A 57,671-nucleotide genomic window follows, 5' to 3' on the forward strand; every position below is an offset into this window, starting at 1 on the left:
TGCTAGTGACATACAAATTGGCGATAAGCTGACCATAGGAATAAGAGCGGAACATCTGTCCCTCAGTGATGCTCGTGAAACAGAGCAAAATCAACTGAATGTTAACGTGAATTTTGTTGAGCATTTAGGCGACACGTATATCGTTTATGCGAATTTTCCTGGTGCCGAAAATCTGTTAGCTGCAAAATTCCCGGCAACGCATCAGTTTTTACTGGCGGGTCAAAAATTGTGCCTGAAAGTAGAAGCAGAGCATTGTTATGCCTTTACTAAAGCGGGTGCAGCGTTGTCGCGTTTGACTTCGACTCTGGTGAGTGAAGTTTGATGAATACGGCTACCGTCAATTGTATTAGCACAGGTAATCGAAGTCTGAGCATTGATGTCTTTCGCGGTATCACGATTTTGTTGATGATATTTGTGAACGACTTAGCGGGAGTTTCTGGCGTGCCGCTTTGGTTGAATCATATGCCTGCAGATGTTGACGGCATGTCTTTGGCTGATTTGGTTTTTCCTGCCTTCTTATTCATCGTCGGCTTATCTCTGCCGCTGGCGCTAAAGCAGCGGCAGCGGGCTGGCGCAAATCGATCTAACCTGCTGGCGCATCAGCTGCTGCGTTCACTTTCGCTGATCGTCATTGGTGTGATGATGGTGAATGCTGAAGAGGGGTTCCAGCAAAAAGCCATGCCTGTCTCTATCCATTTATGGTCCGCATTTTCATTAGTCGCGATGATAATGGTGTGGCATGTTGCGAGTAAATTGTCTCCGCGCAGCAGTTTGTTCTTACGTTGGCTAGGCATTGCCGTATTGGTGGCTTTAGCTCTGATTTATCGCGGCGGTGAGGATGGCCAATCAGGATTGCAAGTACAATGGTGGGGTATACTTGGCTTGATAGGTTGGGCGTCGCTATTTGCCAGTTTAGTGGCGATTTTCTTTGGTCTTTCGCTACCGGCCATCATAGTTAGTCAACTCCTGTGCTTGCTTGGATTTATACTTTTCCAGCCACAGTATTTGTCTCAAATTCCGGCGCTGCATTGTCTGCGAGACGAAGCGAATCAGTTCACGCATACCATGTTGGTGCTATGCGGTGCATGTGTTTCGCAGATGTTGTATGGTTTGCCCGCGACAACTGTAGCAGAACAGTATCAACGTTTGCGCTTATTGTTGATCTGGAGTGTTAGTGCATTCATGATTGCGACGATCTTGCATCGCTATTTTCCGATTTCAAAAATTCATGCAACACCCTCGTGGGCGTGGTTTTCAATCGCTTTTTGCAGCGCTATTAGTTCATTACTCTATCTGGTAATTGATGTTATGCGATGGGAAAACTGGTATCAGTTTTTGCTTTCCCCGGCAAAAAATTCGCTGCTGATCTATTTGTTGCCGTTTTTGATTTATAGTGCTTCACAGTACTTGCAACTCGAATTGTTACCCATATTGCGGACTGGCATCTTTGGAATGCTATCGAGCCTTATTTACGTCGGGCTGTTAATTTACCTCGTAAAGTTTTTGAATAGGTTAGGATTAAAATTAAAATTGTGACAATGTAATAATGGCAGGCTTGAGTATAATTTTTTTAAAGATTCTGCCTTTTTTGTCTTGTTCAATTTTTATATTGGACTCGTCGGGTGGGGTGTCCCAGCTTGTTATTTTTATTGCTATTGATGCGCTTGCTGGGTAACCGTTTTTATGTTTAACATGCTAACGTATCAAAAAAATACATTTTCTAGCTTTTCACTACACTGCGATCCAAGACTTATAGCCCGCGATTCGCCTGCATGCAATAATTGGACATTCTTTGCAGCAAGTTTATTGCTGAATATCTTATTGTTAAAGCATATTTTTGATGGAGCTTGTTAGATGTCCTGGACATTGATCCGTCTACGCTGGCTGGCTTTACTTTTTGTATTTGCTATGTCTATGGCCGATGCCGCTGAATTGCAGCGCAATATCAAGGTCGGCATTCTTCCATACCTTTCCCCTCAGGTTCTAATCACCTTGTTTGCTCCGGTTCGTGAGCAATTGCAACAACAAACTGGAATCCCGGTTGAACTTTATACAGCTACTGATGTACCTGGTATCTTAAAAAAATCGCTACACCAAGATTATGATGTGCTCATCATGTCTGCACATCTTTCCAGATTGCTACAAAAAAGAGCTGGTTATATTCCCGCTATTCAATTTACTAATGATTTGTATGGTTCCGTGTTTGTGGCGGATAATTCCAATATGCTTAAATTGGCCGATTTGCGGGGGAAGAAGCTGGCTGTCACTGACCGGGCAGTGTTGGTTAATTTAGCGGTATTCAAAGCGCTTCAAGAAGACCATATACGTGAAGGTGATTTGATAGTCAGGCCAAGTTTGAATCAGAACGCAGCTCTGTTGTCCATAGTTAAAGGCGAAAATGACGCTGCGATAGCCGCTCATTTTGCCTTGGATCAAATGCCTGAAGAACAAGCGCGTTGTTGTCGTGAAATTTTTCGTACTCAGGCCTTGCCAAATATGATGATCTCGTTTTCTTCGCGATTATCTGAGAAACAAAGGCTGGCCTTGACGTCGGCATTGCTCAATTTGCCAGAAACTGAGGCTGGCGCGCAATTTTTAAAAAATAGTCGGTTTGGTGGGGTAAAAAAAATTGAGTTGTCGAGTATGCCTGAATTGGATAAATTTCTTCCTAAAACCTTAAAGTATCTGGATTTGCAATGAGATTGTCGTTACGTTGGAAATTGGTTTTAGGCTGCGTACTGGTAGAAGTGGTCATGCTGAGCTTTTTGGTTGCTAATAGTTTACGGCTCAATCATGATCACATGGTGCAATTGGTCGATCTTCGGTTGAAAGAAGTCTCAGTCTTATTGAATGCATCCATCGCCCCAGCGCTCGCTCAAGAAGATTACGCTGCGATTAACGATGTGTTTCGCAGTAGTCGTCGCAAAGACGGTATTGTTTATTTTCTTTTGTTTGATCATGATCATCATTTGATCGTCTCGAATGGTTGGGATAGTGAATTGCCACAGGACCTTTCCCATTTTCAAGCCGCAAAAAGCCCAACGCGCATTGATGCACGCTTGCCTGTCACATTGGCTGGTTTGCCCTATGGTGATTTGATGTTTGGCGTGAATACCCAATTTGTACTGGATGCACGTAACAATTTGTTGAAAGAATCTATTCTGATTGCCGCGGTAGAGATTTTACTGTCTTTTATTTTTATCGCTTTACTAGGTTCTTGGCTGACACGTCATTTAAAACGTCTTGAAGTCGCTGCAAACGCAATCTCTCGTGGTGAATATGGACTGCGCATTGCGCATACAGGTAATGACGAAGTTGGGATAGTAGGACGCGCTTTAAATGTTATGGGAGAACAATTAGAGCGCGATATTCTCACCTTAAAGCATAGTGAACAGCAACAACGTGAAACCGCCGAACGATTGCAGTCGGTATTTGAAGCAGTTCCTGATTACCTGACACTGAGCAAATTAGACAATGGCATGATCGTCTATGCGAACGCGGGTTTTGAAGCAATAACTGGCTACACACGTAATGAGACCATGGGTAAAACCAGCCTGGAAATGGGAATTTGGCTCGATATAGAAAATCGCAAACGTTGGGTAAAAATTGTTAAAGTTAACGGCTATGTGAGTGATTATCAGACATCCATTCTGGCTAAGGATGGTACGGTAAAAGCGATACTGTTGTCAGCAAAGCTTCTGAACATTGATGGAGTTCCTCACATTGTCACTATCTGTAAAGATATTACGGAGCGTCTTGAATCCGAAGTGAAGGTGGAGATGAGCCGTCGCAAACTTCAGGCAGTGCTTGATGCAGCTTCAGAAGTCTCGATCATAGCGACGGATGTCTACGGCAAAATAACGATGTTCAATAGTGGCGCAGAAAAGATGTTGGGATATAGCGCAGATGAGTTTTTGGGCAGACTGACACCAGCACCTTTTCACGACAAAGAAGAATTGCGCGAACGGAGCCGGCAATTATCTAAACAATTTTCGCGCCATATTTCTGGTATCGAGATTTTTACCGCGATAGCGATTAGAGATGGTTCTGATTTCACTAACTGGACGTATATTCACAAAAGCGGCAAACGTATTAATGTTTCCCTTGTCGTCACAACGATGCGCGATGAGTTTGAAAACGTCGTCGGCTTTTTGGGGATCGCCCGAGACATTACGCCACAAGTTGAGGCTAGAGCTGCACTGAGTAAGCTTAATGATGAACTCGAATCAAGAGTTGTTGTGAGAACCGCGGAACTGAAAACAGCCAACGATGAGTTAGCTGCAGCCATGGAAAAATTACAGCTGGCGCAGGATGAGTTGATACGCTCAGAAAAGCTCAAAGCTTTAGGAAATATCGTTGCCGTAGTCGCGCATGAGCTCAATACGCCGATTGGTAATAGCCTGACAGTGGCGAGCACTTTGCGTGAAAAAACCAAACATGTGAATCAATTATTTGCTGAAGGTGGCTTACGCAAATCGAGTCTCAGTGAGTATCTGAGCGATGCTGATGAGGGAACCTCTATTTTAATCCGTGCGTTAAATCGCTCCAGTGATCTCGTTAACAATTTTAAACATGTTGCTGTCGACCAGACCACAGAACAACGCCGGCCATTTGATTTGCATGACGTTATCGTCGATGTGGTTGCAGTATTGAGTCCGATGTTACGCAAAACGCCTTACCGTTTTAATTTTGAGGTTCCTTCAGGGATATTGATGGATAGTTACCCTGGTCCGTTAGAGCAGGTCGTGACAAATTTAATCACCAATTCTCTGGCGCATGCATTTGAGGATAAAGATCAAGGCGAGATGTATTTGAGCGCATCTCTACTTGACGACAATACGGTTCAAATTATTTTTACGGATGATGGCGTCGGGATAGAAACAGATCACCTATCACGAATTTTTGATCCGTTTTACACTACCAAATTAGGGCGTGGTGGAACAGGTTTAGGTTTGAACATCGTACACAATATTGCCACCAAAACTTTAGGGGGGAATTTGAGTGTTGAGAGCATTTATGGCAAGGGTACCGTATTTACTCTCAACATCCCGTTAAAGGCGCCAATCTGAGGGCGCTATTGGTTGCCGATTAAGCTTTGCTATTTGCTTCCATGCTTTGATCTGTGACGACAGTATCATTGGTCGCTGGTGTGCCGTCCTTAATCTTGACAAAGCGTGTCAGTATCAAAACAGGAATAGCTGAGATTAATACCCATACAAAAAAGTTCTTGTATCCCAAAGCAACCTGAATATCGCCACTGATCATTTTAAAGAACACAAAACCCAGTTGCATGACACCAGTACCTAAGGCGTAATGCGCAGTCTGGTATTTGCCGACCGCCACAACTTGCATGATGAAAAGAATTAATCCGACAAAACCAAAACCATAGCCAAACATTTCAAAGCTCAATGCAGTCGCGATCACGCTCATATTGTCGGGCAGCGTGCTGCTCAGAAAAAAGAACACCAGGTTTGGTACATTCATCGCCAAAATCAACCAAGGCAGTGCCCGACGTAAGCCCAGCCACGACGCGAAATAACCACCGAGAATACTCCCCCCGAGAAACGCGACTGTACCTGCCGTTCCATAGACGACACCAACCTGATCTGTACTCAGACCTAATCCACCGAGTTCCCGTGAATCGCGCAAAAACAAGGGACCTATTGTTTGAATTTGACCTTCACCTGCGCGAAATAAAATGATGAAAGTAATTGCAAGCCAGATACCCGGTTTTTTAAAAAAATCGATAATCACATCGAGTAAGGTCGTGAATACACTGCGCATTGATGCTTCAGTATTAGTGTTTTTAGTCCCTGGCAATGCCCAGCTATGATATAAACCGAGCGCTGTCAGCATGATACCGAGTATGCCAAAAATGATCATCCAGGCATGATGCGCATCCATTTGCTTTTCTAAATGACCTGCCAGAATCACCAGCCCACCGAGCGATATAAATTTTGCTGCGTTAAAGAAAGCACCTTGCCAACCTGCGTAGGCGGCTTGTTGCTTATTACTGAGACTGGCAATATACAAACCGTCGGCAGCGATATCATGGGTTGCCGAAGCGATTGCTACTACCCCTAGTAGTGCAATACTCATCGCAAAATACATCGGCATTTGTAACGATAATGCGACTAGTCCAAGGCAGACACCGCCGATGAGCTGAAACGAGACAACGATCAGTTTTTTACTGCTCGCAGCTTCCAGAAATGGACTCCATAGACATTTAAATACCCAAGCCAAACCAATCAAGCCAGTCCAGCGGGCAATTTGATCATTGGGAACACCTAAACTTTTATACATCAGACCTGCGACCAAGGCGACGGCATAAAAGGGTAAACCTTCTGCCAGATATAAGGTGGGTACCCAACGCATAGGGTGGACGCTTACTGTCTTTTCAGTAGTCATAAGATAGTCTCAATGGCATAAATTATTATGGTGCTGATCGGCTTGAATTTTCATCTTTATAACGTCGACAGCAAAGCTTAGGATTCAGAACATACTAGTGCCTGTCACCTAGGTCAACTGGTTTTATATTTGCAATGCCACTTAAGTGCCAGTATTATTTGTTTGGTTTAAATATCGAGCATATTTTTTACTTTAATACACTGAGAATCTTCCATAAATCGCCGATTATCAGCGCGCTGTCTGGATGTTGCATTTGCTGGGTTAACATGTGTTGATTGATTAACTGGTATTGTCATCGCTAAGATTATTTTTTGCTGTTTTCAGGATGCCAGGAAGATGATTTTCTCGGTAATTGGTATTGGAATTAATTCAAATGCGAAACTGTAAGACCTTCTGAATTTTGTTGTTGCTGACTTTTGTGCTGCACAGAGCCAGGTAGCTTGCACGGGTTATTTGATAAAGACAAGAAGGTAGTTTTTTTAGTACTTTCTAGTACATCAATAAAATTACTTGTATAAAAATGGAGACAAAGTACGTGGAAAAACAAAAACAAGGTCGTTTTTTATCGGTAGATGTATTTCGTGGCCTCACCGTCGCCGCCATGTTATTGGTCAATAATGCTGGTGATTGGGAGCACGTATTCCCATGGCTTGAACATGCTGAGTGGCACGGATGTACACCGGCAGATTTTATTTTCCCTTTCTTTCTACTGATCGTCGGATTATCGGTTTCTCTTGCATTGAGCCCACAATTAGAACGCGGCGTCAACGTGAATGACTTGCGATCTTCCGTGCTATGGCGCGCTGTACGTTTGTTTTGTCTGGGCTTGGCATTACATTTGATTGCTACGTTAACGATTGATGGGCGTGCGTTCCGACTGCTTGGCGTGCTGCAAAGAATTGGTATTTGTTTTGCTTTTGCAGGTTTATGCGTATTGTACATACGCTCCTTCATGCAGCGTTGGATATTGACTGCTTTGATCCTGGTGACTTCTACTTTGGCACTGTTGACATACGGATCTTTATTGCCAGGACAAAACCTGGCAGACCATATTGATACGATGTTATTAGGTCATTTCGCTTATAGCTTTGATGCGGTGACAGGGCTGGCACATGACCCTGAAGGTATCTTTTCTACATTCCCGGCTTTCGCCAGTGTTTTGTTGGGTGTTCAGGCCGCCTGGTTTTTGCGTCAAAGCAAATTATCTGCTTTATGTCTGATCGGTGTCGGCATGTTGGTGGTGGGCTATTTGATGTCTTACTGGTTGCCAATGAATAAGCAATTGTGGACGGCTTCATTTGTGTTTTGGACCAGTGGCGCCGCTTATCTCGTCATCGCTGCGTTTCATTGGCTGATTGATCTCAAGAATTTCCCTGGCATTGGGCGTAGTTTTGGCATCAATTCCATCGCTGCTTATGCTGGTTCATGGGTGGCGACTTGTTTGCTTGCATTCAGCGGTTGGGGAGACGCCATTTACAAACATGTCTTCTTGCCATTGTTGGGCGCGCGATTCGGTGAGGACTTTTCGTCGTTTGCGTTTGCGTTGGTATTTACCGCAGTGTTCGCCGCGCTCATGTATGGGATGGCGCGCAAGGGTTGGCGTATAGTGATCTGACGAATAGAGGGCGGTTACATTAACACTGCCCTTCATTTTTTATCCACAAAAAAGTAAGGCGCTCGTCCTAGCCATTCAAGCTTTACTGCAGTTATACCAATAATGCAGCCGATAAAGATTCGATTTCGTCGTCGGCATTATCAAGAACTTCTTGCAGTGTCGTATCGTCGACTTCAAAATCGATATTGGCGGCGAATTTTTTGGTGTTCAAGCCTTCTTGTTCATGTAATGGGGAAATGACAGGCGCAATATCATTGGCCAATATCAGCGTATCACCTAATGATACTGGTGGCACACCAGATATACCTTGCCAGAGTAATTCAGCCGCTTTCATCACGTGTTCCGGAATACCTAATTGCTTCATCACGCCACGGCCAATTAATTTTTCACCGTATTCACGCCAGATTTCAGGTTCACCATCAAGTAAACCGGGAAACTCCTCAGCACGCGAAATTAAATAAAAACCGCCAACCTCATGCACGATGCCAGCGAACATCGCTGTATCCGGATCGACTCTGGTGATGTGTCTGGCGATAACTTGCGCTAATGCCGCTACGTGGGCTGAATGTTCCCATAGTTGTTTGGCTTTTTGTTTTAATACCGGATCGCGTAGCTGACTATTAAGCTGACGTACCAGGGTCGCGCTTACTAGTGTTCTGAGGGTGCGAAAGCCGAGACGGCTGATCGCCATGGGGACGTTGTTGATATCGTTGCCAGAGCGATTAAATGCCGATGAATTGGCCATGGCTACTGTTCTGGCTGAGAGTACAGGATCTGCAATGATGTATTTTGCGGCTGTTTCGAGATGACAATCCGGGTTGTCGAGGATGCGCTTTAACTTTAAGGTTTCTTCAACATGGGTAGGAAATACTAAATCACCCTGATTGGCTTGTTCGGCAATATTTTTATAGATGGCTAAGCGATCCATGAAAGGCCTCCCTCGAAACATTGAGATCTGATGATAGTGTTAAAAAATGTAAATTACTAGGTATTGATTGTATAGGATAGTACAAAATTTCCATGTGGCAACGTTTTTTTCTATCTTGATTCAAAGCGGGAATGTTCTTCAAATGGCTTACAAGATTTAGCATTTTTACATTAAAAATTATAAAAATACTACTAAATATTTTATAAGTGTTGTTCAATCGCTGTGAAAAATTCTGGAGACAGACAGACTCATCCTGAGGAATGAGTCTGTCTGTTATTTGAAACGTTGCAAGGAAATGTAGTGCGGCGACGCGACGCACAACGACGTGGTGTAACTCAATACCAGATGCTACCTGGACAATCCCCTGCGACTATCGGCTTGTGCGTCAGGATGTTTTTTTATTTTTCTGATCGTTGGCTGGTACGCCACAAGTTGGGCAATAGGGGTAAAACGCGTTGTGCCGCAAGCCACATGCATGGCATTTGGTGTAGGTTGTTAGGCCGCAGTGCATGCAAAAATTAACCTGCACGCCTTCAATTGCCGGGATTGCTCTGTCGCACCCGGGACATTGTCCGCGCGCCATAGATTCAAGCGCTTTTTCGTAGCGGATCTCGTGCTTACGTTCTTCCTGCGGAGCAGCCTGCTCCAGACTTTTTTTCTCCAGATAATTTTGCAGCGATTTGATTAATGCTTTTCCGCCGATGAATGTCAGCGCCGCACCAACACCATAGCGGATGTAACCACCAAAGCTCGGAAGATAAGGGACCAGTTCAAAGAAAAATGCGAACAGTGCAAAAACAATGTAGCCCCAAACGAAAGGCCATTGCTGACTTTTGCGATGCTGACGAAACAGCCATATGGCGATTGCTAACAGAGGTGCCACGAATAACAAACGAATGCCGAATGCCTTGAGCGAATCTTTGTAGAGTGCGGTTTCGTATGCGCGATTTGCAATGACTTCCAGGTCTGCGAGTTGCTGTTGCTGTGGGCGTATGTTTTCTTCGATCACTAGTTTTTGTTGATCGATCTGTTTAATTTTATCTTCGAGTTGCTGTTGCATTTGCAACTGCACATCAAGCTTGCGTGCTTTCGCGACAACTTCTGGATTTTGATCTGACTGTTCAGTGCTATTGCGTGCCGCACGCCAATTATCGAAACTCTGCTTGTCCTTTGCATAGTTTTCACGACTTGTGTTCAGTTGATTGGTCAGAAGGCGTTGTTGATTTTCGAACGCAAGTATCTGCTTACGCTGAGGAGCGATGAGTAATTCAATTTTTTGATTTGCAGCATGATCGACAAAATCCTCCGGTGTTGGTGATTTTGACAAAAGTGGTAAATCGGCAATCAGACTCGCACCGACGTTGATGAGGAAAAATGCAAATAATAAGGCAATAGCCCACTGTCCAAATCGAAAAAATCTTTCAGGCCCACGCAGCTGTGTGTACATACCTTTTCCTTCAATTTTGATGTTGAGTAGTCCCGTAAAAATCTTTTGGTATTCGATTGATACGGAGCTGGAATTGCCATTTTATACCGTTAATTTAATTTTCCATCCGATATATTTTTTGTATTTATATTGATGGTTTTGAGAAAGAGATTGGGTAAAAAAAACAGCACCCATGGGTAGGGCGCTGTTCATCAGATTAAAACGCAATAAAAAGGAAGAACATTATTTGTTAGCCGGGCTTCCTTCACCAAGGTGCTGAACAAAAAAGCTTTCATATTTTTTATGCCAGGTCTTGGCTTTGATCGCACCGCCCATGCCATGTTCACCGTCAGGATCGAGGAATAAATCGACCAATTGTTCTTTGCCATTTTCCAGCAAGGCACGATAAACATTGACCGTGTCCTGATACAGCACATTAGGATCTTGCATGCCGTGTACCAGCATCAAAGGTTTTTTCAAACCGGATGTTAAAGGTAATAAAGAGAAACGGCGTAAGCTGAGTTTGCTTCTTTCGGTTTTGCCGAGCGTGCGTCCGGTGTACCAGCTATTGTAGTTTTCCCATTCTGTCGGGCCACCTCCGGCAATCCCGGCGGCAAATGTGTCTGGACTAGTGTACATCGTATATTGCGTCTGGAAGCCGCCAAAACTCCAGCCAGTCAGACCAATACGCTTACTATCTACACCGAAATGTTGTTGCATGTACTTAGTCAGATCTTCCAGATCTTCGGTTTGTGGTTTGCCAGGTTGTTCCCAGTTAGCGTCGCTGAATTTTCTACCATAATTTGAATGGCCACGAGGATCTACAGCAACGGTGACATAACCATGTTTAGCGGCCATATACATGCCAAATAGGTAGGCGGTTTGTTGAAAGCTATCGGTTTCAATAATATGGCGATCGCCCAGAGGACCACCGTAGGTATAGACGATAGCAGGACGCTGGTCGCTTTCCTTCCATCCTTCAGGTTTGAATGCATACGCTTGAATCATGTCACCGTGGCGATTTGGATAGCTGAAACGGATCGGACGCATGATATCGACGGCGTTCCACAAAGGGTCGTTACTTTGTGTCAGTGTTTTAGCTTTGGCCGTTCTGGTATCAATTAATTTTAATTCTGGACGGCTAGACCATTGACCGGCGACGCTGGCGAGCTCAGTGCCAGTATCTGCAATTGCGCTGGCGCGGTGGTAGTCGCCCGCCTGACCCAGTGCAGTCATCGCACCGGTTGCCATATCGACCTTGAACGCATTCATTGCGGCAAAATCGTCTTTGTTGGCGAGGACAAACATGGATTTGCTATCGGGACTGAAGCCGACAATATGGTGCGCCTCGAAATCACCTTTTAAGATTGGTTTGGCAGCACCGGTGTCAGTATTGATCACGTAAGGTTGACGGTAACCCTGTTCATCCAGAATCGCGATCAATTGTTTGCTATCAGGGGTGAATTGCGGTGATATGAAGCCGACGACTTCATGACCGACATTGCCACGGCGCTCAAATACCAAGCTTGGTTTGCTAGCTTCATCAGCTTTACCAACGTAAATGCGCAACAAATTCTTTTCCCGTTCCCAAGTCGAGAATGTGTAACGGCTACCATCTTTTGTCCAGCTGACATCACTCATTTCAAACCACACATCGCCGCCTTCATTTGTGAACACTGGTTGCGGTTGACGGGCATTGCTATCGCTCACACGACGGATATATAAGGCAGTCGGTAACACTTTGCGCTTGTCATCGGCAACTTCACGATCGACTTTTTTAGCAGTAGCGAAACGGGTGTTGTAATCCATGATCTCGACTTTGCGCTCAGATGGTGGATTGACTTTGCCTGTTTCTGGATTGATGTCCGGTGCCTCGGCAGAGATCGCCATCCACTGTTTGTTCTCGCTCAGAACCGTGCTCACGATTTTGTACTTCTTATCGGCATCATCCGGATGAATCAATTCGCGGTTTAACTGGCGAATGGTACTGTGATCAAAGCTGGCGCTGTATAAGCTTTTTTCGTCCATATAAATGTAGCCTCTATCGTCCGCGTTGTAAGCGACGATACGTTCTTTTTTGTCAGTTTGCGTCAGGCGTTCGACCTTATAGGTGCTGGCGTCGAGGCGGAATAAATCACCGCGATATTCAAAAATTAATTCATTCTTTTTGTTGGCCCAGACCAGATTATCGATGCCTGGATAAAGATCGCTAGGTTTGAGTTTTTCTTTGTCGTTTTTCTTTTTCAGCTCGTCACGCAATTCCCAGATTTCTTTTTCTGTATCGGCTTTAGCGTCTTTCTGATCGTCTTTTTTATTTTCTTTTTTATCTTCTTTTTTTGCATCGACGCTGGCGGTGTTCGCACTCTTATCCGCAGCAGCTGCAGCGGCTTTTTCTTTCGCAGCTTCCGCATCGGCCTCGGCTTTTTTTATCACTTCTTTGGCTTTCTTTTCTGCCAGTTCTTTTTTGATCAGGGCTAAATCAGCATCTTCCCATTGTTTGAGATTGACGTTTTCACCACGTAAATAGGCGGCCTGGGTTTCAGCCTTTGCCTGACGCTCAGCTTCTTCTTTTTCTTTTTGTTTGGCCTTTTTATCGAATCTGTCCCACACCTCAGGGGCGTCGTAGGCTTTCATTACTGCTGGTGATGTAATACGTTTGCTGGCCCCAGTTTGCGTGTCGTAAATGTACAAATCAGAACCCAACTCATCAAACGGATTCCAGGCATAAGCAAGATAACGTCCGTCGTGGCTGAAGTTGAGCAATTTAGCCTGTTGCCCCGCGTAGGATTTAGCACGGTACAGTTGTTCTAGTGTCAGGTCAGCGGGATTGATTTTGGTAACAACGCTGTTTGTGCTGATATTGCCGTTCGAGACTGCCGCGGCAACGTTTTGCGGGGTCAGGCTGACCAGCGCGCCACTGCAGGCGAGCGCGATGCTTAGGGTAATAATTTTCGGGGACATGGGTGGAAGGCTCCTGGAGATGCTTTTTTATTGATAATTATTTGAAGGTAAGACAAAAAGCTGTCGCAGCACCGTTGTGGTGCCTTGTTTCGCATCCGGAACGTCATGTCAGCAGTACTTGGCCGACAAGAATCGTTCATCTCTGGATGAATTTCAGACCAATAGCCTGAAAGTGAGCTGTATTGACTGAAGTTGATGATTTTAAGTTCCTCGAAATGAAATGAAAAGTGGAAAAATATTTTCATTAATTTTTATGAGACTGTTGAAAGTCTGCTGAATTGGTTTCAAGACAAATTATTCTTTTAACGAAATAAGTTGAAATTGATTTTTTGCTCATGTATAGTGATTTGGTGTGTTGGTTATGTATAACACTAACTTTGATCTGTTCTGATGACTATTGTTTGCGGTGTAGGTCAAATTCTTATGGGGGATGTATGGCTGTCGATTGGCACGATCAATCGCCGATATACCGGCAATTGAAGCAAAAGGTCCTGTCGATGATACTCGATGGGATTTTAAAACCGGGCGATGCTGTGCCTTCGGTGCGACAAGTCGCGACCGAATACCAGATTAACCCGATCACTGTCTCAAAAGCGTATCAGGAATTATTGGAACAAGAACTGGTAGAAAAACGGCGCGGTGTAGGTATGTTCGTTACCGACAATGCGTTTGAGCGATTATTGATTTCTGAACGAAAACGTTTTTTAAAAGAAGAATGGCCTGCGACATGCCAACGTATTCGTCGCTTGGGTTTGTCCCTCGATGATTTAATGCCTGGCCTTAACGTATCCAAAGTAGTACCAGACCGACAAGGAGAACAAGAATGAATGCGGTAGTTTCAGCAAAACACTTGCGTAAAACCTATGGCAAGCAAGTCGCCGTAGATGGAATCAGTTTTGATATTCCGTCTGGACGCATCGTCGGTTTGATCGGCCCGAATGGCTCTGGCAAAACCACGACTTTAAAAGCGATTTTAGGGCTGACTTCGTATGAAGGTGAACTCAGCGTGCTTGGACTCAATCCGCACACACAACGCGATGCCTTGATGGAAGAAATTTGTTTTATTGCTGACGTGGCGATTTTGCCGTCATGGCTCAAAGTTAAAGATGCGGTCGATTTTGTCGAAGGTGTGCATCCCAAGTTTAACCGTGAAAAAGCACAACGCTTTTTAGCTAAAACTAAGCTCACGCCGGAGATGAAAGTCAAGTCCATGTCCAAAGGCATGGTGGTGCAATTGCATCTTGCTTTAGTGATGGCAATTGATGCCAAATTATTAGTGCTTGATGAACCGACTTTGGGGCTGGATATTTTGTACCGCAAACAGTTCTATCAGGATTTGTTAGAAGACTATTTTGATCAGAACAAAACCATCATCATCACGACGCATCAGGTGGAAGAGGTGGAGCATATTCTGACTGATTTATTGTTTATCCAAAACGGCAAAATCAGCTTGTCAGCAAGTATGGAAGAAGTTGAACAACGTTTCATCGAAGTGGCAGTCAGCCCTATGCATGTCGAACAAGCGCAGGCATTGCATCCCATTGATCAACGTTCGATGTTTGGCAAAAACGTGATGTTATTTGATGGTGTTGACGCTGATATATTGCAAGCCTTGGGCGAACTACGCCGGCCTAGTATTGCGGACTTGTTTGTCGCTACGATGAAGGGAGTAAAATAATGAAACAGATGATGACCTTGAAATGGTTATTGAAGCGTGAGATCTGGGAAAATAAAGCAATGTTAATCTGGTCTAATTTGGCTCTGGCTGGATTGATTTTGATCTTTACTTTATCCGGCATATTTCGTTTAAAAGATGCTGCAATCAAAGTAGATCTCCAGGCTGATGTGCAGTTGAATGATTTGGTAACGGCGGTGGGCCACTACTTTACATCGGGATTAATTTTATTTTCTATCCTTATGGTATTTGCGGTGTATTCATATGCAACGGGATCCCTAAGCGATGAAAGAAAAGATCGCAGTATTTTGTTTTGGAAATCTTTGCCGGTATCGGACGAATTGACTGTGTTTTCTAAAGTCATTGTTGCGCTGATTCTGTTTCCATTAATGGGAATGCTTACTCTTGTCCTGACTAACTTGATATCGATGTTTGCCTTATGCGGTGCTTATGCTGCTCATGGTGTAGGTTTATTTTCTTTCGTTTTCAGTAGTAACGGAATATGGGGACAGGTAGGACATACGCTAAAGTCTTTTCCTATATATGTCGCTTGGGCTTTGCCGACGATAGGTTGGATGATACTCGTTTCATCGTGGGTAAAAAGTCGCCCTGGTATGTGGGCCATTCTGATTCCAGTTGGTGTTTTCGCGTGTATAGCATTTGCGAATGACGTGGTAGGTGTGAAATTTGTAAGGGATGTTGCGTACGCCTTATTGTTCCGGGGGGTGTTTAGTATTGTTCCAGATTCGTGGAGCTATCACTATTATCTTACTGAGTATGAGCAAACACTATCACTCCCAGCGTCGATACAAAATGTTGTGCTTAAGGCTGATTTGTCGTCTTGGGATATTTTTGCAACGTCTGATCTGTGGATAGGTGTTATTGTTGGCATAGGTATGCTATTCATGGCCGCCAGAATACGTCGCGGGAGAGGTGATTAGTTCATGTCTTGCTTTGAAGTTGGCAACCTCATATTTCTGTAAATGAACATTGAAACTGGCTCATCGAATTCATTTTTGATGAGCCTGGTTTTTATCCTCTTTCATTACGTTTAAAGAGATTTATAACTAATCTTCACCTCGCAGGCCGCACCACCAAAGCTACACCCATCAACGCAATCACCATCCCGACCACCGCCGTCAGCGTAAATTTTTCTCCAAACATCAACCACGCCATGAGTGCCGTTACTGCGGGTACCAGATACATATAGCTAGTCACCTTGGTTGCTTCACCGTGGCGTATCAGCACGTACAACACGGAAATCCCAACGCCTGACAAGATAAAAATCGACCATGCCATGGCGATGAAAAAATGCGGCGTCCATAAAACCGTTTGTGTTTCAAGTAGCAAAGCAAGTGGAATCGTCACTAATAACGAGGCACCAAACTGGATCACCTGACCAGTGCGTACATCAAAAGACGGACACGTCTTTTTTTGGTAAATGGTGCCAGACGTCATTGCCAACAACGCCATGATCGCCAGCGCTACGCTTGCCACTGACAAATGCACCACGGATATTTTATTGGCGACGACGAGTCCGACGCCAGCGATGCCAAAAGCCAGCCCCAGCCATTGCTTGCCACGAATGCGCTCACCAATGATCGGACCCATGATGGCTGTCAGAATGGGTTGAGTATTGGCAATCAACGCCGCCATTCCAGCCGGCATACCCAATTTGACCGCACACCAGATGCCACCCAGATAGATGGCCTGCATCAGTACCCCCGCAATTGCTATGTGTAGCCAGTCTTTGCGGGCAGGCCACGGCGCTCGCATTACCAATGCCAGCGTCAACATCAGGATCACGACGCCAAGATAGCGCATACTAAGAAAGGTCAGCGGCTCGGCATAGGGAAGTCCATACTTGGCAGCTACAAAGCCAGATGCCCAAATAAAAATAAATATGGCAGGTAAGGATCGATGCAAAAAAGAGCTGCCAGATGTTGTCATGTTAAAACTGTCTCGAAATAATTTTTTTGAATGTGTGCATCGTTAAATATTCGCATAAATACGTCAGACGATAGATGAAAAAAAACCTGCGATGCTTTTGCATACGCAGGTTTTTTTCATCGATTCCGGTGTGGGCACCGAAATGATCAGAATTACGCCAGGTTTGCTGCTGCGAAATCCCAGTTTGCCAATGCCCAGAATGCTTCCAGGTATTTTGGACGTGCGTTGCGGTAGTCGATGTAGTAAGCGTGTTCCCACAGATCGCATGTGATCAGTGGCTTGTCTGTTGTTGTCAACGGTGTAGCTGCGTTGGATGTGTTGACGATGTCGAGTGTACCGTCCACTTTTTTCACCAACCATGTCCAGGAAGAGCCAAAGTTGCCGATGCAGGATTTAGTGAATGCTTCTTTGAATGCGTCAAAAGAACCCCATTTTGCATCGATAGCTGCAGCCAATGCACCAGTAGGAGCGCCGCCGCCGTTTGGTTTCAGGCCGTTCCAGTAGAACGTGTGGTTCCAGATTTGCGCTGCATTGTTGAAAATGCCAGCCGAAGATTTCTTAACGATTTCTTCTAATGTGGAATTTTCGAATTCTGTACCTTTGATCAGGTTGTTCAGATTAGTGACGTAAGTCTGATGGTGTTTACCGTAGTGGTATTCCAGAGTCTCTTGAGAGATGTGCGGAGCCAGAGCGTCCAGTGCATAGGGCAATGCCGGTAGGGTATGTTCCATGTTGCGTCCTTTAGTTTTCTTCAGAGGTTACCGTCGAAATAACGGCAAATACGTGGTGCTAAACTGTCATTGTAAGCGTTTGTGCGAAAGCTTGCAGCTACCCGACATGAAAATCCTTTATCTCTGTCTTTTCACTATCTGGCCAAAGCGCAATTTTTAATCGGTCAGGCTTTGCTGTACGCTAGTCACGCTGATGTCTGCGCTGCCTTGTGCGAGTCTGACGTGGAGCTGTGTATTTGCTTGCAGCTCAGTGCTTGAACGCAAAGCCTTGCCATGTTTGTCACTGAGAATGGCATAACCACGTTCCAGCGTGCGTTGCGGGTTAAGCAGCTCTAATTGTGCTTGTAAGCCCGCCAGGCTTTGCTGGCGCTGGCGTATGCCTTGCTGTTGCGCCTGGGTCATGCGCCGTTGCCAGTCCGCAAGCAATTGACGCGGCCTGTCCGGATCAGGGCGTGCCGTATGCCAACGTTGTTGTAGTTGCTGTAGTTCATGTCGTGCGCGCTGCAAGGGCATTTCACTCGCGTAACGCAGACTTTGTGCACTTTGCTGCAATTGCTGGCGTTTGGCGGCAATCGCCGCTTTGGGACTCAATAAACGGCGTGACAACCAATCCAGCGTCTGGCTTTGGGTCGCCATTTGCCTTTGCATGCTACGTTGCAGATGCTCTTGTTGCCTTTGCAATTGAGTCAACCATTCACTGCGTGGCGTGACGGCCAGTTCAGCGGCGGCGGTTGGGGTCGCGGCGCGCAGATCGGCAGCAAAATCAGCAATCGTGAAATCGGTTTCATGACCGATACCAGCGATCACGGGGATGGGACTATGCGCAATCGTGCGGGCGACGATTTCTTCATTAAATGCCCATAAGTCTTCAATACTGCCACCACCACGACAAACTAACAGCACGTCGCATTCGGCGCGGTCAGCGGCGGTGGCAATCGCCTGGGCAATCTTGTTGCCAGCACCATCGCCTTGTACCGGAGTGGGGTACAAGATCACATTCACATGCGGCGCGCGGCGCCTCAGGGCTGTCAGAATATCCCTTAGCGCCGCTGCTTGTGGGCTGGTCACGATGCCAACGGTCTTGGGAAATACAGGCAAACCGCGTTTGCGTTCCGGGTCGAACAAGCCTTCTTGTGTCAGTTGTGCTTTTAATCTCAAGAAAGCCTCGTACAAATTGCCCACGCCGGCGCGCCGGATAGCTTCGACGCTCAGTTGGTAGTCGCCACGCGGGGCGTATAGTGTCACTAATGCTCTGACTTCGACCTTGTCACCTTCACGTGGCTGGAAGTCTGCATACTGGGCGCGGCCGCGGAACATCACAGCACGCACCTGGGCCGCATTATCCTTGAGGGTGAAGTACCAATGCCCAGAGGTGGCGCGGGTAAAATTGGAAATCTCGCCGGAAACCCAGGTCAGTGGCATATTTCGCTCCAACAACTGTGCAACGGCGTTGTTGAGCGCCGAAACTGTCAAGACAGATGGCGTGGCGTTTGAGTTCAGTGAACGAAAGTCAGTATTCATCAGATTAAAAAACAAAAAAGCTTTCCACAGAAGCGTGAAATGGTCATCAGGATGTCATTGTGTGCTACAGATGTCAAAACAAATGCAAATATCTTCTATAAGTCATTGATTTTCATTGGGTTTTCAAATGCAAATAACTTGAGCAATATGAAAATTTCCTTACAAATCAAGGGCTTTGCAGCTTATCCAGTGCCTTGTGCACAATCTTATCCACAGAATTGGTGCATAAACAGTGGATATCTTCGCCGGAGTTCTGGATTTTGTGGATTGATTAAAATCTATGCAGTAATAGAAACTTTAATAAAATCAGGTACTTAACTACTTATAATCGGCTTCTACACAACGTTATCCACAAATATTGTGTAGAAAATCGGAAATTTCCATAAAAAATCTCGGTGATTTCAAAGTTACTCACAATAAAGCTTTATTCGTGCTTCTGCTTAAAATTTAAGCTCCGTCAAATTAGTCATATAAATCATATACTTAATTTGATCTCCTCCGCTTTTTCACAATCTTGTCCACATTATTTGTGCAAAAGCTCAGACTTATTCAATTGAGATACGCTTAAAGTTATATTTTTAGCATCTATGGGTAACTTTTTGTGCATAAAACAGGCTTTGCTTAAAAAATAGGCGACATTGAATTATCTATATAAATCAATTAATTAAGTGAATAGTGACAGCTTTTACACAACGTTATCCACACAATTTGTGAAAAACAAACAGATTTATTCCCATGTCGAAATTTTGCTTTATTTTTGAGCGGAAATCCTCTCAAAACAGGCTTTTGATTAAATTATTTGCAGAGGTATAAATTACTTTAAAATCAGACGCTTATGTATATTTGCTAGCCTTGTGCACAAGCTTATCCACACAAAGTGTGCAGAAAGAAGTGAATAATTCAGTGTTTTATCTCATTTTTTGCATCGGAAAAGCCTGCTTAATTCTTGAGCGAAACCTTAATTGTCTTTTAATTCAAAGGCTTACCTCGATTTGTACAGCTTATCCACAAGCTTGCGCACAGTTTTTGTGTAAAACGTTGGTTTTTGATTGTGTTTCGGTTGTTGAAAGATAAATCAACAAAGTACACTTGCCCGACGGCACACAACACGCTACATTGCGGGGTTGGAATTCTGAACCTTCAAGGAGTGACCTTTGTTCGCTATTATTCAAGCCGCCGGCTGGCCTATTTATCTTTTGTTGACTGCCTCTGTGATCGCTTTGACGTTGATCATAGAACGTAGCCTTTCATTGCGTAGAAATAAAATTTTGCCATCTACCTTGTTAGATGAGGTAATACGCGTCTATCAGGTCGGTAAAATAAAACCAGAAGTGATTGATCAATTGGCGGGTAATTCGCCGTTAGGGAAAGTACTGGCGGCAGGCTTGCGCAACGTCAGCGCGCCGCGCGAAGTAATGAAAGAATCGATAGAAGAAGCAGGTAGTGCTGTGGCGCATGAGTTGGAACGCTTTTTGACTACCTTAGGCACGATCGCTTCACTCGCGCCATTAATGGGTTTGTTTGGTACGGTCGTTGGTATGATAGAAATTTTCGGTTCGCAAACCGCAACGGGTGCCAATCCGGCGCAATTGGCGCATGGTATTTCGGTGGCCTTGTATAACACAGGTTTTGGTTTGTTGATTGCGATGCCATCTCTGGTTGCTTATCGTCATTTCCGTGCTCTGGTTGACAGTCTGGTGGTCGATATGGAACAGCAAGCGGTCAAATTTGTTGATGTTGTTCACAGCGCCAGGAAGTAAGCATGAACTTTCGCAAAGGAAAGGGCAGGGAAGAGCCTGAAATCAACCTGATCCCGTTTATTGACGTGTTGCTGGTGATATTGATTTTTCTGATGGTCACAACGACCTATAGTCGTTTTACCGAATTACAAATCACGCTGCCAACTGCTGATGCTGAGAAAGCGCAAGATACCAAGCCGAATCAGATTAACATCGGTATTGATGCTCAGGGGCGTTATAAGATCAATGATCAGGCCGTTTCTTTTTTGGATACGGCTACCTTGGCAGATGATCTCAAAAAAGCCGCTGCTGCTTTGGATGAAGGCAAGACTGGCGTTCGACCTGACCCGATTGTGATCATCAACGCTGATCGCGCAACCACGCATCAGTCAGTCATTGATGTGCTGGAAGCGGCCCGCATTGCAGGCATGGCGAAAGTCACGTTTGCTGCGCAGGCTTCGAGTCCTAAATAAGGCAAGTTAGAGCACGCTTACGTGAGCAACTTGCAAAAAATGCAGTCAATAATTCAAAACCAGATGGCCTTTTCTCTGAAGCGATTGCAAAAAGAGGGGGGAGTATCTGGTTTTGTTGCTCTGAGATTGTTTAATTTCAATGCGAGATTAAATTTTTATAGTAATACTGCCGGGGAGTAAGTTTTTTCCGGGAATGTGGGTAGGTATTTGCATGCAAGCGCGTTTGGGCTCCTCGCTACAATCATGGCTACAGTCATGGATCATGAAAAATTGGCAAAAGCGTGGTCTTTGGGCTTGCGCTTTATGGCCATTGTCCAGGTTATTTCAATTAATCGTTTCATTCCGCTTTGGCTTGTTCGTACTTGGTTACAAACCACAGACCAGAGTCGAAGTGCCGGTGGTGGTGGTCGGCAATATTTTTGTCGGCGGGACCGGGAAAACGCCTTTGGTCATCTGGCTGGTGCAGCAATTACAGGCTGCTGGTTTCAATCCTGGTGTGATTTCTCGCGGTTATGGCGCACATGCTGAAAGTGTGGTCGTACTGGATACCGGATCGCAGGCATCGCAAGTGGGTGACGAGCCTTTGCTGATTGCACAGCACACCAATGTGCCGGTCGCAGTAGGGCGTGACCGTGTGGCCGTTGCACGCTGTTTGTTGGCTACACGCCCGGAAATCGATGTGTTAGTTGCTGACGATGGCTTGCAGCATTATTTTCTTGCCAGAGATATTGAAATCATGCTGTTTGATCAGCGCGGTACGGGCAATGGTTGGATGCTGCCTGCCGGGCCTCTGCGCGAACCTGTGCAGCGTCGTCGAGACTTCACGGTGCTCAATGCCGGGACTGATGTGCCATTTGCCAGTGTTCCTGGTATGCCTGCAGATACGGTGCGTATGCAGTTATTGCCACAGCACGTCTATCAACTGTGCGACCCAAAAGTACGCAAACCGCTAACAGAATTGCGTGCTGAAAAAATGGTTGCAGCAGCAGGTATTGGTAACCCCCAACGATTTTTTAGTATGTTAAGTGCTGCCGGACTGAGGTGTTCAAGTCTGCCATTAGCTGACCATTTTGAGTTCGATGCGCAGACTTTTATGCAGATAGATGCCGATTGCATTCTGATCACAGAAAAGGATGCAGTAAAATGTCGTCAAATTCCAGTGTTGCAAAACGATGCGCGGATCTGGGTCGTGCCGGTACTGGCACAACTTGATAGCGGTTTTGCGACAGCCCTTCTACAAATGATTTCGGAGAAAAAGCATGGACGCTCGCCTGCTTGATGTTTTAGTTTGCCCTTTATGCAAGGGACCATTGGTGTATAACAAACCTGCGCAAGAATTGATTTGCTATGGCGACAAAATGGCATTTCCGGTTCGTGATGATATTCCTATCATGTGGGCGGAACAGGCGCGCACGCTGACGACGGAAGAAATCGACGCCCGATAATTTGAAAGAAATCAGGAATCCCGCATGAGTTTTGTTGCCATTATTCCCGCCCGTCTCGCTTCGAGTCGTCTTCCTAACAAGCCCTTGGCAGACATTGCTGGTAAGCCCATGGTCGTCCGCACCGCGGAACGTGCACTGGCTTCCGGTGCCAGTGCCATTATGGTGGCGACTGACCACGCGGATATTGTGGCGGCTTGCGAAGCGCATGGTATCCCTGTCTGCATGACCCGTGCAGATCATCCGTCTGGCACAGATAGGATTGCCGAAGTCGCTGCCAGTATGAATCTGGCCGACGATGCTGTGGTGGTGAATGTGCAAGGCGATGAACCTTTGATTGACCCTGCGTTGATTGCGGCTACGGCTGCCTTGGTCAATGCGACTGTGCCTATGGCAACGGCCGCGCATCCAATTCATGATGTGCAGGACGCGTTTAATCCGAATGTAGTGAAGGTCGTGTTGGATAAGCAGGCACGTGCTTTATATTTTTCCAGAGCGACGATTCCGTGGCACCGCGATGGATTTGCTGATGGCTTGGGTGCCAATCGTCAGCGTTTCCCAACGGAGTATCAGCCTTTGCGCCACATCGGGTTGTATGCTTACCGCAACGATTTTCTAAAAAAATATCCGCAGCTTGAGGTATCGCCTTTGGAGCAAATCGAAGCCTTAGAACAGTTGCGTGTATTGTGGCATGGCTACTCTATTGCGGTGCATGTGACCGCTGCCAGCCCTGCGCCAGGGGTGGATACTGCCGAAGATTTAGAAAAAGTCAGGCAATTTTTCTCAAAAATTGTTTAAAAAATGAAAGAACTTCGCCACGATTTCATGCTAAAGCATCAATAATGCAGAAAATTGTGGTAAGTTTCGTGAAAAGAAACTGTGCTATTACTGACTTTTCAGCGCCAAAAGAAAAAATAAATACGTGCTGAAAAAAGGTGAAGTGCAGATAAAAGCAGTAAAAATTCAGTATGTACCTGCTTGGTACATGCCCAAAATAAATTCAAACTCGTCTTAGGAAATAGAAAAATGCGTCTTATTTTATTGGGAGCACCAGGTGCTGGCAAAGGCACTCAAGCCAATTACATCAAAGAAAAATTCAATATTCCACAAATTTCTACCGGCGACATGTTACGTGCAGCAGTGAAAGCTGGCACGCCATTGGGTCTGGAAGCTAAAAAAGTGATGGATGCTGGTGGTTTGGTGTCTGACGACATTATCATTGGTCTGGTAAAAGATCGTCTTAAGCAAGCTGATTGCGCCAATGGTTACTTGTTCGATGGTTTTCCGCGCACGATTCCTCAAGCTGACGCAATGAAGGACGCTGGCGTTCACATCGATTACGTGTTGGAAATTGACGTACCAGATGAAGCTATCGTTGACCGTATGAGTGGCCGTCGTGTGCATCCAGCTTCGGGTCGCAGCTATCACGTCAAATTTAATCCGCCAAAAATCGAAGGTAAAGACGACGAAACAGGCGAAGATCTGATTCAGCGTGATGACGACAAAGAAGAAACTGTAAAAAAACGTTTGGCTGTCTACCACGATCAAACTAAAGTGTTAGTGGGCTACTATGGTGAATGGGCAAAATCTGGTCAACCCGGTGCTCCTAAATATCGCAAGATTGCTGGTGTCGGTCCGGTTGAAACGATACGCGACAGCGCATTTGCAGCATTAGCAGAATAAGAAAAAGCGGACTGAATGTCCGCTTTTTTTACGCCTTTTATTGGGCGGCAGATTGCTGGTAAATGAGGTTTGCAGTGCTTTTTATCTGCACGTTTGATCGCTGAATGTGATTGAAGTGTAGCAAAGAAGAAATGGTCTTGTTTTATCTGGTTTTACTTTGTCGTCAAAAAGTCAGTGGCACTCACAAGGTGGGCTGACAATAACAATAGGAGGAGTCAACATGACAGCAAGTCTTTGGTTCGTCATCGCATGTGGCGTGGTTGCCGTGCTCTACGGTCTGGTCTCACGTAGTTGGATTTTGCGTCAGGATGCCGGTAACCCGCGTATGCAGGAAATTGCTGCGGCGATTCAGCAGGGAGCGGCAGCTTATCTCGCCAGACAATACCGCACCATTGCGATGGTCGGTATCATTCTTTTTATCGCGATCGCCGCCATTCCAGGTTTAGGTGTGACAACGGCGGCTGGTTTTCTGATCGGTGCGGTCTTATCTGGTGCTTGTGGCTTCATCGGGATGAACGTTTCTGTGCGCGCCAATGTACGTACCGCTCAAGCTGCGACTAAAGGCATGAACGAAGCGCTGGATGTAGCGTTTCGCGGTGGCGCTATCACGGGCATGTTGGTGGTCGGTCTGGGCTTACTAGGTGTGACCATTTTTTATTGGGTGTTGGTGAGTTCAGCATCAAATGCAGCAGGACAGGTCCTATCCCAACATGATGTCATCAAACCGTTAATTGGTCTGGCTTTCGGCGCTTCCCTGATATCTATTTTTGCCAGACTTGGTGGCGGTATTTTTACCAAAGGCGCGGACGTAGGCGCCGATCTGGTTGGTAAAGTCGAGGCGGGTATTCCTGAAGATGATCCGCGTAATCCAGCAGTAATTGCAGATAACGTCGGCGATAACGTCGGCGACTGTGCGGGTATGGCAGCAGATTTGTTTGAAACCTACGTCGTTACGCTGATCGCCACCATGTTATTGGGCGCGCTTGTCATCACCAATGCGGTCACAGAAGCGATCGTGTATCCTTTGTTGTTAGGCGCGGTTTCTATTCTCGCTTCGATCGTCGGTTGTTCAGCAGTCAAAGCCAAACCGGGTAAAAAAATCATGTCGGCGCTTTACACTGGCTTATGGTGGGCGGCTGGTTTGTCATTGATTGGCTTCGCTATCGTGACCTGGCAAGTATGGCCAGATGATGCGATGCGCTACAAAATGATGGGCTCAACTGTCGTCGGTATCGTGCTCACCGGCTTGATGGTCTACATCACCGAATACTACACTGGCACCGATTTCAAACCCGTACAACACGTGGCGCAAGCTTCCACCACTGGTCATGGTACGAACATCATTGCTGGTCTTGGCGTATCGATGAAGTCAACGGCGTGGCCAGTCTTGGCGGTTTGTGCCGCGATTCTGGTTTCCTATTCCTTAGCTGGTTTGTACGGCATTGCGATTGCCGCGACTGCTATGTTGTCGATGGCCGGCATTATTGTCGCACTCGATGCCTATGGCCCGATTACTGATAATGCGGGCGGTATCGCAGAAATGGCGGAAATGCCAGCTTCAGTGCGGGCGATTACTGATCCGCTTGACGCCGTAGGTAACACGACTAAGGCTGTCACAAAAGGTTATGCGATTGGTTCTGCTGGCTTAGCGGCGCTCGTATTATTTGCCGACTATACGCATGCGCTGGATTCGGTAGGCAAATCTACCTCGTTTGATTTATCCAATCCGCAAGTCATCGTTGGCTTGTTTATCGGGGGTTTGATTCCTTACCTGTTCGGCGCGATGGCAATGGAGGCGGTAGGGCGTGCTGCCGGTGCCGTAGTGATTGAAGTACGTCGCCAGTTTAAAGAAATCAAAGGTATCATGGACGGTACCGGCAAGCCTGAGTACGATAAGGCAGTTGATATGCTGACCACCTCTGCCATCAAGGAAATGATTTTACCTTCCTTGTTACCGGTGATCGTGCCGATTCTGGTGGGGCTTTTGCTGGGGCCCGCTGCTTTAGGTGGCTTGCTAATGGGAACCATTGTTACAGGTTTGTTTGTCGCGATTTCTATGACAACAGGTGGCGGTGCCTGGGATAATGCTAAAAAGTACATAGAAGATGGTCACTTTGGCGGCAAAGGTTCCGAGGCGCACAAAGCGGCGGTGACTGGCGACACCGTCGGCGATCCTTACAAAGACACAGCAGGGCCAGCAGTCAATCCTCTGATTAAAATTATCAATATCGTTGCTTTGCTGCTAGTCCCATTGTTACCCGCAACCGGAACGACATTATTCAGCGCCGCTTCGACACAATCTGTGACTGTCAATGCGACGAATTCTGACTTGCCGGTGGCAGCTAAAGTTAGCATTTTGCTCTCATCCGTACCATTGAAAGACGATAAAGCAACCACTCCAGTGCTCAAGCAATAATCCTGCTGACGTATTCATTATTGTTTCAAAGGAAATAGAACGCGAAATCGTGCGCGAATAAAAAGATGGCAAACGCCTCGTTCGCCATCTTTTTTTATTTCCATCGCAAAAATTAGATGCAATAATACAGATGTGACGTTTACGTAAACGTAATATGCGATGACCGTATGCGTAACTGTTTATTTTGACGCGAAGACGCTAAGATAAACGCGAGCTAGGGCAACCTAAGCCAATATTAAACAGACTGTGCAGGTGGCCGGGCGATTAAACCCAAACACTGCGAATTTATTTCATTATTCAGCGAACGGAAAAGAGACAGAACATGCAAATTCAGAATGGCGTATTTATTATCACTGGCGGTGCCTCCGGCCTTGGTGCAGCAACCGCAAAAATGATCGCGGCAAACGGCGGTAAAGTTGTTTTGGCCGACGTTCAGGTTGAAGCTGGTGAAAAGCTGGCAGCTGAATTGGGCGGCAAATTTGTGAAATGTGACGTGACCTCCGAAGCCGATGGCAAAGCGGTTGTTGACGCAGCTTTGGCAATGGGCGCGGTGCGCGGTCTGGTGAATTGTGCTGGGGTTGCTCCGGCAATCAAAACCGTCGGTAAAGATGGTCCGCATCCACTCGATGTATTCCAACGTGTTGTGAATATCAACCTGATCGGCACTTTCAACATGTGCCGTCTGGCTGCCGATGCGATGGGGAAAATGGAGCCAACAGAACAAGGTGAACGTGGCGTAATCATTAATACCGCATCAGTTGCTGCATATGATGGACAAATTGGTCAGGCTGCATATGCCTCTTCTAAAGCCGCTGTGGTTGGTTTGACGCTGCCGATGGCACGCGACTTGTCTCGCAGCGGCATTCGGGTGATGACGATTGCACCAGGTATTTTCGAAACGCCAATGTTATTGGGCATGCCGCAAGAAGTGCAAGACGCTCTCGGAAAAATGGTACCGTTCCCACCACGCCTCGGCAAACCGGAAGAATATGCGCACTTGTCGAAAACCATCATCGAAAACGTGATGATGAATGGCGAAACAATACGTCTCGACGGCGCAATTCGTATGCAGCCAAAATAAACAGGTGATTGTCGATTGTTGTTTTTGACAATCAATCACAATCTCGAACGGCAATGCAGCATGACAATTTCTTAGCAGGCTAATACACTAGGGCAAATCTCGATTTGCCCTTTTTTATTGGAGTCGAATGAGTCACAACGCAACAACGGGATTAATTCTGACTGGCGGCGGCGCTCGTGCTGCTTACCAGGTCGGTGTTTTGTCCGAGATTTCTAAGATATTAATCGAGGCATCCTGGAAGCCCGAAACAAATCCATTTGGTATTATTTGCGGCACCTCGGCGGGGGCAATCAATGCCACCGCGCTTGCTTGCCGTGCAGACCATTTTGGTGAATCCATCGCTAATGTGTTAAGCATTTGGGAAAACTTTGATGCTGCACAGGTCTATCGCGCTGACTCGCTTGGCGTTATTCGTAGCGGTGCGCGGTGGTTGTCGCTGTGGTCATTTGGTTGGCTGTTGAATAAATGGCGTAAGTCGCCACCGAACTCTTTGCTGGATAACTCGCCATTAGAAGATCTGTTAAATCGCATGCTTGATTTGCCGCGTCTGGATTCAGCATTTCAAAGCGGAAGCTTACGCGCTTTGGCAGTGACTGCTTCTTCCTATACGGCAGGACAACATCTGACTTTTTATCAAACCCTGGCCGATATTGAGCCTTGGGTCAGAAGTCAGCGCCTGGCACAAAGGGATTTTATTGCAATTCCACATCTGATGGCATCGTCAGCGATTCCGTTTATTTTTCCGGCCGTACCCTTAAATTGGGGTGGTCAATTAGAGTACTGTGGAGATGGTTCTATGCGCCAGTTAGCGCCGATTTCACCAGCAATTCATCTGGGCGCACAAAAAATACTTATCGTCGGTGCGGGACGTCTGGCAGAGCCACCTTCAGTCAGAACCGAAGCGGCACGCTATCCTAGTCTGGCGCAAATTGCAGGGCATGCTTTATCAAGTATTTTTCTTGATAGCCTTGCAGTGGATATTGAACGACTCATGCGTATTAACAAAACTTTGTCGATGTTACCTCCTGAATTTTTAGAGAAAACACCGCTCAGACCACTGGATTTACTGGTGATTGCACCTTCAGAGCGACTTGACGATATCGCAAATCGGCATACGCACAGTCTGCCATTACCAGTACGCACGATGTTGGGTGGGATCGGCGCGACCGAGGCACGTGGTTCTGCACTGGCTTCGTATTTGTTATTTGAATCAAGTTACACCCGGGAGTTAATTGAACTAGGACGCAAAGACACGCAAGCCAGAAAGCAAGATGTACTCAACTTTTTTGCCTCCCCACCAGATGGTGACATGGTGCAAGATTGATAGAGGATTTATCTTGAATTTGTCTATTCCGCGTGAATCCTTTATGATCTTTAAGTTATTAAATTGCTTTCCTGGAAATTACTTTTTTGAGCGCTATGATGCTTAATGTCAGATATTTGTCGCGTTTTTTGTTGCTTTTACTGTTTTCTTTGCTTGCTTCGCTTTCCGTCGCCAAAGATAATAGTGCTTACATTGCTGTCACTGAATTGCCCAAAGAAGCCCAGGCTACAATGGGCTTAATCAAGCAAGGTGGTCCGTTTCCGTATGCCAAAGATGGCGTCACCTTTGGCAACTATGAATCGCGCTTGCCGCGGCAAAGGCGTGGTTACTATCATGAATATACGGTACCCACACCGGGCGCCAGAAACCGCGGTATACGCCGAATTATCGCTGGCGCGGATCCCGTCAGTTCAGGCGAGTATTACTATACCGATGATCATTACCAGACTTTTCGTCGTATCAGAGAATAGTGGTGAATTCTATGACTGAGGAAAAAATAGAATTACTTGCAGGTACTGCCCCTAACATGGTGGAGTCAATCCGCGCCTTCCATATTCCTGATCTGCAGGTGGAAGCGGCCAAGACCGGACAACACTTTCTTTATGCTTATTGCCTCGAAGCAGAAACACGCTTGCAAGTCATTGCCAAGATTGCGGCATCGTTTGGTTTTCCAAAAACATGTAGAAATCTCGATGCCTTGTCCGATTGTCTGACTGATCTGATCGACCAGGCTGGACCTCAATCTGGTTTTGTCATTGTGTTGGAGCAATTACCAAATAGTCCTAAATTTGATAAAGAAGCCCGTGAGACTCTGTTGGATGTATTTCGGGATGCCGCAGATTTTTGGGCTGAGAAAAACGTGGCGTTCAGAGTTTTTTATTCTTTCGAATAATCAGAACCTTTGAATAATCTCTTTGGTAGCCTTGACTTCTGGGCGGGTGTAACCCGCTGAAACTCACATTGCATGTCATCGTACGGATTGTAGCTTCCCTAGGAATTAGGCTATCTCTTACATTTATCTGTCTCTCACTGTCTCCGCGTTGAATACTTGCAAGTTTTTTTCAAAGATCTACGCTATTGTTTTTATTGAAATAAATCACCTGTTTAACATTTTTATTTGGGGCTTAAGCCCGGACAGCGGTACAATGCCGCCATGAAAAAGATTGTTATCCTCATTTCTGGTCGTGGTAGCAATATGCAAGCGGTGGTTGAAGCTTGTGTAAACCAAAAATGGCCAGCTCAGATAGCCGCCGTAATCAGCAATAAAACAGATGCCAGTGGTTTAGAATATGCTGCAAGCAAGGGCATACGAACTGCGGTCGTGGTTAGTAAAGAGTTTTCTCAGCGTGAAGCATTTGATGCCGCACTTCAACAGAAAATTGATGAATTTTCGCCCGATATCGTTGTTTTAGCCGGATTTATGCGGATACTCACGCCTGCGTTTGTAAATCATTATGCGGGGCGCATGTTAAACATTCACCCTTCATTGCTGCCAAGTTTTGTTGGCCTGGCAACGCATCGTCAGGCGTTGGAAGCCGGTGTGAAATTACATGGGGCAACTGTGCATTTTGTGACTGCAGAGCTGGATCATGGGCCAATTGTTGCCCAGGCAGCGGTACCAGTTCATCACGATGACACTGAAAACAGTCTGGCTCAACGCGTGCTTGAGCAAGAGCACATCATTTATCCACGAGCTGTACGTCAGTTTGTGGAAGGTAAGATCAGTATCGTTGGTAATATCGTCAGAATCAACGACTAAAAGACAGACTTACGTAACATCGTTTTTAGCGTCACCGCTTTAGCTTGCTGCACTATTGACTGGTGTGAATTGCTGTGTCTGAACGATTATATTGTGCTTAAGTTCTTGAAGATCAAAAAAGGTCACATTGACCGCTATCGTATTTTAAGGAAACACCATGAGATTACCTCCAGCCATCATTGGTCACGCAGAAGAAGTATTGCGTGAAATTTTACGATTTACCGGCCCTGCGGATGGTACTTTGTCGCGTTATTTCCGCGAACATCCACGGCTTGGCTCACGTGAACGCGGCGTCATCGCTGAAGCCATTTATGGCTTGTTACGTAACAAGTCGGTGTACACCAGTTTTTCTGAATCTGGTTCTGGTCCGGCGATGCGTCGTTTGACTTTATTGGGTCTGGCGGACGCTGTTGGTGTTGATTCTCTTGGTGGTCTGACGGAAGAAGAAACAGCGTGGCTGGAGCGCGTCATGCAAATTGACCGTAGCCACTTGCCAGTAACAATGAAGGCCAACATGCCTGCCTGGATCTGGGATAAATTGAACACCCGCTTTGGTGAAGAGCAGGCGTTGGCATTGACCACATCTTTAAACACACCAGCACCGCTGGATTTACGCGTGAATGCTATCAAAGGTAACCGTGAAGACGTGATCGCGTCTTTGGCGCAAGCACCGATTCTGGCTGAGCCTACACCGTATTCTGCGAGTGGTTTGCGCGTCATCAAGAAGCCATCGATCCAAAATTTACCTCTGTTTAAAGATGGCACTATCGAAGTCCAGGACGAAGGTAGTCAATTGCTGGCGCAGTTAGTGGGCGCGCGCCGTGGTGAGATGGTGGCAGATTTCTGCGCTGGTGCTGGTGGCAAAACGCTGGCATTAGGCGCACTAATGCGCAACACGGGTCGTTTGTATGCTTTCGATATTTCTGAAAAACGTCTGGCAAAGCTGAAACCACGTCTGGCGCGTAGCGGCTTGTCTAACGTGCATCCAGTAGTGATCGCGCATGAAAAAGATGCAAAAATCAAACGTCTGTCAGCCAAACTTGATCGTGTTTTAGTCGATGCGCCGTGCAGTGGTTTGGGCACCTTGCGCCGTAATCCTGATGTGAAATGGCGTCAGACTGCAGAAGGCGTAGCAGAATTGAACGTCAAACAGGCTTCGATTCTGGCAAGTGCGTCACGCATGGTGAAGCCAGGTGGTCGTCTGGTTTATGCGACGTGCAGTATTCTGGACGAAGAAAACGAAGATATCGTGAATGCTTTCCTGGCGGAACACGCAGACTTTACTCTGGTTCCTGCTTCTAAAGTATTAGCCGAGCAAAAAGTCGAGCTTGAAATGGGCGACTTCCTGAAGCTTTATCCACACATCCATCGGACTGACGGTTTCTTCGCCGCCATTCTCGAACGCAACAAATAATCCACTTCATTTACTCATCTCCGTACTCAGCGGAGGTGAGTTATTTGTCATTTACATTATGACCGCTCAAATTATCACGACACTCATTTCAGATTTAGCAGATGATTTTCGTGCCCCGCAGTTCTTATGGCAGGTCGGCACAGTCGTTGTTTGCTTTTTACTGGCGTGGCAACTTTCGCGTGTGTTGCGCAGGCTCTTTTCCCAGGGTGAGCCAACTCATGGTGTGATGCGCTTAGGTGTAGAAAGTTTTTCCCGGGTACTTTCACCAGCATTAAATATGGTGTTTTTGTTGATTGGTGAAGCGATTTTGGGGCGTTGGCAGCATACGCATTTGTTGACCTTATTATTTCCAATCATTGGCTCTTTAGCGATTATTCGCTTCGGTTTTTATGTGGTGCGAAAGACCTTTTCGCGTGACGGCCAAATTGGTAATTTTCTTGCCATCTTTGAAAAATTGTTTGCAGGTCTGGTCTGGGTCGGTGTTGTTCTGCATTTCACAGGACTCTGGCCGGATGTGTTTCAAGCGCTTGACGATATTGTTTTGCCTATAGGTAAAAACAAAGTTTCTTTGCTTAATATTCTGCAAGCGAGTATTTCAGTCGTCTTGACGATGGTGATTGCATTGTGGGCGAGTGCAGCGCTAGAAGCGCGACTCATGCTTTTGCCAAGCATGCATTCCTCGCTCAAGGTTGTGTTGTCGAGGGTGGGGCGGGCGTTGTTAATTTTAGTGGCTATTCTGGTGAGTCTGACTTTTGTTGGGATCGACTTAACGGTCTTATCAGTGTTTGGCGGTGCACTCGGCGTTGGCCTTGGTTTTGGTTTGCAAAAAATTACCAGCAGTTATGTATCTGGTTTCATTATTTTGCTCGATCGTAGTATGTCCATCGGCGACATGATCACGGTAGATAAGTTTAATGGGACTGTGACACAGATTAATACTCGCTACACGGTCTTAAAAGGGTTTGATGGCGCCGAATCAGTGATTCCCAATGAAATGCTGGTTTCGAGCCCGGTACAGAATTTCTCCCTGACTGATCGCAGCGTCGTGATGACGACGGATCTGATTGTTTCTTACCAGACTGATCTCGAAGCAATTTTGCCTTTGTTAATTGAGGCAACTGCAAAAGTAGACAGGGTTGCCCAAGATCCTGCACCTGCTGCATACTTGATGAAATTTGGGGCCGACGGTTTAGAGCTACGTGTTGCATTCTGGATTCCAGATCCGGAAAATGGACGTACTGGCGTGTTGTCGAATGTCAATCGCGCACTCTGGCAGGTGATACAGGAGCATAAGATTGATCTACCATATCCCCAGCGTGTGGTTACTTTAGTATCTCCGGGTGCCACTAATACCCCAATTGTCCCTCCAGTTCGCTAAGGTATAATGATAAATTGGTGCGTATCCTCTAAAAGCGCGTACAATGCGGTCGCGCTTAAATTTTATTTCGCCCTCGCTTCTATGTCATATAAGCTAAGAAGCATACGTTAACAACGGAGTACATGTCATTTTGAGTACATTTATTGATACAGTTGTCGATTTCCTGTCCAACGGTTTTACCCGTGCTACGGGATGGCAAGTCTTTATTTTTACGATGGTTGTTACCCATATCACCATCGCGAGTGTGACGATTTTTCTGCATCGCTGCCAAGCGCATCGTGCTTTGGATTTGCACGCTATTCCAAGTCATTTCTTCCGCTTCTGGCTGTGGCTGACGACAGGCCAGGTCACTAAAGAATGGGCGGCGGTTCATCGCAAGCATCATGCTAAATGTGAAACCGAAGAAGATCCTCACAGCCCTCAAACGCGCGGCATTAAAAAGGTCTTAACTGAAGGTGCTGAGTTATACCGCATTGAATCTAAAAACTTAGAAACAATACAAAAATACGGTCACGGTACACCAGATGACTGGATGGAACGTAATGTCTACACCCGGTTCAGCTGGCAGGGTGTGGCCTTGATGCTGATTATTGATTTCCTGTTGTTCGGTGTCGTTGGCGTTACAGTATGGGCTGTGCAGATGATGTGGATCCCTGTGACAGCTGCTGGAATTATTAACGGCATTGGTCATTACTGGGGTTATCGCAATTACGATTGCGTTGATGCATCGACAAATATTTTCCCTATCGGCATTTTGATTGGTGGCGAAGAGCTGCACAACAATCATCATACTTTTGGCACCTCGGCAAAATTGTCCTCAAAATGGTACGAGTTTGATATCGGCTGGATGTATATCCGCTGCATGGAAACCATCGGTTGGGCAAAGGTTAAAAAAGTTGCTCCGGAACCAAAATTTGCGGAATTGAAGTCCGTGATTGACATGGAAACTTTGCAAGCTGTCATTACTCATCGCTACGATGTCATGGCAAAGTACACTAAGTCCCTGCGTCGTACCTGGCGTGATGAAGTGGCTTCTTTGCGCGAAAAAGCGCAATTTGAAGCCGCACGCCTGAAGTTGACAAAGAAATTACTACAACGCGAACCTACAAAGCTGGAAGCACCTCAGAAGCAGCAATTGTCTGAAGTGCTTGCACATAGCGCTGCATTGAAGACGATGCATGAGATGCGCGTGGAACTGGGGCTGATCTGGGAACGCTCTACCGTGAGCCGTGAACAGTTGGTGCAGCAATTGCAAGACTGGTGCACACGTGCTGAAGCATCGGGCATTCAAACCTTGCATGATTTCTCCCGTCGCTTACGCACCTACGCCTAATGATGGCAAGTTAGTTTAAGAAAGACACCATGCGGGTGTCTTTTTTTTTCGAGTATTGATGATGACTTTACTCTAAGGCTCTTGCTGCTACGCGTCGTCACAAATAGCCGTGAATGTATCACTCTTGCGCAAACGGAAGAAGAGGCAGAGGCTGTGAGGGAGGAGGAATTCTGAGTTCTTGAATGAAGCAGATATAGGGTTGATCCAAACCGTTATTTTTGCACAAACTGTAAGCTCGGCGAAATTTGTATCCTCCCTACTACGTTGATTGGTATTTATTGATTCGCAAATTACTGTGTTTAAAGCGACGAAACGTCGTAGTGCCGTTGCTTTTTAGGTAAGAGAATGTTTTTTGGTAGTGGGCATTACCTGCGGCCATCGAATTGATGTCTGAGCATAAAGGCTAAAAGTAAAAAACCCCGCAAAATGCGAGGTTTTTTATTTTCCATAAAGAAGCAAAATTATTTAATTTTGGTTTCTTTGTAGATAACGTGCTTACGTGCTTTTGGATCAAACTTCATGATCTCCATTTTTTCAGGCATAGTGCGCTTGTTTTTGGAGGTTGTGTAGAAGTGACCAGTTCCAGCTGTAGATTCCAGCTTGATTTTGTCGCGACCAGATTTAGCCATGATATTTTCCTAACAATAGTTTAGCTTAAACTTTTTCGCCGCGAGCACGCAGGTCAGCCAAAACGGCATCGATGCCGACTTTGTCAATGACGCGCAGACCAGCATTAGACAAACGCAGAGAAACCCAACGGTTTTCTGATTCTACGAAAAAGCGACGATTTTGCAGATTTGGCAAAAAGCGACGTTTTGTTTTGTTATTAGCGTGGGAAACATTGTTGCCAACCATTGGCCCCTTCCCAGTCACTTGGCATACACGTGCCATGATTAACTCCTTAATAGTTTCCGAAATTGGAAAAAATGAGAGTATAAACAAAAAACTGTGATTTATCAACGACTTGTGAAAAACAATTGTGTCTTGTTGAATTATAAAATTTAACAATTTGAATTTCTACATCAATCCATGCTCAGCAAACGAATAGACATGCGGGTTGGCAACGATAAAGTGATCTAATACTTTAATATCAACCAGACGCAGGGCTTGTTGTAAATTTTTTGTCAGATCAATATCGGCACGGCTGGGCTCGCACGAACCAGAAGGGTGGTTATGGGCGAGGATAATGGCAGCTGCGTTGTGAAAAAGCGCAGTTTTAACGACTTCCCTGGGGTAAACGCTGGCGTGATTTAATGTACCGCGGAATAACTCCTCTGAAACGATCAACCTGTTTTTGATATCAAGAAACAAGACAGCAAATGACTCATAGGATTTGTTTCCTATCAGTAATTGCAAATAACTTTTGACAGCTTGTGGTGAAGATAGTGAGGTATTTACTCTTAATTCTTCGTTGATTGCCCGTTTAGCAAGCTCCAGAACGGCATGTAATTGTGCAAATTTTGCATTTCCAAGACCATGTATTGCTGAAAAATCTTTAATATTGGCGCTAAATAGTTTGGAAAGTGATCCAAAATGGCTAATCATTTCCCTTCCAAGATCAACGGCACTCTTGCCGCTGACACCTGTTCTAAGAAAAACGGCAAGTAATTCTGCGTCTGAAAGAGCAGTCGAACCCAACTTAATTAATCTTTCACGTGGGCGCTGATCTTCAGGCCATTCGTTGATTGCCACTTCCTTATTCTCCTATGTAAGATGCGAGAAAAATTTTCAAGAGTAAAAGCTGGCTTACAATACTGACTTATTCGCTGACTTATTCACTGACTTATTCGTCGAAGCTTTTTATTTTGATTAAACCAGATATGACCACACCCGATACTCCTGTCGTCACCAAAGACGCTTACCTGACTTTACATTACCGCCTTGCAACATTAGATGGACAAGATATTATCAGCACCTTTAATGAAAGCCCTGCAACTTTACAAATGGGTACAGGTCAGCTCGCACCTGAACTGGAAAACACTTTGTTAGGATTTGCCGAAGGTTCGCACATCACACAAGAGCTGGCGCCAGAAAAAGCTTTTGGTCCACGTAATCCTGAACTGGTTCAGCGCGTTTCAGTTGAAACATTGAAAGCAAACTCCGCTTTTGGTGAGCAATATGTGATTGGCGATCTGGTTGAATTTTCTGCGCCTTCAGGCGGTCGTTTTGCTGGTGTGTTGCGCTCGGTCGATGAGCAAGGTTACATTTTCGATTTCAATCATCCTTTGGCAGGTCAATCTGTCTTGTTCGAAACTAAGATCATAGGAATTTTGTAAAATATGGATAAGGAAATTCTGTTAGCGCAGCCGCGCGGTTTCTGTGCTGGTGTTGATCGCGCAATTGAGATTGTTGAACGTGCTTTGCAACAATTTGGCGCGCCAATCTATGTTCGTCATGAAATCGTGCATAACGCTTATGTCGTCAATGATTTGAGATCCAAAGGTGCGATATTTATTGAAAATTTAGAAGATGTCCCAACTGGGAATACCTTAATTTTTTCAGCACACGGTGTGTCTCAGGCAGTGCGCAAAGAAGCGGAAGAACGTGGGGTAACCGTTTTCGATGCAACTTGTCCGCTGGTCACAAAAGTTCATATGGAAGTCGTTAAAATGCGACGTGAGGGGCGTGAGATCATTATGATCGGTCACGAAGGACACCCTGAAGTCGAAGGAACCATGGGACAAAGTGACGACGGCATGTATCTGGTTGAGACAGTAGATGATGTGGCGACATTGAATGTCACTAATCCAGACATGCTGGCCTATGTGTCGCAAACCACGCTTTCCGTGGATGATACTGCGGAAATTATAGGAGCGCTGAAACTGCGTTTTCCAGCGATTAGCGAACCGAAGAAGGGTGACATCTGTTACGCGACAACGAATCGTCAAGAGGCCGTTAAATTCATGGTACCGCAAGTCGAATTAGTCATCGTTGTCGGAAGTCCGAATAGCTCCAACTCTAACCGTCTGCGTGAAGTTGCAGAAAAGATGGGAGCGACCGCTTACATGGTTGACAATGCTACTCAGATTAATCCTGAGTGGCTGCAAGATGTGCAGCGTGTCGGTGTGACTGCAGGTGCTTCGGCACCCGAAGTGTTGGTTGATGAAGTAATCACCCGTTTGCGTGAACTTGGTGCACGCAGCGTTCGTCCACTTGACGGCGTGGAAGAAAACGTTACTTTTCCTATGCCAAAAGGGTTAAGTGGTACTAAGTAAAACCTCTATGCAACAAGCGTTCTTTCTTTATTTGATTTAAATCAGTCTTTTTCTTGGTTTTCGATATTTTATTTTGTGAATTCGTGTTTATGATGGCGCACATTCAAATTTGGGCGTTCCCCAGTTTGTAAAACGTGTATGCTAAAGCTATGTATTTGTGGAAAATACGTAGATACGGGTGGTATTTTTACCACTAGGATAGGGCTGTCGATGGGTATAATCGCCGCCACTTCCATGGCGTATTCAAGAAGTCTAAATATTAGAAAAAACTTTTACCAAAAGTTGCAGAGGAGATTTGAATCATGTGTAATTCACGTAATATTGTCACTCTCAGTATGATGACGCGCCTTTTTGGGTAGCCTACCCTACAACTTGAGCGGCACCTTTTCGATAGGGGTGCCGTTTTTGTTATCAGGAACAATTTTTGCTGTAAAAAGTATGAAGGCTTACCCGCTGTTTCGTACCAAGCCAGTTGAAATTTCGATTCGTTCATAGAGAGAGATGCAAATATGGATACCCTTATCCAACAAATTATTAACGGCCTTGTATTAGGTAGTATGTATGCACTGGTCGCACTTGGTTACACCATGGTTTATGGTGTGCTCAATCTGATTAACTTCGCTCACGGCGATGTGCTGATGGTTGGCGCGATGGCCGGTCTGAGTATTCTCAAGGTTTTACAAGAATATGCTCCTGGCATGCCAGGTATCGCGATGCTGATGATCGCAATCATTGGCGCAATCCCAGTTTGTATCGCCGTCAACGTATTGATTGAACGTGTCGCCTATCGTCGTTTGCGTAATGCACCGCGTCTGGCGCCTTTGATCACTGCGATCGGTGTCTCTATTTTGGTGCAGACATTTGCCATGATGATCTGGGGCCGCAGCCCGGTTTCATTCCCTCCAATTATGCCCACCGTACCAGTGCAAATTGGCGGTGCTGTGATTTCTCAAATTCAGATTCTATTACTTGTTCTGGCGACCATTGCCATGATAGGACTGGTACTGCTGGTTGAGAAAACCAAAATGGGCCGTGCTATGCGTGCCACAGCTGAAAACCCACGTGTGGCTGGTTTGATGGGTGTCGACTCTAATAAAGTGATTGTCGCAACATTTGCGATTGGTGCCGCTTTGGCAGCGATTGCTGGTGTGATGTGGACCGCCAACTACTCTTCTGCACAATTTGCGATGGGTTTTGTGCCAGGTCTGAAAGCATTCTCTGCCGCGGTCTTGGGTGGTATCGGTAATATCTACGGTGCGATGGTCGGCGGCATTTTGCTTGGCCTCATTGAGAGTCTGGGCGCTGGTTATATCGGTGATTTGACTGGTGGAATTTTAGGTAGCCAGTACCAAGATATTTTCGCCTTCGTGGTTTTGATTATTGTTCTGACATTGCGTCCATCCGGCATCATGGGTGAACGTGTTGCTGATCGTGCTTAAGGGGAAGATCAATGTCGACTATATTTGACGTAAAAGCTAATCCAAAAAAAGCCTACACAAGCTTTGCCTTGCTGGCGGTTGTGCTGTTGTTGTTCCCATTCGTGGCAGCGAACTTCGGTAACTCATGGGTACGTATTATCGACTTCGCGCTGTTATATATTATGTTGGCGCTGGGTTTGAATATTGTGGTGGGTTTTGCTGGCTTGCTGGATTTAGGCTACATCGCGTTTTATGCGACTGGTGCTTATCTTGCAGCGATTTTTGGTTCGCAGCAATTTGCAACGATTCTCGAATCGTTTATCGATAATTATCCTGCACTAGGTAACTTTTTAGTCGCTGTATGTGGACCAGAAATCACTAAAAACGGTATTCATTTGTCTGTTTGGGTGATCGTACCGTTTGCGGCTGTTATTGCTGGTATGGCTGGTGCTTTGCTGGGCGCACCAACATTAAAATTGCGTGGTGACTACCTTGCAATTGTGACCTTGGGCTTTGGTGAAATTGTACGTATTTTCATGAATAACATGAATTCTCCAGTTAATTTCACTAACGGGCCTCAAGGTATCAATATGATTGATCCTATCCGCGTGTTTGGTGTGTCACTGGCGGGTGAGGGTGGTGTAGTCAACTTTGGCAGTTTTTCGATGCCGTCAGTGAACGCTTATTATTTCTTGTTCCTGGCATTGTGTATTTTTATCGTGTTTGTTTCGTTGCGTTTGCAAGACTCCCGTTTAGGTCGCGCATGGGTGGCAATTCGTGAAGATGAAATTGCAGCGAAAGCGATGGGGCTGAACACGCGTAATATCAAGCTGCTGGCATTCTCGATGGGTGCTTCGTTTGGTGGTGTATCGGGCGCAATGTTTGCATCTTTCCAGGGCTTCGTTTCTCCAGAATCGTTCTCACTGATGGAATCAATCGTTGTATTAGCGATGGTGGTGTTGGGTGGTATTGGGCATATTCCTGGTGTAATTCTGGGAGCAATCTTGTTGGCAGCATTACCTGAGGTATTGCGTCACGTGGTAGAGCCAGTTCAAATGCTCTTGTTCGGAAAAATCTGGATTGAAGCTGAAGTTCTGCGTCAGTTGTTGTACGGTCTGACGATGGTGGTTGTGATGTTGAATCGTCCTGCGGGTTTGTGGCCAGCGCCTAAACACGAAGACAGAATCGCTAAAACGAACGAAGCAGCAGCTTAAGGAAGATCAAGATGACTGAAGAAACAATGTTGAAAATTGAAGGTGTGAATAAGCGTTTCGGCGGTTTGCAAGCACTTTCGAATGTAGGAATTAATATTAAAAAAGGGCAAATCTACGGTTTGATCGGTCCTAATGGCGCGGGTAAAACGACCTTTTTTAATGTAATTACTGGTTTGTACCAGCCAGATACCGGTACGTTTGAACTTGCTGGTAAACCTTATTCTCCATCTGCTCCGCATGAAGTAGCGGAAGCAGGGATTGCACGGACATTTCAAAATATCCGTTTGTTCGGTGAAATGACAGCGCTGGAAAACGTCATGGTAGGACGTCATATTCGTACTCATCAAGGTGTTTTTGGCGCGATTTTCCGCCATGCAGCAGCGCGTAAGGAAGAAGCAGAAACCCGCAAGCGAGCACAAGAGCTGTTGGATTTTGTAGGTATCGGTCAATTTGCCGACCGTACTTCAAAATTTCTGTCTTACGGTGATCAACGCCGACTGGAAATTGCTCGCGCCTTAGCAACTGAACCAAAATTGTTGGCACTTGATGAGCCTGCGGCGGGTATGAATGCAACCGAAAAACTGGCATTGCGCGAATTGCTGGTTAAGATCAAGGCCGAAGGAAAAACAGTTTTACTGATCGAGCATGACGTTAAATTGATGATGGGTTTATGTGACCGCATCACCGTGCTCGAATATGGTAAGCCGATTGCAGAGGGCATCCCATCAGATATCCAGAAAAATCAGGCGGTGATTGAAGCGTACTTGGGAGGTGCTCACTAATGGCTGAGAACGTATTGAAAATCAGCAATCTGAAGGTTGCTTATGGTGGTATCAAAGCTGTTAAGGGCATTGATCTTGAAGTCAATAAAGGTGAACTGATTACCTTGATCGGTGCCAATGGTGCTGGTAAGACGACCACCCTGAAAGCTGTGACAGGCACTTTGCCTAGCTGCAAAGTCGAGGGTGATATTTTTTATCGTGGTGAAAATCTCCGCGGTAAAAAATCATTTGAGTTGGTGACTAGTCACTTGGCAATGGTTCCTGAAGGTCGCGGTGTTTTCACCCGTATGACCATTCATGAAAACCTGATGATGGGTGCTTACACCAGAAATGATACTGCCACCATCAATGACGATATCGAAAAATGGTACTCCGTTTTCCCACGCTTGAAAGAGCGTTCGGCGCAGTTGGCAGGTACTTTGTCCGGTGGTGAGCAGCAAATGCTGGCAATGGCTCGTGCATTGATGAGTCATCCAAACTTGCTATTGCTAGATGAACCATCGATGGGTTTGTCGCCAATCATGGTCGAAAAAATCTTCGAAGTGGTTCGCAACGTATCAGCACAAGGCGTGACTATTTTGCTGGTTGAGCAGAATGCGAAACTGGCTCTGCAGGCGGCGCACCGTGGTTATGTGATGGATTCAGGTTTGATCACGATGAGCGGTAATGCGAAAGATATGCTGGACGATCCTAAGGTTCAGGCAGCTTATCTGGGTGAAGCTTAAGTCTGAGATTCAACCATGAGAAACAAAAAAGCCAGTCAGATTTTTTTCTGACTGGCTTTTTTTTATACAAGATGCGCCCCGTCAACGCTATGCGCTTTGAGCGACGATTGACGATGGTGAAAATACTCTGATCCTGTGCGCATCAGGATCTTGCGCGACAAACGTATATCCAAAATCCAACACGCAAGGTGTCTGAATCATGACCATGCTACGCGAACACCATAACTGGTAAAGCGTATCTACCTCGGTATTGCTTTTAACGGCAATGGCTATCTCTGCACCGCCACCGGTCAACGATGCACTTGGCAATACGCCATCTTTGCCCCACAAACCCAACATGACTCCAGAAGAAAGCGCAAACATAGCAAATGTTGGTGAGCTTTCAATTGGCTCATATCCTAAGAGAACAGAATAAAACTGCGCACTGACGGCGGGTTGGCTTACATATAAAAGTACAAAATTAGGGTCTGTCATGATTCATCTCCTGATGTTAATAATAAAATTTGTCGCCGGTCTTTCAATCGAAAGCTCGCAACGCATGGCTATAATAAGGAGATGAGTTGTCAGTTTTTGTCAGTAGCCAGATTTTTCATCTTGGTTTTTTCAGTAAATCGTCACGATGGAGTCATAAACAATATCTATCGTATCGAGTTAAGGTTTTTTGATGATGTATTTTCCCTATTGCTTTATCTCGTCACTTTTTACTTTGATTGAATATGACCCAGCCAGATAACCGTAGTGTTCAGCGTGTACAGTTCTTCCGTTTGTCTAAGGAGCAAGGATTTATTCCGGTGTGGATCTTTAACCGTGATGGCGAAGAAAATAGCTTGTCCGCTCTCGTTGTAGATATGAGTGAAAGTGGTATCCAGTTACTAACTTCTTTCGATGAAAAAATTACGCATTCACAGTATCAACTGCGAATATTAGAGGAGGAAGAAAACGCATTGGAAATGCCAGTCATCCGACTCAAGCACATCTGGTCTATCCCTGAAGGCGGCATGCATTTCCGCTCAGGATTTAGTTTTAACGCGATTGATAGTGAAACAGTTATTTTGATACTACAACGCATGCAAACTCGCCAACAGGCGTATATACGCTGTGCATTGACGCCATTTGAGGTTATGTAAGACTGCCGAAGCACCCCAGGCGATTGGTTCCCGGTGTCAGGCGAAGCTTGCGCCCGGCGCGGGCACAAACCTCGTTAGTTATTGTGAGTAAGTCAGTATTCCTGATGGTGCTCGACAGTATTGACCAAATCACGATACGTCACAAATTAATGCGCCGTGCTCAATTTTCCTGCACTTCTGTAAAGTTGAGGGATTTTGTTTTTGCTCAGGATTACCATGGCAAGGCTGCCGACGGCTAATATCAGCCAATTCAAAGTAGCATTGTGCATACTTTGTGCCAGATCGAATAACACTCCACCAGCCATACTGCCAATCATATTTCCCATGCTTTGATAGAGCATTTGTCTTGACATGAGCTGTCCGGTGTCGGCGTTGACCTTGTCAGCAAAGCGCGCTGTCAATACATCCAATGAGGGCCCATAAAATACCTGTCCGAACGACGGCAGAATTGCTGAAGTAATGACAGCAGTACTGGAATGCCCAAACAGTATCATCACCACAAAGCTCACAAATAAGCACAGGTAGCCAATTTGTAAAAACTTAAAATGATCACGGGTTCTGATGGCTCGTTTAGAGATCGGTATCTGGAAAAAAATGATGACCAGCGCTGCCAGCCAAAAGGGCGTCGAGACGGGTATATTAGGAGTGAATTTAGGAATATGTAAGCTAAAGCCTATCATCGGTTGTACCGCAAAACACCAAAAAACAGCATTTGATAAATAAAACATGAGCGGTAATTCCGCTATTCTGGATGGCATGCTGCTGTTCAGGGTCGCTTCGTTGATCTCTTGCGTAACCATATCCGCGTCTTTACTCACTTGCGACTGTGCTGCCAAATATAATACTTCGTTTTTTGCAATGGCTTTCATGGCGATGAGCATAAACACACCATACGCGATAAAGGTGATCAGGACGATTAAAAAGACCAGTTGCAAATGATCATGTGGGACCCAACTCGCAGTCAGGTAGCCGCCGACTAAACCCATGCGTATTGCAAACGCGAGGCGACTAAACAGGGCTGATTGATCTAATTCTCTTAGTTTTAATAAATAATTTTTTAATCCGGGAAAAGATAGCCCACTCCCTAAGCCAGCGAGCAGAGCCAAGGTAGCCAATGCCCAGGCATGATCGAGAAATGCCATGCAATATAATGCGATACCCTCTAAGAAAATATTGCCTGACACCGCCCATGGGTGATTCGCTGCTTTCGGAAAGCGACTTCCTGCATACGAACCAAGAACCCGTCCTAAATTGAGCCCAAATAAAATCGATGCAGCCCAAAATCCTGAAAAATGTTTACCAGTTTCTGAAACGATGATCGGTGTGTAAAGAGCGACACCACCGGACGCGATGGCGACACCGACATAAATCAGGTAAGAGTTAAATACTGCGTTGAATTTATTATTTTGCATAAGTGGACGGATCAATTTGCCTGCATCTAATGTGGGCAAACCGAAAAGTGCGTGTTTTTCCGGATGTGGGATGCACGGCATAGTAACGGAGCTCAGACTTTGCAAGTTTTGTGATTGTACTGCGTGAAGTGCAATCAGGTAATGCGGAAAGATACGGATTTCCCGGTAATTATATTGAATTTAATGTGTGATTGCAGTGTAAATGCAGCGTAAATAAAGCGTTAATTTCCATGACAGAAATCAAGCCGTTAGTTAATGAGGTGGTGAACAACTTTATTAAAGCGCTCTCTGAAAAGTGCGTCTTTTTGCAAAACAAAATCTGGTATATCTTCATCTTGTTTAAGTTGAGACGCGGTGATTAATACGCATTTTGTATTTTTAGATTTTCCCCCAAGGCGTTGTGCCGCACTGATCAGGGCCATACCATTCATGCGTGGCGTCTCAAGGCCAGTGACAACCAGATCGAAAGGCTCGGACAATATTCGTCCCAAGCCAAGATATCCATCTTTCGCTACTTCTATGCGAAACCGATACATCTTCAAGACATCTTTAATGATGTTGACGACGACATCTGAGCTTTCAATAACCAATGCAGAGTAAGGATTTTGTAGCGCCCGATTCCTCAGACCTTGTAGCTTGAGTCTGATTTCTTCGTCCGGAGTTTTTGATTGCTGATACTGAGACGTAACGTTTCGCAGTAAATCGATGTATTCCAATGCCGTGCTGACGAAGCCTTGATACAGTGACTCAGTATGCTCTAACAGGCCGGATATTAAGTCTTCAAACGGGTGGCAAATATCTGAAATGACATGCATGCCATACGTGCCACCACTACCTTTTAAACTATGAATTTGTCGATACAGGTCACGGCAAATTTCTAATTCAAACCCGTGGGACTCCAGCTTTAATATCAGGCTTTCCAGATCATCGATGTGTGAAGGTAAATCATTCAAATAATTGGAACGCAACGCATCCAGCACTGCTTGAGCCTTATTCATATCTTATTTACTTATGAAGTGAGTTGGTCGGAATCGTTTCAGACACATCAGCAATCATGAACGACTTATTGTGCGTGTTTATGTTTTCATGGTCAATTAACTTTTAAGAAACAGCATGCCTGACAGAATTTCGTTGTAAAAGTGGCAAATTTACATCAGGTAAGAGCAATTGAATTTGTTGCTTGCCTATTCTGCGAGGCAGTATTTTGATAGCTAACTATGAGTGTTGATACGTAGTGTTGTCTTATATTTTGGTACAAATTTATAAAATAATGCAAAAAAGTATTAAATTAAGGTTCTTTTTGTCCTGTCTAGCGAGACTTCCCGGATTTTGATATTCAATGTGTATGGGCAATGCGAGACTACGTCTGTGCTTCGCTAACAAGCAGTTCTGCCGAAGATACGCTACACAATTCGTGTGTAGTTGAATTTAAATACACATTGATAAAAAAGGAAGAAATCATGTTGAAAAATAAATTGATGATCGCATTGCTGGCCGCTTCTGGTTTGATGTTGAGTGCAGCCGCTTCTGCCCAAGTGTACGTCGGTGGCACAGTTGGTAAAGCGGCATGGAGTGAAGATTGCACTGGCTTGGATGGTTGCACCACTAGTGCAAGCGCCTATAAAATTTTAGGTGGTTACAACATTAATGAAAAGTTTGCGGTTGAAGCAAGTTACTTTTCTTTAGGTACGGTCAACGGTACTCAAGGTACAGCAGGCGGCTTAAATGCATACAACTTAAAAGGCACAGGCTTTGAATTGTCTGGATTGTACAACCAGGCATTGACAGACAAATTGACTGGTTTTGCGAAGCTTGGTGTTGCGCGAATTAAAGCAAAAAATAACTATATAGATCAAAATTTCGCAGGTAGTGATAGCACAACTTCTACTGCGCCAGTGTTTGGTGTAGGTTTGACTTACAAGCTGACCGATAAACTGGCACTGCGTGGTGAAGTTGAAACGCGTAAGATCAAATACAACGGTGATAAAGAAGCCGTGACTAACTACTCTGTTGGTATGCAGTATAGTTTCTGATTGAGATGATCTGAACTAGTGAATATCAAGCGAATATTGATCCTAGTTTTGATCGTTTTGTTATAGCAGAAAAACCGGAATGATTTGCTCTGGCAAATATTTCCGGTTTTTTTATATTTTGCGTTTTAACGAGTATGCTTCGTGACACGTATATTATTTAATCAACATTTTAATTGCATCTCTTTGTATTGGGATTTACTCAAAACCACCCCAGCGGCGTTATAGCTCCTGACCGTGCCCTTGTACTGTCGTCCTCGCCATGCCTTGCTCGAACAATTTTGCGTAAGTCCTATCTATTTTGTTACAACTGCTTACGAATGAAACGGTCTTGGCGTCAACGTGACACACTTACGTACCGTTAAATAGCTCACAATGCCACATTTTTAATCTTTACAGGAATTTTCCATGTCAGAGAACCAAGTAAGCAAACGTATTCATCCTCTGGTCGCCGGCGCCGCTGCGTCAGTCATATTGGTCAGCCTTGTTGGCGTTGCAGCGATGACGGGAATTTTGCCTAATTCCAACAGCGCACCAAAAGTTGACAATCAAACTGGAACGAGCGTTGCAAGCAATGCAGCTACTTCAACGCTGCCACCTAACGCTACAAATATTGATGTAGCAGTTCCTAAGTCCGTTGCTAAACAAGAAAATCTGCCTCCATCCGAACAACGAGGTAACTCAAAAGAAGAACCCAAGTTTGCACAAAATAAGCTTGCGCAAAATGACGTGAACTCTGAGCCCGTTGCTCACAAAATTTGCGAAACTTGTGGTGTCGTCGAATCTGTTCGTAAGATTGAAGTACAAGCTGAGCATGGTAGTGGTCTCGGTGCCGTTGCTGGCGCTGTGTTAGGCGGTGTATTGGGAAACCAGGTTGGTAATGGAAATGGCCGTAGTCTGGCGACAGTGGCAGGTGCCGTTGGCGGTGGGTTTGCCGGAAATGCGATTGAAAAGCGCGAACATACAAGCACCGTGTATGAAGTCAGGGTAAAGATGGACAATGGTCATGTCCGTACCTTCAAGCCTTCCCTTCAACCCGAATATCGTGAAGGTGATCGCGTGCATATCGCTAATGGCAATGTAGTTGCAGGATAAACGTCATGGACCCACAAGCACAATGCTGGCCGCACCCAGTCTAAGTGCTATCATCAACGTTCTGTATTTTTTTAAAAAATAAAAAAACAAAAAAAAGAAAAAATACAGAACGTTTTGAAATTTCCCGAATATCACGTATTTCAAGTACCAAGCCTTAGATTTTTGGTTCTTCCTATCTTATTCTGGTCGCCGGAAATCGTTTTCTATCCATTTCAGTGCATTTTGCCTGTTCAGCTTGTAATGCGGCGTGACTTTGACTTTTGCCAATAAATTGCCTGCTGCGTCTTCGGCACTCAGATACGCATACGGATCGTCTTCATCGGGTACGATATTGAGGATAACCTTGTAATCTGCTTCATCGGTGCTAAGCATCATGCTTTTGTTTAACTGGGCATGCATCTGCTGCTCGTGCCTGCGTATCACTTCGGATGCTGTTTTGACCAAAGTATTAAATGCATTGGTATCGAGGGGTTTAGGATTTTTTTTATCGCGTCCCATGGTCCATGGGCCGACTAGTGCTGGCTCTGGTTCGCCATCTTTCAGCATGGCGACTGCCCAGCCTTCGTCATCGTCGTTTTTGATGACGCGGGCGGTCCAGCCTTTATCACGCCATAAACGCGGTTCGCGTATAGCTTGGGTTTCTGCTTCTGGTGTTTCTTCAACGTGGTCGATGGCGTCGCCACCGTTGTTATCTGTTGCCGTGATGCTATTGCTTGGTGTGGGATGCTGCAAAACAAATCCTGAGTAGGTAAGAACAGCTGACATCCTACACCCTGGTGAGTGTTCTGGCTAATCTGATAGAGCGGTTAGCGTTAGTAACGTGAAGCTATCGTGGTTGGAATTAGTGGTTAAAAATGAAAAAATCCGACGGGAAGTTTTTCCGGGCCGGATTTTGGATAACACATATCGCGTTGATTTATTCTACAGATTTGATGCTGCCACAATCACTGCCTTTCCAGCGTGCGTGAGCATCAATGGTCGCGTGCATTTTGCCTGCTGGCGCGCCTGGTACCGTTCCGGCAGCCATGACGCCATCACTGACCATGTTGTAAGTCCATTCTTTATCGCTCTTGACGATGTATTCGCCAGTGGCATTCGACGTGGAACCATTTTGCATGTTGCAAACCGCATTGAATTTGCCACCTTTTTCGCTGGCAGAGATAACGTTAACTTTGCAGTTTTTTTGACTGGATTCCATTTTTTTCTTGAAGGATTCGACATCCATGCCTTTTGCTACTTGCTCAGGTGTGACGCAGTATTGCGATTTACCGCTCATTCCTGAATTGGCAAGAGATTTTTCCATGCCTGCGCGCTGCTCAGGTGTCATTGACGCCATGCTTTTTTCCATTTGCTTGCGCATCATCTCAACGATATTCTGACCATTGACCAGCATGACATGATCACTTTCCCAAAGACCTGGTGTGATCTTGACACTAACATTCTCAGCATAAACGCTTGCGGTCAGAGTCGACGCCGCACACAACAAAAAACTTAGGCTTGCAGAGGTATAGATTTTTTTCATGGACAGTTCCTGATGTAAGGTCAATCTGCGCTCATCGTCTGTTGTAGCGCTCGATAGATGAAGTGAGTAAGGCTTGAAATATTATCAAAAAACTTGTTCCTAAAACAAAAACTCTTTTACCAAATGTAATTTATCGTGCGTTTGGAATTTGAATGTAGTACCCGCTTGTAATTGCTATGTTCGGCGTCATATTCACTTTACGCTCGCTGTCGGGCGCTGAAGGCGTTTATCCAAATTGTAAAAGCCACCAGGAGATCATCATGTTTTTTCTGCGTCACCCGCAACCTGTGCGTCCACGCAAGGCAGTCGCGGAGCAAATCGTGAGCAGTGAGAGGTCAGCACCTATCGACACCAGTCGCATTATTGTCGAACATTCGTTAATCCAGTTGCCAGTGATGGTAAATCCAGTCGTCAATACCGATGTTCATAAAGAGAAGTGATGAAGAAAAACTTCTACACGTATCCAAAAAAAATGGGAACCGTTAGCGATTCCCATTTTGTTGCCTTCAATTAGTCAGGATTGAGCGTCAGGCTAACTTAGCCGGAATGCGTTCCAGAACCGCCAACAACAAAGTCCAGTATTGACCAACCGTCGTGATGTTGACCATTTCATCCGGACCATGCGGGAAGCGTATCGTCGGGCCAATGGACACCATATCCAGAGTTGGATAATGCTTTTTAAACAGACCACATTCCAGACCTGCATGTATGACCATGATTTCAGGTTCTTTATGGTAAATGCTTTCGTACGTTTCTTTGACGATAGCCATGACAGGAGATGAAGTATCTGGTTTCCAGCCTGGATAGCAACCAGAAAAAGTAATCCCCGCGCCTGAAAGATCACTTAAGGATTGCAGCGTGCTTTCAATATTTTCACGGCCGCTATCGATCAATGAACGAATTAAACACAACACGGAGACGTGCTCAGCTTCTGTTGTTACCACGCCCAGATTTAATGAACTTTCAGTTACTCCAGCAATTTCATCACTCATGCGTATCACGCCGTTAGGGCAGGCGTTGAGTAAATTGATGAGCTTTTTCTGCGCGTCGATTTGCATCGTGTTTGCTGGCAATGTGGCGCTGTTCAGACTCAATTTCAGCGTTGGTTCCGCAGTTGCTAGTTCCGCTTGCAAAATAGACTGATATTGCGAGATACGTTGATTCAGTAAATCCACTTTATGAAGAGGAACTGTAAAGCTGCATTGCGCTTCACGCGGTATCGCATTGCGTAAAGAACCGCCTTTAAATTCGCTCAACGCCATGTTCAGCTCTACCGCATGTCCGGCTAAAAAACGCGCAATCAGTTTATTGGCATTGCCACGACCCAAATGAATATTGACGCCGGAGTGACCGCCTTTTAAACCCGCAATGTTGAGCGTAAACGCGTGGTGTTGTGGATCTGCAGCTTGCCATTGCATAGGCACGGTGATCTCGGCATCGACACCACCGGCGCAACCCATGTAGATTTCGCCCTCTTGTTCAGAATCGGTATTGATCAGAATTTCTGCATCCAACATGCCGGCTTGCAATCCAAACGCACCGGTCATGCCAGCTTCTTCATCGACTGTCAACAACACTTCCAGCGGACCGTGTTTGATGTCATTTGAACCCAGAATCGCCAATGCAGATGCCATGCCGATGCCATTGTCGGAGCCGAGCGTGGTACCCGTTGCTTTAACCCATTCGCCATCGATCCATGGTTGGATAGGATCAGTTACAAAATCATGCACTTTGTCGGCATTTTTTTGCGGAACCATATCCAGATGCGCTTGAATGACCACGGTTTTGCGATCTTCCATGCCTGCACTGGCAGGCTTACGGATAATCAGGTTACCAACGTGATCGACAACCACAGGCAGATTGCGGGTCTTTGCCCATTGCTGGATGAATTCACTGAGCGCTGCTTCATGCTTGGAAGGGTGAGGGATCGCGCAAATTTGTTCAAACCATTGCCACAAAGGACGCGGGAAAAGTTGATTGATTTCTGTTGCAGTAGTCATTTTTCTGAATCTTGATCTGGTAAAGTCCGGCTAGATATAAATAGATATATCCGAGACTGAGATCCTCAAGTTTATCATAGCCCGCTGAACGAACGTGATTCTCAGACGCAGAGTGACTACACGATAAAAATTTCCTGGGCTGAAAATGTGTGAAATTTTTAAGAGTGAAAAATTAAAGCCCCATATAAATCAAGGCTTACCAGACCAAAATCACTGGTAAGCCTTGATATTACTAGAGATATTGAATCACATTGTTAGTGTATTAGGCCGCTGAGCCAGATTTTACCAGGCGCACTGCTTCCTCAAAAACCGCTTGTATGCTGGTGGTTTGACCGTGTGCCAGCCATTGCGATACCGTATTCATAGGCCAGAGTCGCAGTGGCGTTTCTGGCGTCATCAACACTGGGGTTCTGCCGGAACGATCTTCGAGTGTTGCCCATTCCATGCCAGTTACGTGCACCAGTGCATCACCAAACGTGATTTCCAATGATTGCATTTCATCGGTAGAAAATTTGACACCATATTGTTGCATCACGATCGCATCGATAATGGCGAGCTTACCTTCGACGCTATCGTATTTCTGGCGCGCTTCTGGCAAATAGTGTTCACGTACCCATTGCCGTTGCGCTTCAAATTTTAGGATGTCTGCCGTGGACAAATATTGCAGGCTGTGCTTTTGTGGAAGTTGATTACCATCGAGTATCCCTTGCTTTGCGCCGATATGAGCATTGGTGTTGAGGGTATTGCTGAGATACGCCCAAACCACACCGACAACCAGCCCAGTTGTATGCGCCCAGTTTGCAATGGGTCCCAGCAAACCTGTCCAACATAAAACAAACCATGCCAGCATCATCACTATCGTATCTTTACGCAAATCATCGGCAAATCGTGGATTATGCCTCCCCTGTATCCAGATATAGCCAAACATGCCGTATAGCGCGCCAGACATGCCACCAAAATAAGGCGAGCCTGTAAAAAAATACTGCACCAGATTGGACAGCGCGCCGACCATCAGAACAAACGCCAGATAAAAGCCGGCTCCTTTTTTGTCCTCAATCAACCGCCCCAAATCCCATACCCACATTAAATTAAACACCAGATGCATGATGCCGAAATGAATAAACATCGGCGTCACCAGACGCCATACTTGCCCACCCATGACATCATTCAAACCTTGGCTACCAGGGCTGGCGATAAACAATGGGGTAAGTGCGTCAATTGAATTTCCAAGTTTTGAAATAACTGCGATCGCCACGCAAATTAAAATAATGGCGATTGAAACGATGGAATAGCGGTGCTTCATGATGACTTTCCAGTGATTAGAGCTGAGTGGTGGTAGCGAGGAGGAGGGGGATAGCACCCAAGCTGAGCACTGATCGCAAGTAGGGAGCTACTACTAATATGCCGAACCCACTTGCGATATTCTGTGTCTATTATTCTAAGTTTATTTATCGACTTGGTAATCCAAACTTAACCACCAGCGCTGCATTGGCCACGTTCGAATTAAACTCGCCTTTCAAAGAGTGAATGCGACCAACACCTAAGCGTAATCCTATATGTTTGTTTAACGCAAAATTTGCATACGGGATGGCTTGAACCACAGCACCGCCTTGAGAGTCAACACCGCCACCACCTGCTGCACCGATCAAGCCTTCTAAACCAAATGAGATACCGTGACCAATTTCCGGTGAGCGGATACCCGCACCAACCAGGCCGATAGAAAAGCCACCGGCGTTTCCACGCAGGGCACTATGTGCCTGCGCCGTCAGATAAGTCGAGCTGGTAATGTCGCGGTTCATTACAAAGCCGATGGTTTGCAAACTTTCCTTAGCCCCTGATTTGCGTGCGGCTTTCAAATAGTCAGCACCATCCAGCGCCCATTCAGCACCGTTAATTTGACGTAGATCATCGCTATGGGATGACTTATTGGCACTATCGAGCTTCATCCCTATTTGCACTAGTTCGTAACGTGATCTGAAATTACCATTCGGCGAATCAGCCATGCCACCTTCCAGGCCAATAAATACCTGATCAGTGATTTGCCACTGTGCGTACACGCTACCTTTGACCAATGCACCACCACCGACGTTAATTCTGCCGCCGCCACCAGTCCCCAATGCGGCAATCGCGCCGACTTTGAACTTATTTGAAATGAGCGGATATTCGATGCCCACCGCGCCTAATACTTCGGCATAACCATCTGAAGATCCATGTGCAAAAGCGCCACCCTCCAGACCCCAAAACACATGTTCATGTAAAAAATGATCAGCGCGGAAACCCGCATAGCCAATCTTGCCTGCAGTGCTGCCATCGAGCTTTGTAGTACCAGAACGTGGTTGATAGCTGCCGCCATTGATCATAATACGATCAAAGCCAAGGCCGCCACGTTCAGAACTCAGCATCGATTGCCCGGCGAGTTCTGGCTGGGTGTAGATAAAGGTTTCATCCAGACTGGCAACCAGTCCGACCTGATTACTTGTGATATGACCGCTGGGAAAGCGTACTTGCGAAATCGATAAACCGAAGGACAAACCTTTGTTGCGCAACATCAGATCAACATGGGGACGTAACATTAAACCGCCGCCAACACCAGCGCTACCGCCACCGCCACCACCGATGTACATACCCGGTTCAATCGATAAAGAAGGAGACACAGTTTTGCGCAAGCTCGCCTCAATACCACCGACGTATAAACCACCGCGCTTGCCTGTTACAGAGCTATACACTGCTGGCCCAAGAAACAAATCTTGCTGAACTTCCAGCAAATAATTTCCACCCAACAAACCCATGCGTTCATTGCTGGACATTTTTACAGATTCAAGGCTGAACTTCACCATTGACGCTACAGATTGTTGTGCATAGTTGAGCGGTGGAGTTGGTTCGCTCTCCGCCATCGCAACGGCAGGTGCTAAGGCGGGTATTAACGCAATACTTAATAACGATAAGGTATTTTTTACCATACAGACTTTCAGATTTGAAGGAGCGCGTGCTAACCCTCTATTACATAAATTCATTTAGGTGGCGCAGGATAGCACCGACATTTCGACAAAAAGCTTAAAAAAAGCTCAAAAATGCATGAAAAAAGACATCGCCGGCAAGGTTACCGTAATTAAGCTTGTTTTTGCAAAACAATCTCAATTCATCCAAGCCCTGCGGCAAGAAAATGCTTCTCAGGGAGGATATGTGGATTGCTTAGTAGCCTGATTGGTAGTCTGAAAGAAAATCTAAAAAGATGTCAATTTGTCTTTATTAAGATATTATCTTTCTTTGGGGAAAATAAGACCAATCAAGAGGGAAATATGTCGACTAAGCCAAAGACTTTTGTTGTGATGAATCGCCGTTTCAAATGTATTCTTTCCAATGGCTTCTTGTGCCTCAGTGGCATCGTGATGCCGATCGCACCTGTTTTGGCACAGCAAATAGTGCCAACACTTCTGGCTTCAAATTCAATATCGGCAGCACCGGCAGCATCAATAACTTCAGATTCTTCTGCGAACATAATCAATACCGCAGATCAACCAAAAAAGAACGATGTCACCTTCGATATTACTCAAGCCTGCAATGTGCCGCCGTATCCAAAACCTGCAATCCCCTTTGGCTTACACGGAGACACCACTCTGAAGCTGATGATCGATAAAAACGGCAAAATCGACGCCTTTGAACTACTTCAAAGTAGCGGCTGGAAAATGCTCGATATGACCGCCATGAAAGCCATCGCTGGCTGTCAGGTGATCCCTCCTGGTAACTGGATTCCAAGCGAACGCTTAATTCGATATAAGTGGAAATTTGGAACCGGCTACGTCAGCCCGGCTAAGCTTGACGAAGCAAGTTGCAAATCCTCAGAAAAACTACGCATTGCAGAAGACAAAGAACCCGGTCTGGGTATCGTCGTCGGTATTTACGTATCGAGTAGCGGAAAAGTTGTTGAGTCCAAATTACAGTGGGGTAGTGATAACGAGGAACTCAATAATGAAAGTCTTCGTATTGCCAAATCTTGCGAATTCACTCCTGCAGAAAACAGCGGAAAACGTATTTTTAATGCGGAGTCGATACGGTTTTTACCAAGAACCTAAATTTTCATCGGCAAACCGTTTAGGTAGGATCCGCATGTTATTTTTTTTAAATTCCTGAGGCTTTCAAAATAATGATAAGTACGTTGAGGTGATGAATCTCACCTCAACGTTTAGCCAATTTATCTATCTGATCGTGTCTTTGGTGTAGAACCACTTTCCCATTTTTTTGCTCGTTATACTTAGATTAATTAGCATGAAATTAATTCATATTCAAATTTGTTTTGATACCAGTTGTAAGTAAGTGGTGAAAAAGGCATTCATTTGTAATATTTGTAATATTCGTGTGAACCGTAAGAGTTTTGAATTATTATCGGCTGGTTATTAAATTTTTGATAACTATTTAGTGATATTTTTTTGAATTCTAGGATCGCGAAATGAAAAAAGCCATATTTAGGAAGCCAGCCGCCACCATAATTTCAGTCGCCATTTCTGCCGTTATTTTGGCAGCATGCGGTGGAGGTGGTTCTAGTGCGTCAAACGATACAAGCAATACTAGTCCTGCAACACCAACTACTTCTACCACCAATGTTATTACCGGCACTGTGTTTGCAGCAGCGACCTCTGGTGCAACAGTTAAATTATTTGCGGCGGATGCTAATGGAAATCCAACAGGTAATGTTTTAGGAACCGCAAGCACCGATGCCAACGGAAATTTCAGCATTGCGCTAACGAGCCAGCCAAGCGGACCAGTAGTTTTGGTATCGAGCGGCGGAAGCTATTCTAGTGAGGCGGATGCCACTACCCAAACTGGCGCAACATTTCAGGTCTTGGTTGCCAACGTACCCGCAGGAAATTCATCGGCACATCTCAATCCTTTGACCTCGGCAATTACAGCGCGTGCCAGCAATTTATTGAGCAATGCTCCGGCAACATCACCAGCGGCGGCATTAAGTTCTGCGACGAGTTCAGTTCAAACCTTGCTCGGTCTCAGCGATATCAGTACCAGTGCGGTAACAATTGCACCAAATACTAATGCAACGAGCGGCGACGCATGGTTGTTGTCAGCCTTGGCAGGGACTCTGGAACAATTGCGTACCAACTCGGGCTTAAACTCCACCGCGATTTACCAGGCTTTAATGGATGATATTTCTGATGGTAAGTTAGACGGTTTGAAGAATGGCAAGCCAATTGCTATCGGTACTTCCGGTCAAACTTTGCAGTCTAGTCTGTTTACGACGCAATTGTCTGGAGCGGCAAATACCTACGGCAACACCCACGCCACATATCAAAGCGCAACCGGAAAAATCTCCACTGCGTTACAAAATTCAGCGCAAGCAATTGGCTTACAAGTTGGTAGTTCTGGCTCCATCTCGCTGTATCAAACGCAGTCGAGTGGCACACAGTTATATTTTGCGGCTCGCACAGATGGTTTGGTGAAATTAGACATGAGTGTACCGAGTGCGCCTGTAGCAACAAAGTTAACGGCCATTAATCAAGCACTGCTTTCTGGCACCAATCCGAGTGGTCCGAAATTTGGATCGATTGATGGTATGGTCATCAATCCTACACCGATTACGGTCAATGGAAGTAGTAAGGTATACGGTCTGGTCTATAGCTATCAAAGCAGCACTGTCGCGTCAGTCAATCTGACAGATGGTGTGGTTGTCGGTACGTTGGCATTGCCAATTACGAAGTCGACCTCCTTCTCCGGTGCGATGGCCTATGTTGCAGGCGGCATTGCTGATGGCGCCCATAACTTGATCTGGTTGGCAACCAGCGAAGGCATGATCGGTGTTAATCCGTCCAATCTTAATTTACCGGTGACCAAAATTGCACAGCCGGTTGGTACGCAAATTAATGA

At 45.6% G+C, this 57,671-nt stretch carries 54 protein-coding genes (2 of these 54 cut by a window edge); 36 read left to right on the plus strand and 18 right to left on the minus strand.

Annotated features, from left to right (window positions below; translation table 11 throughout):
* From ACO0KY_RS13805 to ACO0KY_RS13820, 4 genes are all read left to right on the plus strand, one after another.
* Nucleotides 1-322: the end of an ABC transporter ATP-binding protein gene (locus ACO0KY_RS13805; protein WP_423046937.1), read on the plus strand. The gene continues 806 nt to the left of window position 1, outside the view; the window shows 322 of its 1,128 coding nt (coding positions 807-1,128); the start codon falls outside the window, past its left edge; the stop codon is at nucleotides 320-322.
* Nucleotides 322-1,536 carry a DUF5009 domain-containing protein gene (locus tag ACO0KY_RS13810; RefSeq protein ID WP_423046939.1) on the plus strand — a complete coding sequence of 405 codons (1,215 nt, stop codon included), beginning with the start codon at nucleotides 322-324 and terminating at the stop codon, nucleotides 1,534-1,536. The genes ACO0KY_RS13805 and ACO0KY_RS13810 overlap by 1 nt, the downstream gene beginning before the upstream one ends.
* Nucleotides 1,537-1,854: 318 nt before the next feature.
* Nucleotides 1,855-2,700 carry a phosphate/phosphite/phosphonate ABC transporter substrate-binding protein gene (locus tag ACO0KY_RS13815; RefSeq protein WP_423046941.1) on the plus strand — a complete coding sequence of 282 codons (846 nt, stop codon included), beginning with the start codon at nucleotides 1,855-1,857 and terminating at the stop codon, nucleotides 2,698-2,700.
* A complete protein-coding gene (locus ACO0KY_RS13820; RefSeq protein ID WP_423046943.1) occupies nucleotides 2,697-5,069 on the plus strand; it encodes a PAS domain S-box protein in 2,373 nt (790 codons plus the stop codon). Before ACO0KY_RS13815 ends, ACO0KY_RS13820 begins: the two co-directional genes overlap by 4 nt.
* A gap of 19 nt (nucleotides 5,070-5,088) precedes the next feature.
* Here ACO0KY_RS13820 and ACO0KY_RS13825 read toward each other — a convergent pair whose 3' ends face one another.
* The gene (locus ACO0KY_RS13825; protein ID WP_423046945.1) at nucleotides 5,089-6,408 is read right to left on the minus strand and encodes an MFS transporter; all 1,320 of its coding nucleotides are present in this window, start codon (nucleotides 6,406-6,408) and stop codon (nucleotides 5,089-5,091) included.
* A 535-nt stretch (nucleotides 6,409-6,943) separates the two neighbouring features.
* Between ACO0KY_RS13825 and ACO0KY_RS13830 the strand changes: the two genes are divergently transcribed.
* Nucleotides 6,944-8,023: an acyltransferase family protein gene (locus tag ACO0KY_RS13830; protein WP_423046947.1), complete on the plus strand. Its 1,080-nt coding sequence runs from the start codon at nucleotides 6,944-6,946 to the stop codon at nucleotides 8,021-8,023.
* A 91-nt stretch (nucleotides 8,024-8,114) separates the two neighbouring features.
* On the opposite strand, the gene ACO0KY_RS13835 is transcribed toward ACO0KY_RS13830, so the two are convergent.
* The 3 genes from ACO0KY_RS13835 to ACO0KY_RS13845 all read right to left on the minus strand — a co-directional run bounded on the left by ACO0KY_RS13835 (nucleotide 8,115) and on the right by ACO0KY_RS13845 (nucleotide 13,338).
* Nucleotides 8,115-8,951: an HDOD domain-containing protein gene (locus tag ACO0KY_RS13835; protein WP_423046949.1), complete on the minus strand. Its 837-nt coding sequence runs from the start codon at nucleotides 8,949-8,951 to the stop codon at nucleotides 8,115-8,117.
* Between the two features lie 385 nt (nucleotides 8,952-9,336).
* Complete coding sequence (locus ACO0KY_RS13840; protein WP_423046951.1) at nucleotides 9,337-10,398, minus strand: hypothetical protein; 1,062 nt, start codon at nucleotides 10,396-10,398, stop codon at nucleotides 9,337-9,339.
* 222 nt (nucleotides 10,399-10,620) lie between these two features.
* Nucleotides 10,621-13,338, minus strand: a complete 2,718-nt coding sequence (locus tag ACO0KY_RS13845; protein ID WP_423046953.1) for a prolyl oligopeptidase family serine peptidase — start codon at nucleotides 13,336-13,338, stop codon at nucleotides 10,621-10,623.
* 434 nt (nucleotides 13,339-13,772) lie between these two features.
* Between ACO0KY_RS13845 and ACO0KY_RS13850 the strand changes: the two genes are divergently transcribed.
* From ACO0KY_RS13850 to ACO0KY_RS13860, 3 genes are read left to right on the plus strand one after another with little or no spacing between them, the layout of a single operon-like run.
* A complete protein-coding gene (locus tag ACO0KY_RS13850) occupies nucleotides 13,773-14,165 on the plus strand; it encodes a GntR family transcriptional regulator (protein WP_423046955.1) in 393 nt (130 codons plus the stop codon).
* Nucleotides 14,162-15,016, plus strand: coding sequence for an ABC transporter ATP-binding protein (locus ACO0KY_RS13855; RefSeq protein ID WP_423046957.1), 855 nt, complete (start codon nucleotides 14,162-14,164; stop codon nucleotides 15,014-15,016). Before ACO0KY_RS13850 ends, ACO0KY_RS13855 begins: the two co-directional genes overlap by 4 nt.
* Nucleotides 15,016-15,954 carry a hypothetical protein gene (locus ACO0KY_RS13860; RefSeq protein ID WP_423046959.1) on the plus strand — a complete coding sequence of 313 codons (939 nt, stop codon included), beginning with the start codon at nucleotides 15,016-15,018 and terminating at the stop codon, nucleotides 15,952-15,954. Before ACO0KY_RS13855 ends, ACO0KY_RS13860 begins: the two co-directional genes overlap by 1 nt.
* Before the next feature lie 133 nt (nucleotides 15,955-16,087).
* Here ACO0KY_RS13860 and ACO0KY_RS13865 read toward each other — a convergent pair whose 3' ends face one another.
* The 3 genes from ACO0KY_RS13865 to xseA form a co-directional block, all read right to left on the minus strand.
* Entirely contained in the window at nucleotides 16,088-16,963 is an 876-nt protein-coding gene (locus tag ACO0KY_RS13865) for a DMT family transporter (protein ID WP_423046961.1), read from the minus strand.
* 152 nt (nucleotides 16,964-17,115) lie between these two features.
* A complete protein-coding gene (gene sodB, locus ACO0KY_RS13870) occupies nucleotides 17,116-17,694 on the minus strand; it encodes a superoxide dismutase [Fe] (RefSeq protein ID WP_423046963.1) in 579 nt (192 codons plus the stop codon).
* A 156-nt stretch (nucleotides 17,695-17,850) separates the two neighbouring features.
* A complete protein-coding gene (gene xseA / locus ACO0KY_RS13875; RefSeq protein ID WP_423046965.1) occupies nucleotides 17,851-19,215 on the minus strand; it encodes an exodeoxyribonuclease VII large subunit in 1,365 nt (454 codons plus the stop codon).
* 1,154 nt (nucleotides 19,216-20,369) lie between these two features.
* On the opposite strand from xseA, the gene ACO0KY_RS13880 reads away from it, so the two are divergent.
* The 15 genes from ACO0KY_RS13880 to ACO0KY_RS13950 all read left to right on the plus strand — a co-directional run bounded on the left by ACO0KY_RS13880 (nucleotide 20,370) and on the right by ACO0KY_RS13950 (nucleotide 35,257).
* On the plus strand, nucleotides 20,370-20,975 hold the full coding sequence (locus tag ACO0KY_RS13880) for a MotA/TolQ/ExbB proton channel family protein (RefSeq protein WP_186912936.1): 606 nt from the start codon (nucleotides 20,370-20,372) through the stop codon (nucleotides 20,973-20,975).
* A gap of 2 nt (nucleotides 20,976-20,977) precedes the next feature.
* On the plus strand, nucleotides 20,978-21,427 hold the full coding sequence (locus ACO0KY_RS13885; protein WP_186912937.1) for an ExbD/TolR family protein: 450 nt from the start codon (nucleotides 20,978-20,980) through the stop codon (nucleotides 21,425-21,427).
* Between the two features lie 262 nt (nucleotides 21,428-21,689).
* On the plus strand, nucleotides 21,690-22,706 hold the full coding sequence (gene lpxK / locus ACO0KY_RS13890; RefSeq protein WP_423046967.1) for a tetraacyldisaccharide 4'-kinase: 1,017 nt from the start codon (nucleotides 21,690-21,692) through the stop codon (nucleotides 22,704-22,706).
* On the plus strand, nucleotides 22,687-22,872 hold the full coding sequence (locus ACO0KY_RS13895; protein ID WP_423046969.1) for a Trm112 family protein: 186 nt from the start codon (nucleotides 22,687-22,689) through the stop codon (nucleotides 22,870-22,872). Before lpxK ends, ACO0KY_RS13895 begins: the two co-directional genes overlap by 20 nt.
* Nucleotides 22,873-22,896: 24 nt before the next feature.
* A complete protein-coding gene (gene kdsB, locus ACO0KY_RS13900) occupies nucleotides 22,897-23,667 on the plus strand; it encodes a 3-deoxy-manno-octulosonate cytidylyltransferase (protein WP_423046971.1) in 771 nt (256 codons plus the stop codon).
* A gap of 228 nt (nucleotides 23,668-23,895) precedes the next feature.
* The gene (gene adk / locus ACO0KY_RS13905; protein ID WP_423046973.1) at nucleotides 23,896-24,552 is read left to right on the plus strand and encodes an adenylate kinase; all 657 of its coding nucleotides are present in this window, start codon (nucleotides 23,896-23,898) and stop codon (nucleotides 24,550-24,552) included.
* A 220-nt stretch (nucleotides 24,553-24,772) separates the two neighbouring features.
* A complete protein-coding gene (locus ACO0KY_RS13910; protein ID WP_423046975.1) occupies nucleotides 24,773-26,968 on the plus strand; it encodes a sodium-translocating pyrophosphatase in 2,196 nt (731 codons plus the stop codon).
* 322 nt (nucleotides 26,969-27,290) lie between these two features.
* On the plus strand, nucleotides 27,291-28,049 hold the full coding sequence (locus ACO0KY_RS13915) for a 3-hydroxyacyl-CoA dehydrogenase (protein WP_423046977.1): 759 nt from the start codon (nucleotides 27,291-27,293) through the stop codon (nucleotides 28,047-28,049).
* A 127-nt stretch (nucleotides 28,050-28,176) separates the two neighbouring features.
* Nucleotides 28,177-29,373 (plus strand): patatin-like phospholipase family protein, encoded by a 1,197-nt coding sequence (locus tag ACO0KY_RS13920; protein WP_423046979.1) that lies wholly within the window; start codon nucleotides 28,177-28,179, stop codon nucleotides 29,371-29,373.
* 98 nt (nucleotides 29,374-29,471) lie between these two features.
* Nucleotides 29,472-29,843, plus strand: a complete 372-nt coding sequence (locus ACO0KY_RS13925) for a ribonuclease domain-containing protein (RefSeq protein ID WP_423046981.1) — start codon at nucleotides 29,472-29,474, stop codon at nucleotides 29,841-29,843.
* A gap of 26 nt (nucleotides 29,844-29,869) precedes the next feature.
* Complete coding sequence (locus ACO0KY_RS13930; protein WP_423047038.1) at nucleotides 29,870-30,265, plus strand: barstar family protein; 396 nt, start codon at nucleotides 29,870-29,872, stop codon at nucleotides 30,263-30,265.
* A gap of 261 nt (nucleotides 30,266-30,526) precedes the next feature.
* Complete coding sequence (gene purN, locus ACO0KY_RS13935) at nucleotides 30,527-31,132, plus strand: phosphoribosylglycinamide formyltransferase (RefSeq protein WP_423046983.1); 606 nt, start codon at nucleotides 30,527-30,529, stop codon at nucleotides 31,130-31,132.
* Nucleotides 31,133-31,289: 157 nt separating this feature from the next.
* Nucleotides 31,290-32,546 (plus strand): RsmB/NOP family class I SAM-dependent RNA methyltransferase, encoded by a 1,257-nt coding sequence (locus ACO0KY_RS13940; RefSeq protein ID WP_423046985.1) that lies wholly within the window; start codon nucleotides 31,290-31,292, stop codon nucleotides 32,544-32,546.
* 58 nt (nucleotides 32,547-32,604) lie between these two features.
* Nucleotides 32,605-33,924, plus strand: coding sequence for a mechanosensitive ion channel family protein (locus tag ACO0KY_RS13945; RefSeq protein WP_423046987.1), 1,320 nt, complete (start codon nucleotides 32,605-32,607; stop codon nucleotides 33,922-33,924).
* Nucleotides 33,925-34,054: 130 nt separating this feature from the next.
* Nucleotides 34,055-35,257, plus strand: coding sequence for a DesA family fatty acid desaturase (locus ACO0KY_RS13950; protein ID WP_186912950.1), 1,203 nt, complete (start codon nucleotides 34,055-34,057; stop codon nucleotides 35,255-35,257).
* A gap of 461 nt (nucleotides 35,258-35,718) precedes the next feature.
* On the opposite strand, the gene rpmG is transcribed toward ACO0KY_RS13950, so the two are convergent.
* The 3 genes from rpmG to radC all read right to left on the minus strand — a co-directional run bounded on the left by rpmG (nucleotide 35,719) and on the right by radC (nucleotide 36,949).
* Nucleotides 35,719-35,886 carry a 50S ribosomal protein L33 gene (gene rpmG / locus ACO0KY_RS13955; protein ID WP_110257750.1) on the minus strand — a complete coding sequence of 56 codons (168 nt, stop codon included), beginning with the start codon at nucleotides 35,884-35,886 and terminating at the stop codon, nucleotides 35,719-35,721.
* A 25-nt stretch (nucleotides 35,887-35,911) separates the two neighbouring features.
* Entirely contained in the window at nucleotides 35,912-36,148 is a 237-nt protein-coding gene (rpmB, locus tag ACO0KY_RS13960) for a 50S ribosomal protein L28 (protein ID WP_162021243.1), read from the minus strand.
* Nucleotides 36,149-36,274: 126 nt separating this feature from the next.
* A complete protein-coding gene (gene radC, locus ACO0KY_RS13965) occupies nucleotides 36,275-36,949 on the minus strand; it encodes a RadC family protein (RefSeq protein WP_423046989.1) in 675 nt (224 codons plus the stop codon).
* A 128-nt stretch (nucleotides 36,950-37,077) separates the two neighbouring features.
* On the opposite strand from radC, the gene ACO0KY_RS13970 reads away from it, so the two are divergent.
* From ACO0KY_RS13970 to ACO0KY_RS13995, 6 genes are all read left to right on the plus strand, one after another.
* Nucleotides 37,078-37,533, plus strand: coding sequence for an FKBP-type peptidyl-prolyl cis-trans isomerase (locus ACO0KY_RS13970; protein WP_423046991.1), 456 nt, complete (start codon nucleotides 37,078-37,080; stop codon nucleotides 37,531-37,533).
* Nucleotides 37,534-37,536: 3 nt separating this feature from the next.
* Nucleotides 37,537-38,472, plus strand: a complete 936-nt coding sequence (ispH, locus tag ACO0KY_RS13975) for a 4-hydroxy-3-methylbut-2-enyl diphosphate reductase (RefSeq protein WP_423046993.1) — start codon at nucleotides 37,537-37,539, stop codon at nucleotides 38,470-38,472.
* Between the two features lie 509 nt (nucleotides 38,473-38,981).
* Nucleotides 38,982-39,911 carry a branched-chain amino acid ABC transporter permease gene (locus ACO0KY_RS13980; protein ID WP_422999737.1) on the plus strand — a complete coding sequence of 310 codons (930 nt, stop codon included), beginning with the start codon at nucleotides 38,982-38,984 and terminating at the stop codon, nucleotides 39,909-39,911.
* Between the two features lie 11 nt (nucleotides 39,912-39,922).
* Nucleotides 39,923-41,104 carry an ABC transporter permease subunit gene (locus ACO0KY_RS13985; RefSeq protein ID WP_422991329.1) on the plus strand — a complete coding sequence of 394 codons (1,182 nt, stop codon included), beginning with the start codon at nucleotides 39,923-39,925 and terminating at the stop codon, nucleotides 41,102-41,104.
* A gap of 11 nt (nucleotides 41,105-41,115) precedes the next feature.
* Nucleotides 41,116-41,886 (plus strand): ABC transporter ATP-binding protein, encoded by a 771-nt coding sequence (locus ACO0KY_RS13990; protein WP_423046996.1) that lies wholly within the window; start codon nucleotides 41,116-41,118, stop codon nucleotides 41,884-41,886.
* Nucleotides 41,886-42,611 (plus strand): ABC transporter ATP-binding protein, encoded by a 726-nt coding sequence (locus tag ACO0KY_RS13995; protein ID WP_423046998.1) that lies wholly within the window; start codon nucleotides 41,886-41,888, stop codon nucleotides 42,609-42,611. Before ACO0KY_RS13990 ends, ACO0KY_RS13995 begins: the two co-directional genes overlap by 1 nt.
* A gap of 87 nt (nucleotides 42,612-42,698) precedes the next feature.
* Here ACO0KY_RS13995 and ACO0KY_RS14000 read toward each other — a convergent pair whose 3' ends face one another.
* The gene (locus ACO0KY_RS14000) at nucleotides 42,699-43,085 is read right to left on the minus strand and encodes a drug:proton antiporter (protein WP_423047000.1); all 387 of its coding nucleotides are present in this window, start codon (nucleotides 43,083-43,085) and stop codon (nucleotides 42,699-42,701) included.
* 242 nt (nucleotides 43,086-43,327) lie between these two features.
* Here ACO0KY_RS14000 and ACO0KY_RS14005 point away from each other — a divergent pair, with 242 nt between their 5' ends.
* Nucleotides 43,328-43,738, plus strand: coding sequence for a hypothetical protein (locus ACO0KY_RS14005; protein WP_423047002.1), 411 nt, complete (start codon nucleotides 43,328-43,330; stop codon nucleotides 43,736-43,738).
* A gap of 146 nt (nucleotides 43,739-43,884) precedes the next feature.
* Here ACO0KY_RS14005 and ACO0KY_RS14010 read toward each other — a convergent pair whose 3' ends face one another.
* Complete coding sequence (locus tag ACO0KY_RS14010; RefSeq protein ID WP_423047004.1) at nucleotides 43,885-45,150, minus strand: MFS transporter; 1,266 nt, start codon at nucleotides 45,148-45,150, stop codon at nucleotides 43,885-43,887.
* Nucleotides 45,151-45,398: 248 nt separating this feature from the next.
* Complete coding sequence (locus tag ACO0KY_RS14015; protein ID WP_423047006.1) at nucleotides 45,399-46,148, minus strand: Hpt domain-containing protein; 750 nt, start codon at nucleotides 46,146-46,148, stop codon at nucleotides 45,399-45,401.
* A gap of 462 nt (nucleotides 46,149-46,610) precedes the next feature.
* Between ACO0KY_RS14015 and ACO0KY_RS14020 the strand changes: the two genes are divergently transcribed.
* Nucleotides 46,611-47,183, plus strand: coding sequence for an outer membrane beta-barrel protein (locus tag ACO0KY_RS14020; RefSeq protein ID WP_423047008.1), 573 nt, complete (start codon nucleotides 46,611-46,613; stop codon nucleotides 47,181-47,183).
* A 405-nt stretch (nucleotides 47,184-47,588) separates the two neighbouring features.
* The gene (locus ACO0KY_RS14025) at nucleotides 47,589-48,275 is read left to right on the plus strand and encodes a glycine zipper 2TM domain-containing protein (RefSeq protein ID WP_423047010.1); all 687 of its coding nucleotides are present in this window, start codon (nucleotides 47,589-47,591) and stop codon (nucleotides 48,273-48,275) included.
* Between the two features lie 177 nt (nucleotides 48,276-48,452).
* Here the strand turns inward: ACO0KY_RS14025 and ACO0KY_RS14030 are convergent, their stop codons facing one another.
* Both ACO0KY_RS14030 and ACO0KY_RS14035 read right to left on the minus strand, forming a co-directional pair.
* Entirely contained in the window at nucleotides 48,453-49,040 is a 588-nt protein-coding gene (locus tag ACO0KY_RS14030; RefSeq protein ID WP_423047012.1) for a hypothetical protein, read from the minus strand.
* A gap of 151 nt (nucleotides 49,041-49,191) precedes the next feature.
* Nucleotides 49,192-49,797, minus strand: coding sequence for a DUF3617 domain-containing protein (locus tag ACO0KY_RS14035; protein WP_423047014.1), 606 nt, complete (start codon nucleotides 49,795-49,797; stop codon nucleotides 49,192-49,194).
* A gap of 260 nt (nucleotides 49,798-50,057) precedes the next feature.
* On the opposite strand from ACO0KY_RS14035, the gene ACO0KY_RS14040 reads away from it, so the two are divergent.
* The gene (locus ACO0KY_RS14040; RefSeq protein ID WP_423047016.1) at nucleotides 50,058-50,237 is read left to right on the plus strand and encodes a hypothetical protein; all 180 of its coding nucleotides are present in this window, start codon (nucleotides 50,058-50,060) and stop codon (nucleotides 50,235-50,237) included.
* Between the two features lie 87 nt (nucleotides 50,238-50,324).
* Here the strand turns inward: ACO0KY_RS14040 and ACO0KY_RS14045 are convergent, their stop codons facing one another.
* The 3 genes from ACO0KY_RS14045 to ACO0KY_RS14055 all read right to left on the minus strand — a co-directional run bounded on the left by ACO0KY_RS14045 (nucleotide 50,325) and on the right by ACO0KY_RS14055 (nucleotide 54,757).
* Nucleotides 50,325-51,797 (minus strand): aminoacyl-histidine dipeptidase, encoded by a 1,473-nt coding sequence (locus ACO0KY_RS14045; protein ID WP_423047018.1) that lies wholly within the window; start codon nucleotides 51,795-51,797, stop codon nucleotides 50,325-50,327.
* 262 nt (nucleotides 51,798-52,059) lie between these two features.
* Nucleotides 52,060-53,100, minus strand: coding sequence for a rhomboid family intramembrane serine protease (locus ACO0KY_RS14050; RefSeq protein ID WP_423047020.1), 1,041 nt, complete (start codon nucleotides 53,098-53,100; stop codon nucleotides 52,060-52,062).
* 145 nt (nucleotides 53,101-53,245) lie between these two features.
* Nucleotides 53,246-54,757, minus strand: a complete 1,512-nt coding sequence (locus tag ACO0KY_RS14055) for a hypothetical protein (protein ID WP_423047022.1) — start codon at nucleotides 54,755-54,757, stop codon at nucleotides 53,246-53,248.
* 115 nt (nucleotides 54,758-54,872) lie between these two features.
* On the opposite strand from ACO0KY_RS14055, the gene ACO0KY_RS14060 reads away from it, so the two are divergent.
* The 3 genes from ACO0KY_RS14060 to ACO0KY_RS14070 all read left to right on the plus strand — a co-directional run.
* Nucleotides 54,873-55,001, plus strand: a complete 129-nt coding sequence (locus ACO0KY_RS14060) for a hypothetical protein (protein ID WP_423047024.1) — start codon at nucleotides 54,873-54,875, stop codon at nucleotides 54,999-55,001.
* 95 nt (nucleotides 55,002-55,096) lie between these two features.
* Entirely contained in the window at nucleotides 55,097-55,870 is a 774-nt protein-coding gene (locus tag ACO0KY_RS14065) for a TonB family protein (protein ID WP_423047026.1), read from the plus strand.
* A 374-nt stretch (nucleotides 55,871-56,244) separates the two neighbouring features.
* Nucleotides 56,245-57,671 carry the 5' portion of a hypothetical protein gene (locus tag ACO0KY_RS14070; protein ID WP_423047028.1) on the plus strand. 685 nt of this gene lie beyond the right edge of the window, so the window shows 1,427 of its 2,112 coding nt (coding positions 1-1,427); the start codon lies at nucleotides 56,245-56,247; its stop codon lies off the right edge, out of view.

Source organism: Undibacterium sp. Dicai25W (assembly GCF_049340505.1).
GTDB classification, from domain to species: domain Bacteria; phylum Pseudomonadota; class Gammaproteobacteria; order Burkholderiales; family Burkholderiaceae_D; genus Undibacterium; species Undibacterium jejuense.

Coding starts and splice junctions, on each gene's coding strand:
- ACO0KY_RS13855 (WP_423046957.1), top strand. CDS start 14,162: ATGAATGCGGTAGTTTCAGCAAAACACTTGCGTAAAACCTATGGCAAG.
- ACO0KY_RS14010 (WP_423047004.1), bottom strand. CDS start 45,150: ATGCAAAATAATAAATTCAACGCAGTATTTAACTCTTACCTGATTTAT.
- ACO0KY_RS13990 (WP_423046996.1), top strand. CDS start 41,116: ATGACTGAAGAAACAATGTTGAAAATTGAAGGTGTGAATAAGCGTTTC.
- ACO0KY_RS13835 (WP_423046949.1), bottom strand. CDS start 8,951: ATGGATCGCTTAGCCATCTATAAAAATATTGCCGAACAAGCCAATCAG.
- rpmG (WP_110257750.1), bottom strand. CDS start 35,886: ATGGCTAAATCTGGTCGCGACAAAATCAAGCTGGAATCTACAGCTGGA.
- ACO0KY_RS13840 (WP_423046951.1), bottom strand. CDS start 10,398: ATGTACACACAGCTGCGTGGGCCTGAAAGATTTTTTCGATTTGGACAG.
- ACO0KY_RS13825 (WP_423046945.1), bottom strand. CDS start 6,408: ATGACTACTGAAAAGACAGTAAGCGTCCACCCTATGCGTTGGGTACCC.
- ACO0KY_RS13985 (WP_422991329.1), top strand. CDS start 39,923: ATGTCGACTATATTTGACGTAAAAGCTAATCCAAAAAAAGCCTACACA.
- ACO0KY_RS14025 (WP_423047010.1), top strand. CDS start 47,589: ATGTCAGAGAACCAAGTAAGCAAACGTATTCATCCTCTGGTCGCCGGC.
- ACO0KY_RS14015 (WP_423047006.1), bottom strand. CDS start 46,148: ATGAATAAGGCTCAAGCAGTGCTGGATGCGTTGCGTTCCAATTATTTG.
- ACO0KY_RS13895 (WP_423046969.1), top strand. CDS start 22,687: ATGGACGCTCGCCTGCTTGATGTTTTAGTTTGCCCTTTATGCAAGGGA.
- ACO0KY_RS13885 (WP_186912937.1), top strand. CDS start 20,978: ATGAACTTTCGCAAAGGAAAGGGCAGGGAAGAGCCTGAAATCAACCTG.
- ACO0KY_RS13915 (WP_423046977.1), top strand. CDS start 27,291: ATGCAAATTCAGAATGGCGTATTTATTATCACTGGCGGTGCCTCCGGC.
- ACO0KY_RS13995 (WP_423046998.1), top strand. CDS start 41,886: ATGGCTGAGAACGTATTGAAAATCAGCAATCTGAAGGTTGCTTATGGT.
- ACO0KY_RS13860 (WP_423046959.1), top strand. CDS start 15,016: ATGAAACAGATGATGACCTTGAAATGGTTATTGAAGCGTGAGATCTGG.
- ACO0KY_RS13910 (WP_423046975.1), top strand. CDS start 24,773: ATGACAGCAAGTCTTTGGTTCGTCATCGCATGTGGCGTGGTTGCCGTG.
- ACO0KY_RS13980 (WP_422999737.1), top strand. CDS start 38,982: ATGGATACCCTTATCCAACAAATTATTAACGGCCTTGTATTAGGTAGT.
- ACO0KY_RS13920 (WP_423046979.1), top strand. CDS start 28,177: ATGAGTCACAACGCAACAACGGGATTAATTCTGACTGGCGGCGGCGCT.
- ispH (WP_423046993.1), top strand. CDS start 37,537: ATGGATAAGGAAATTCTGTTAGCGCAGCCGCGCGGTTTCTGTGCTGGT.
- ACO0KY_RS13845 (WP_423046953.1), bottom strand. CDS start 13,338: ATGTCCCCGAAAATTATTACCCTAAGCATCGCGCTCGCCTGCAGTGGC.
- ACO0KY_RS13970 (WP_423046991.1), top strand. CDS start 37,078: ATGACCACACCCGATACTCCTGTCGTCACCAAAGACGCTTACCTGACT.
- rpmB (WP_162021243.1), bottom strand. CDS start 36,148: ATGGCACGTGTATGCCAAGTGACTGGGAAGGGGCCAATGGTTGGCAAC.
- xseA (WP_423046965.1), bottom strand. CDS start 19,215: ATGAATACTGACTTTCGTTCACTGAACTCAAACGCCACGCCATCTGTC.
- ACO0KY_RS14055 (WP_423047022.1), bottom strand. CDS start 54,757: ATGGTAAAAAATACCTTATCGTTATTAAGTATTGCGTTAATACCCGCC.
- ACO0KY_RS13810 (WP_423046939.1), top strand. CDS start 322: ATGAATACGGCTACCGTCAATTGTATTAGCACAGGTAATCGAAGTCTG.
- ACO0KY_RS14020 (WP_423047008.1), top strand. CDS start 46,611: ATGTTGAAAAATAAATTGATGATCGCATTGCTGGCCGCTTCTGGTTTG.
- ACO0KY_RS14050 (WP_423047020.1), bottom strand. CDS start 53,100: ATGAAGCACCGCTATTCCATCGTTTCAATCGCCATTATTTTAATTTGC.
- purN (WP_423046983.1), top strand. CDS start 30,527: ATGAAAAAGATTGTTATCCTCATTTCTGGTCGTGGTAGCAATATGCAA.
- sodB (WP_423046963.1), bottom strand. CDS start 17,694: ATGGAACATACCCTACCGGCATTGCCCTATGCACTGGACGCTCTGGCT.
- ACO0KY_RS13820 (WP_423046943.1), top strand. CDS start 2,697: ATGAGATTGTCGTTACGTTGGAAATTGGTTTTAGGCTGCGTACTGGTA.
- kdsB (WP_423046971.1), top strand. CDS start 22,897: ATGAGTTTTGTTGCCATTATTCCCGCCCGTCTCGCTTCGAGTCGTCTT.
- ACO0KY_RS13940 (WP_423046985.1), top strand. CDS start 31,290: ATGAGATTACCTCCAGCCATCATTGGTCACGCAGAAGAAGTATTGCGT.
- adk (WP_423046973.1), top strand. CDS start 23,896: ATGCGTCTTATTTTATTGGGAGCACCAGGTGCTGGCAAAGGCACTCAA.
- ACO0KY_RS14065 (WP_423047026.1), top strand. CDS start 55,097: ATGTCGACTAAGCCAAAGACTTTTGTTGTGATGAATCGCCGTTTCAAA.
- ACO0KY_RS14045 (WP_423047018.1), bottom strand. CDS start 51,797: ATGACTACTGCAACAGAAATCAATCAACTTTTCCCGCGTCCTTTGTGG.
- ACO0KY_RS13850 (WP_423046955.1), top strand. CDS start 13,773: ATGGCTGTCGATTGGCACGATCAATCGCCGATATACCGGCAATTGAAG.
- ACO0KY_RS14030 (WP_423047012.1), bottom strand. CDS start 49,040: ATGTCAGCTGTTCTTACCTACTCAGGATTTGTTTTGCAGCATCCCACA.
- ACO0KY_RS14005 (WP_423047002.1), top strand. CDS start 43,328: ATGACCCAGCCAGATAACCGTAGTGTTCAGCGTGTACAGTTCTTCCGT.
- ACO0KY_RS13925 (WP_423046981.1), top strand. CDS start 29,472: ATGCTTAATGTCAGATATTTGTCGCGTTTTTTGTTGCTTTTACTGTTT.
- ACO0KY_RS13865 (WP_423046961.1), bottom strand. CDS start 16,963: ATGACAACATCTGGCAGCTCTTTTTTGCATCGATCCTTACCTGCCATA.
- lpxK (WP_423046967.1), top strand. CDS start 21,690: ATGAAAAATTGGCAAAAGCGTGGTCTTTGGGCTTGCGCTTTATGGCCA.
- ACO0KY_RS13945 (WP_423046987.1), top strand. CDS start 32,605: ATGACCGCTCAAATTATCACGACACTCATTTCAGATTTAGCAGATGAT.
- ACO0KY_RS14000 (WP_423047000.1), bottom strand. CDS start 43,085: ATGACAGACCCTAATTTTGTACTTTTATATGTAAGCCAACCCGCCGTC.
- ACO0KY_RS13815 (WP_423046941.1), top strand. CDS start 1,855: ATGTCCTGGACATTGATCCGTCTACGCTGGCTGGCTTTACTTTTTGTA.
- ACO0KY_RS14035 (WP_423047014.1), bottom strand. CDS start 49,797: ATGAAAAAAATCTATACCTCTGCAAGCCTAAGTTTTTTGTTGTGTGCG.
- ACO0KY_RS14040 (WP_423047016.1), top strand. CDS start 50,058: ATGTTTTTTCTGCGTCACCCGCAACCTGTGCGTCCACGCAAGGCAGTC.
- ACO0KY_RS14060 (WP_423047024.1), top strand. CDS start 54,873: ATGAAAAAAGACATCGCCGGCAAGGTTACCGTAATTAAGCTTGTTTTT.